We start from the raw sequence: 57,103 nt of genomic DNA on the forward strand, positions 1-57,103 counted from the left end.
GTGGGTTGGGCCGATGGAGGGTTCGACTCGTGGCGCGGGGGTGTGGGTTGGGCCGGTGCAGGGTCCGATTCGCGGCGCGGGGGTGTGGGACGGGCCGGTGCAGGGCTCGACTCCCGGCGCGGGCGTGCGGGACGGGCCGGTGCAGGGCCCGATTCCCGGCGCGGGCGTGCGGGCTGGGCCGGTGCAGGGCTCGACTCGGGGCGCGGGCGTGCGGGCTCCTGGACGCTGGCCGAGCGGGGTGTCGGCGTAGGGGCTCGTGCCGCGTAGCCCGGTCTGCGGACGCCGCCCCGGGAGCCGGCAACGGCCGGAGTCGGAGCTCAGCGTGAGTCGGTGCCGACGACGCAGCCCTGCCCAGCGGACGCCGGCCCGAGCGACTGGTCAGCGCGCGCCGGTCCGAGCGACCGGGGGCGCCGGGCCCGGCGCCGGGCAGCGGACTGAGTCGGGGCCTTGACCATGTGCCGCGCAGCGGACTGAGCCGGGGCCCCGCCCACGTGCCGGACACGAGCGGCTGTCGCCGGTTCTGGGCCCGCAGCCTTGGTCCCGCGCCCCGCGCCTCACCCCTTCGTCATGTGCACCCTCTCCACCCCACCCCTCTCCACCCCACAGCCAAGTCCCTCGCGGGAGTTGGTCTGGAGTGGGCGGGAGGCGGTCCGAGGGGGACGGAAACGTTCATGTGCCCCGTTCGGTGGTGATCCATTCCCGCTCTTTCGTGTAATAGCACCGGCGCGGCCCGTGAGGAAGGCTTGGTCCCGCACATCGATGCCCCCGCGCAATTCGGCGTCGGGGCATGACCGGGAGGGCAATTCCATATGTCGGTAGGCGAAGAGATCCGCACCGAGCAGGACCGGCCGCAGCAGAGCCTCGGCACGGCCGCCGCGCGGAACCTGGCCACCACCACCAAGTCCGCACCCCAGATGCAGGAGATCAGCTCCCGCTGGCTGCTGCGCATGCTTCCCTGGGTCAATGTCCAGGGCGGCACATACCGGGTGAACCGTCGGCTCAGTTACGCCGTCGGCGACGGCAGGGTCACTTTCGTGAAGACCGGCGACCGGGTCGAGGTGATCCCCGCCGAGCTGCGCGAACTGCCCGCCCTCAGGTCGTACGAGGACGACGAGGTGCTCTCCGAACTCGCCCAGCGCTGCCAGCAGCGGGAGTTCGCCCCGGGCTCGGTGATCGCCTCCTTCGGCAGCCAGACCGACGAGGTGTACCTCCTGGCGCACGGCAGGGTGGAGAAGGTCGGCACCGGCCCCTACGGCGAGGACGAACTGCTCGGTGTCATCGCCGACGGCGCCTACCTCGGCGACCAGGCGCTGCTCGACGCCGACGCCATCTGGGAGTTCACCGTCCGCGCGGCAACCGCCTGCACCGTCCTCGTGCTGCCCCGCCAGGACGTCGAGCAGGTCGCGGAGCGCGCCGGCTCCCTGCGCGAGCACCTCCAGGAGCAGCGGTCGATCCCCGACCAGCGGTCCAACCGCTACGGCGAGAAGGAGATCGAGCTCGCCGCGGGCCACGACGGCGAACCCGACATCCCGCACACCTTCGTCGACTACGACGCCAGCCCCCGCGAGTACGAGCTGAGCATCGCCCAGACCGTGCTGCGCATCCACACGCGCGTGGCCGACCTCTACAACCAGCCGATGAACCAGACGGAACAGCAGATCCGGCTGACCGTCGAGGCGCTCAAGGAGCGCCAGGAGCACGAGCTGATCAACAACCGCGAGTTCGGCCTGCTCAACAACTGCGAGTACGAGCAGCGCCTCCAGCCGCACGACGGCGTGCCCAGCCCCGACGACCTCGACGAGCTGCTCAGCCGCCGCCGGGGCACCAAGCTGCTGCTCGCCCACCCGCGCGCGATCTCCGCGATCGGCCGTGAGCTCAACAAGCGCGGGCTGGTCCCCGAGACGATCGACATGGGCGGCAACCGCATCCCCACCTGGCGCGGGGTGCCGATCTACCCGTGCAACAAGATCCCGGTCACTCCCGAGCGCACGACGTCGATCATCGCCATGCGTACCGGCGAGGCCGACCAGGGCGTCATCGGCCTCCAGCAGGCCGGCATCCCGGACGAGATCGAGCCGAGCCTGTCCGTGCGGTTCATGGGCATCAACGAACAGTCGATCATCAAGTACCTCGTGACGGCGTACTACTCCGCGGCGGTCCTGGTGCCGGACGCGCTCGGAGTGCTGGAGAACGTCGAGATCGGCCGCTGGAGGTGACGTTTCTGGACCTGGGAGCCGTGTCCCCGCCCGCCGGGGCGGGTACACCCCGGTCGAACGTGCCCGCTCCCGGCGGAGACGCCACCGCCGGCGGACTGACCGAGGGGGAACCCATGGACGGTCCCGCCGGCCCCCGCCCGCTCGACGGTCGCGTCGGCGGCCGTTCCCTGGACGGGCACGAGGCCGGGGTGATCCTGGAGCGGGCCCGGGCCGTGGTCGACCCCGCGCTGCGCTCCGCCCTGGAGTCGCTGCCCGGTTCGCTGCGCCGGATCGCGCTCTACCACTTCGGCTGGGAGCACGCCGACGGCACCCCGGCCGCGGGCAACGCCGGCAAGGCGATACGGCCGGCGCTCGTCCTCACCGCCGCCACCGCGCTCGGCGGCGAACCGGCCGCCGGGGCGGCGGTGCGGGCGGCCGCGGCGGTGGAGCTGGTGCACAACTTCACGCTGCTGCACGACGATGTGATGGACCGGGACACCACCCGCCGGCACCGCCCCACCGCGTGGACCGTGTTCGGTGACGCCGACGCGATCCTCGCCGGGGACGCCCTCCAGGCGCTGGCCCTGCGACTGCTTGCCGAGGATCCGCACCCCGCGGCCCCGGCGGCCGCCGCCCGGCTCGCGGCCTGTGTCGTCGAACTGTGTGAGGGGCAGCACGAGGACACGGCCATGGAGCAGCGGAGTCCCGGCGAGGTCACCCTCGAACAGGTGCTCCTGATGGCCGAGGCCAAGACGGGCGCGCTGCTGGGGTGCGCCTGTGCGTTGGGCGCGCTGTACGCGGGTGCCGGGCCGCGGGACGTCGAGGCGATGGACGCGTTCGGCCGGGAGGCCGGGCTCGCGTTCCAGCTGATCGACGACGTGATCGGGATATGGGGGGACCCGAGCCGCACCGGCAAGCCGGCCGGGGCGGACCTCGCGGCCCGCAAGAAGTCGCTGCCGGTGGTCGCCGCGCTGGTCTCGGGGACGTCGGCGGCGGCCGAACTGGCCGAGCTGTACACGGCGCCGTACGAGGGGGAGGACCTGGCGCGGACGGCTCTCGCCGTGGAACGGGCCGGCGGACGGGACTGGGCGCAGGCCCAGGCCGCGGAACGAATGGCCCGCGCGATGCACCAACTGTCCCGCGCGGTACCGGACCCGGAGGCAGCGGGCGGCCTCCTCTCCCTGGCCGAGTTCGTGACCCGTCGCAGCGCTTGAGTGAACCGACGGAGAGCCTGAGGAACCGGCCCAGCACTTGAAGCGACCGGCGCAGTACCCGAACCGGCACAGCGCCAAGCCGCCTGGTACAGCGCCGGGAGGGTCCCGGTACGGAGGCGGGAGCCGCCCGGCACAGCGCAAGAGGAGACCCGGCACAGCACAGAGAAGTGAACCGACAGGGCGCCCTGGGCGATCCGTCGCAGCGCCCGAAGACCCCGGAGCCGTCGGAGCCGTGCGGGACCTGACCCCCGCACGGCGGCACCCTGCGCCGGCTCCGGCTCGACGGGTCCCGCGCATCCCCACGGTGCGCGGGGCCCGTCTCTAGCAGCCCCCCGATGCCGACCGGCCGATTCCCCCCCGGAAGCCGATCGGCCTCATCACCCGCCCAGGAGGCCCACGGGTCCCCCACCCCCCCCGATGCCGTTCGCCTCATCACCCGCCCGCGGATACCCATCGGCTCCGCTCCACCCGCCTCCGGATGCCTATCGGCTCCGCTCCCCGCGTCCCCCGATGTCGATCGGTCTCTTCACCCGCCCCCGGATGCCTATCGGCTCCGCTCCTCGCGTCCCCGATGTCGATCGGTCTCTTCACCCGCCCCCGGATGCCTATCGGCCCCTCCACCCGCCCCCGGACGCCCACCCGCCCCGCCCCCCGCGTCCCCAGACCCCCACCGGTTCTTCACCCCTCCCCCTCGATGCCCATCGCCCTCTTCACCGGATAGGCTCAACCCCCGTGCAACCAGAGGTGGTTGAGACGAAGGGGTGGGGCATGGGTGTGGCCATACGCACGGCGGGCGCAGAGGATCGTGAGCTGGTCGTCCGACTGCTGTCGGAAGCCTTCCAGGACGATCCGGTCAGCGGCTGGATCTTCCCGGAGGAGGAGTACCGCCGTACGACCCAGCCCCGGCTGATGGCCGCGTTCGTCGACATCGTGCTCGCGGACGGCCGTATCGACGTCACCGAGGACGGCTCGGCGTGTGCGCTGTGGCTGCCGATGCCCGCCGAACCCCACGACGACGAGGACGACGGCTTCGCCGCCGTGCGCGAGAGCGTCGACCCGGACAACGAACGCGTCGAGGTGCTCGGCCGCCTGACCGGCGAGATCCACCCCGCCGGCCGGGCCCACGAGTACCTCTGGATGATCGGCGTCGCCCCCGGCCGCCAGGGCGAGGGACTGGGCGGCGCGCTCATCACCTCGGTCACCGACCGCTGCGACCGCGAGGGCCTGCCCGCGTATCTCGAAGCCAGCAGCGCACGGAGCCGCAAGCTGTACGAGCGTCTCGGCTTCGCCCTCCGGGACCGGCCCCTCGACCTCCCCGACGGCCCCCAGATGTGGCCGATGTGGCGCGAACCGCGCGGCTGACCAAAGACAAGAGACGAGAAGAGACGTCCTTCATGTACCCCTTCGTCGTGGGGGAGTTCACCGAGTACCTGAAGACGGAGCGCCCGGACACCACCCCGACCCGCCGCAATCCCCGGCGCGCAACGGGAAGCGTGCCCGCCCCCTTCGTCCTACCCTGAGGGCATGGACAGCGACCAGCACGTCTGTCCCGCCTGTGGACAGCCCGTCCGAACCGTCGTACGGCGTCACAAGACGCTCGGCGCCTGGGTCCCGCTGTGGGTGGCGGGCCCCTGCCACAACCCGGAGTGCGCGGCGTACGTCGCCGAGGGCGCCGAGCCCGACGAGGACCACGGCGGAAAAACGCCCGCGAAAAACTCCTGAACCCGTGTCGAGAACCCGCACCCGGCTCCGACGTCCCCTGTGAGAGCCGCCCACCGGGGCGGCCGAGCGAAGGAGCACAGTCATGAAGTACCTGGTCATGGTGCAGGGCACGCAGGCCGACTACGAGGCCATGCGCGGCAAGGGCTCCGCGAAGTCCCCGGCCTGGGGCGAGCAGGAGATCCAGGCGATGTACACCTACATGGGCGCCCTCAACAACGACCTCTCCGAGACCGGCGAGCTGATCGACGCCCAGGGTCTCGCCGAGCCCGCCAAGGTCCGCCACGTCACGCTGGGCGCGGACGGCAAGGCGGTGATCACCGACGGGCCGTACAGCGAGACCAAGGAGCTGCTCTGCGGCTACTGGGTGCTGGAGTGCGAGTCCCTGGAGCGGGTCACGGAGATCGCCGACCGCGTCACCCGCTGCCCCCAGCCCGAGGGCGCCCCGGTCTACCCCGTGGTGATCCGGCCCATCCTCGACGGCGTCGGGGACATCGTGGACCAGTGAGCGGGAGGACCGGCGTCGAGGACCTGCTGCGCCTGCACGCGCCGCAGGTCCTCGGCGCGCTGATCAGGCGGTACGGCCGTTTCGACGCCGCCGAGGACGCCGTACAGGAGGCGCTGCTCGCCGCGGCCGGGCAGTGGCCCGCGCAAGGCGTGCCCGACAATCCGCGCGGCTGGCTGATCAGGGTGGCCTCGCGGCGGCTGACCGACGTGCTGCGGGCGGAGGAGGCGCGGCGGGCCCGGGAGGAGCGGGCGGCCGCGCTGAGCGTGCGCGACACGGCGGTCGCCGACCGCGCGCCGCGCGAGGATGACACCCTCTCGCTGCTCTTCCTGTGCTGCCATCCGGAGCTCACCGCGCCCGCGCAGATCGCGCTCACCCTGCGCGCGGTCGGCGGTCTGACCACGGCGGAGATCGCGCGGGCGTACCTCGTGCCCGAGGCGACCATGGCGCAAAGGATCAGCCGGGCCAAGCAGAAGGTGCGCGGGGTGCGGTTCGGGCGGCCGGACCGGTGGGAGGAGCGGCTGCCGGCGGTCCTGCACACCCTCTACCTGATCTTCAACGAGGGTCATACGGCGACCTCCGGCCCCGCCCTCCAGCGGCGCGACCTCGCGGGCGAGGCGATCCGGCTCACCCGCACGGTCCACCGGCTGCTCCCCGACGACTGCGAGGTGGCCGGCCTGCTCGCCCTGATGCTGCTCACGGACGCCCGCCGCGAGGCGCGCACGAGCCGGTACGGCGACCTGATCCCGCTCGACGAGCAGGACCGCGCGCTCTGGGACAAGGCCGCGATCGAGGAGGGCGTCGCGCTGGTCACCGGCGCGCTGGCCCGCCGCCGCGCGGGTCCCTACCAGGTGCGCGCGGCCATCGCCGCCGTACACGACGAGGCGCCTTCCGCGGACGCCACCGACTGGCGGGAGATCCTCGGCCTCTACGACGTCCTCGTGCGCCTGGTGCCGGGTCCCGTCGAGCGGCTGAACCGGGCGGTCGCCGTCGCCATGGTCCACGGTCCGGAGGCGGGGCTCACGGAACTCCAAGGACTGTCCGGTGAGTTGGGGCACCGGCTGGACGCCGTACGCGCGCATCTGCTGGAGCGGGCGGGGGACCGCGAGGGGGCGCGGGCCGCGTACGAGGAGGCGGCGGGGAAGACGCTGAGCCTGCCCGAGCAGCGGTATCTGCGGGGGCGGGCGGCACGGCTGAGGGCCTAACGTGGGTCCATGTCCACGACACCCATCCTGCACCTCACGCAACGCTCCCAGTGGGAGGAGGCCCGCGCGCGGGGCACGTACGAGATCTCCACCCGCGGGCGCACCCTCCAGGAGGAGGGCTTCATCCACTGCTCCACCCGTGAGCAGCTCCCGCGCACGGCCGCCGCGTTCTTCGCCGACCTGACCGACCTCGTGGTCCTCGTCATCGACCCCGACCGCCTCGACGTGCCTCTCAAGTACGAGGCCATGAAGCCCGGCGCCGAGGAGTTCCCCCACGTCTACGGCCCGATCCCGGTGGCCGCCGTCGTCGACGTGGAGTCGTGGGGGTGAGCGGTGGCCGCTTATGGCGCCGGATCGTGGTGGCCTGGACGGTGATCGTGGTCATCGCGGGCGGGCTCACGCTCTGGCTGCGGGACTCCACCGAGCCGGCCGGGCCCGCCGGTTGGGAGCGGAGTTCACCGACTCCTCAGCTGCCCGAGGGGTGGGAGTCGATGTGCCCGAGCCCCAGCGTCGACCCCGACGGGGGCCGGCACATCGTCGCGTGCGCGTTCATCTCCGGGTAGGCAGGCCGCCCGACTCCGGGTCCCGGCCCGTCAGGCAGTACAGGCCGCCCGCCGGGTCGCGCAGCACCGTCCAGGTTCTGCCGTCGGTGACGAACTCGGCGCCCAGGGACTCGTGTTCGGCCTTCGTGGTGTCGATGTCCGCGCAGGCGAGGTCGAGATGGGCGGATGCGGGGCGTTCCTCGTCCAGGCGCTGGAGGAGGATCCGGATCGGCAGGCCGGGCGGGGGCTTGAGGACGTGGAACTCCGGGAGGGAACCCGGCAGCGAGTCCCAGTCCGGCAACAGCCGTGTCCAGAAGGCGACTTCGGCGTCGTACAGCGAAGGCGGGACGTCGAGGCAGACCTGGTCGAGGCGGCTGCCGCGGACCACCGGCGGGCGCTCCGACTGCCCGCGCCACGGGTCCGCGCAGAACAACTGGCCCGCGGGGGAGCGCAGGACGATCAGCGTGCCCTGGTCGGCGACGACCCGCGCGCCGAGTTCGGTCGCCGCCCGCGCGAACTTCCGTACGTCGTCCACGGGGAAGTCGAGATGCGCGCCGCCCGGTCCCGAGGCGACCGCCTGGACCTTGACACAGGCGTCGGCGCCGCCCTCGGGCAGCAGCGTCACGAACTCCCGCCGCTCGCCCCGCAGTTCGGACAGGTGCGTGCCCGTGACCGCCGTCCAGAAGGCGCAGGCCACCTCGAAGCGGGCGGCGGGCCGGTCCACGAAGGCGTATGTCCAGCGGATGCTCATACCGGTGATCGTAGGTCCGTGAGCCGCTCCCGGTGCCTCAGCCGTCGGTGCGCTGCATGAACCGCAGCATGTTGCCCGCCGGGTCCCGGAAGGCGCAGTCCCGCACGCCGTACGGCATGTCGGTCGGCTCCTGGATGACGTCCGCGCCCGACTCCTCGACCCGGGCGAAGAGGCCGTCGACGTCGGTCGTGGTGAAGTTGACCCCGCGCAGCAGGCCCTTGGCCAGCAGCCGGGCCATCGCCTCCTTGTCCGCGGGGGAGGAGTCCGGGTCGGCGGCGGGTGGCTCCAGCACGATGTCCACGTCCGGCTGGAGCGGCGACCCGACGGTCACCCACCGCATCCCCTCGTACCCGACGTCACCCCGCACCTCGAACCCCAGGACGTCCCGGTAGAACGCGATCGCCTTGTCGTGGTCGTCGACGGCGATGAAACAGTTCTTGAGCTTGATGTCCATGGACTTACGTTAGGCCCGTCGGGGCCGGGAGTGCCTGCGGACGAAGCACGGCGGGATCTCCCCGGCCTCCTTGTGGTCACGGGCCCGGTACGCGCTCGGCGTCTCGCCGACCAGTTCCGTGAAGCGGGAGCTGAAGGAGCCGAGGGAGGTGCAGCCGACGGCCATGCAGACCTCCGTGACGGAGAGGTCGCCCCTTCTGAGCAGCGCCTTCGCGCGCTCGACGCGCCGGGTCATGAGATAGCCGTACGGCGTCTCGCCGAAGGCCGCGCGGAAGCTGCGCTGGAAGTGGCCCGGGGACATCAGCGCGGTGCGGGCGAGCGCGGGAACGTCCAGCGGCTCGGTGTACTCGCGGTCCATCCGGTCGCGCGCCTTCCGCAGCCGTACGAGATCCTCCACGCTCACCATCACGCCAGCATCGCACGATGGTCACGAGCCGGGCCCACGGTCCTGGAACGGGCTTTGCCTCCAGTTCGCCTCCCGTACGGAAGCGCTTGCTCCCATGAGAGGCATGGACCACATCACGTTCCTCGTGGCGGTCGTCATCGTCACGGCCCTGGCCTTCGACTTCACCAACGGATTCCACGACACGGCCAACGCGATGGCGACGTCCATCGCGACCGGCGCACTGAAACCCAGGACCGCGGTCCTGGTGAGCGGCGTACTCAACGTCGTGGGCGCCTTCCTGTCCACGGAGGTCGCCAAGACCATCTCCGGCGGCATCGTGGACGACACCCTGGTCACCTCGGGGATGATCTTCGCGGGGCTGGTCGGAGCGATTCTGTGGAACCTGCTGACCTGGCTGGTCGGCCTGCCCTCCAGCTCCTCGCACGCGCTGTTCGGCGGGCTCATCGGTGCGGTGTGGGTCGGCGCGGGCTCCCATGGCGTCCACTTCGACAAGGTCGTCGAGAAGATCCTGATCCCCGCGGTGGCCTCCCCGGTCGTCGCCGGCGCGGCCGCGCTCATCGCCACCTACCTCGCCTACAAGCTCACCGCCCGCGCCCGCAGGGACTCGGTGACCAAGGGCTTCCGGTTCGGCCAGATCGCCTCCGCCTCCCTCGTCTCCCTCGCGCACGGCACCAACGACGCCCAGAAGACCATGGGCGTCATCACCCTCACCCTCATCTCCGCGGGCGCCCTCGGCCACGACGCCGGTCCGCCGGTCTGGGTCATCGCCTCGGCCGGTCTCGCCATCGGCCTCGGCACCTACCTCGGCGGCTGGCGGATCATCCGCACCATGGGCAAGGGCCTCACCGAGATCCAGTCCCCGCAGGGCTTCGCCGCCGAGACCGCGTCCACGACGGTCATCCTGACCTCGGCGCACCTCGGCTTCGCGCTCTCCACCACGCAGGTCGCCTCGGGCAGCATCCTCGGTGCCGGTCTCGGCCGGCGGCTCGCGGAGGTCCGCTGGGGCGTCGCGGGCCGTATGGTCCTCGCCTGGCTGATCACCCTGCCGTCCGCCGCGCTGGTCGGCGGGGTCTCCGCGGCCGCGGTCAAGCACGGCGGCAACTTCGGCACCGTGGTCGTCGCCCTGATCGGCGCCGCCGTCGCCGCGGGCATCGTGCTCGTCTCCCGCCGCAACCCGGTGGGCGCGCACAACGTCAACGACGCCCACGAGGTCACCATCCGCACCGAGCCGCCGACGCACGTCGGTACGGCCGCCTGAGCCGGATCTGATTCAAGGGAGTTCGAGTCATGAGCATCGACTGGACCGCACTCGGCCAGGTCACCGCGGTGAGCGTCGGCGTCACCGTCGCCGTGGTCGTCGTCTTCGCCCTCGGCGTACTCGGCCTCGCCCGCCACGAGGGGGCGCGGGAGGATGGCGGTGGTGGTACGTCCACGCTCGGCATCGCCCAGGCCGGCCTGTGCTTCCTCGCCTGCGCGGCGGTGGTGGCGTACGGCATCTATCTGATCGTGCCGCAGTTCCACTGAGAGGGGACCGGGGATGACGCCCCTGCTGACCGACCTGAAGGTCGACTACACCGACCCCGACGACCCCGTGCTGATCCGCCCGGACGGCTCGCTGATCGACACCTGGCGGGAGAACTACCCCTACGCCGAGCGCATGGAGCGCAAGGAGTACGAGTGGCACAAGCGGCTCCAGCAGATCGAGCTGCTGAAGCTGCAGAGCTGGATCAAGGAGACCGGCCGCCGGATCGTCATCGTCTTCGAAGGGCGGGACGCGGCCGGCAAGGGCGGCACGATCAAGCGCTTCACGGAGCACCTGAACCCCCGGGGCGCGCGGGTCGTCGCCCTGGAGAAGCCGACCGAGCGCGAGCGCGGGCAGTGGTACTTCCAGCGCTACGTCGAACATCTGCCGACCGCCGGGGAGATCGTGCTGTTCGACCGGTCCTGGTACAACCGGGCCGGGGTGGAGCGCGTGATGGGCTTCTGCTCGGACGACGAGTACCTGCGCTTCACCCGTCAGGCCCCGCTGTTCGAGCGGATGCTCGTGGACGACGGCGTGGACCTGGTGAAGTTCTGGTTCTCGGTCTCCCAGGGCGAGCAGCGCACCCGCTTCACCATCCGCCAGATCGATCCCGTACGGCAGTGGAAGCTCAGCCCCATGGACCTCGCGTCCCTGGACCGCTGGGACGACTACACCGCGGCCAAGGTCGCCATGTTCCGCGAGACCGACACCGCGTACGCCCCCTGGACGGTGGTCAAGAGCAACGACAAGAAACGCGCCCGCGTAGAGGCCATGCGCAGCGTCCTGGCCCGCTTCGCCTACACGAACAAGGACGAGGAGGTCGTCGGCACCCCGGACCCGCGGATCGTGGGGGCGGCGGCGGGCTTGCTGGAGGAGGGGGAGGACGACCACGCCCGGTCCTCATGAGACCGAATACTTTCGCAAAGGAAAGCGCATCGATGTCAAAAGGACGGGAATCCGATCGGTCAAGTTCCATATGGGCAGGGTGAAGCTTTCGAAGACCTGTGAAATCACTGTTGCGCATTCGGCCGGGTGGCTCTGTGATTGAGTTCCGCACTCGGAAGGATTCCAGGCATGAGCGCAACGCTCGTGTACGACCCTCTGGCCGCGCAGACGCTGGAGGACCCTTACCCCCTCTACGCGAGACTTCGTGAGAACAGCCCCGTCTTCTGGCACGAGCAGATGAGTTCGTGGGTCGTCACCCGGCACGCGGACTGCGTCGCGGTACTGCGGGACCACGGCCGGTTCGCCCGGGACCGGCGGCGGGCCGGTGCCGAGGTCCCCGAGCACTTACAGAACTTACAGTCCCTCGATCCACCCGGGCTCAGCCCCCTCAAGCGCGTGCTCGTCGGCGCGTTACGCGCCCAGGATCTGACGGCGATCGGCGAACGGGCCCGTGAACTGACCGCACGGCTCCTCACGGAACTCGCCGGCCGGCAGACGTTCGACTGGATCCACCTCGTGGCCGCACCGGTCGCGCTGGCCGTCTCCGCCGATCTGTTCGGCGTACCGGAACCGGACCTCACGTACTACTCGACGATCTCCGACAGGATCGCCCGCCGGATGGACGCGGGCTTGAACCCGGAGACCATTCCCCTCGGGGACGCGGCCCGAGCCGACCTGAACTCGATGGTCGAAGGCTGGTTCGCGGGAGACGAGCGTCCCGGCGTGCTCTCGGCCGTCCGCGCGGCCGCGGACCGGGCCCAACTGCCCCCGCACTTCATCCGCAACTCCGTGAGCAACATGTTCAACGCCAGCTACGGCACGCTGTTCGCGGCCATCGGCAACATCGCGCTGACCCTGCTGCACCATCCGGAGGCGCTCGGACAACTCCGCGCCGACCACGCCCTGTTGGAGACCGCACCCGACGAACTCGTACGCTTCGACGGCCCGGCCCAGGGCACCAGCCGGGTGGCCGTCGAGCACACGGAGATCGCGGGCCGGCCGATCGAGCCGGGCCAGATCGTCATGACCCTCTTCGGTGCGGCCAATCGCGATCCGCGGGAGTTCGCGCACCCCGACGAGCTGCTGCTGGCCCGGTCCCCCAATCGCCATCTCGGCTTCGGCTGGGGCATGCACAGCTGCCTCGGCACCGTGTTCGGCAACCTGGCGATCCGGGAGGTGCTGCGCGCCCTGATGGAAGCGCCGGATCTGCGCCTCGCCGGCCGCCCGGTCCGCCGGACGACGGCCACGGTACGCAGCATGGACCTGCTGCCGGTCACCTTCCACCGCTGACTCGACACGGTCGTCGGCGGTGACACGGATGTCACGGGCGCCGGTCCAAGGCACAGCCGCGCACGCCTGTGATGCCTCGACTCGAGCCGGAGAGGGGGAATCGCCATGAGCTACGACCACTGATCACACGAGCCGTGCATCCGGTGCGCCGGCCCGCCGCACACGCGGGCCGACGCACCGGACCCGGCCGGCAGGCGCGCACCGACGGCAACCCAGTCCAGGAGGCGACATGAAGCGCCCACCCACCAGTGTCCTGTCCCTCGCGGGCTCCGGGGAGACATCGACGATCGACGAGGATCTTCGGCGGCGATACCTGAAATTGCTGGACCGGCACGGATACGTGTATGTGACCGATGTACCCGACGGATTCGAGTACGAGAAGTTCCTGACCGCATTCGGTGAACCATTTCCCGGACCTTTCGGGCGGACGGTGGACGACATCGTCCCGGAGGCCGGAATGGACGACGTTTACTACGCGGGAAATCGCAAAGCACTGTTACCGCACACCGAAGGCTACGAACGCGAGGGGCTGCCACCGCGGTACCTGGTCCTGTGGTGCGTGACACCGCCGACCCCGCACGAAGGGGGCGAGACCACCCTGTACGACGCCGCCCCCCTGCTCTCCGCGCTGCCCCCGGAAACCGAGAGGAGACTGCGCGAGACCCGGTACGAGTGGCGGGCCGGCGAGGGACTGGCACGACTCGGGCGGGCCAGACGGGCGACCCACCCGGTACTCGCGGCCGTCGACGGGACCACCGTGCTGCGGGTCTCCTGCAACAACATGACCATCCCCGCCGCCGACGACCCGGTACACGGCTTCCTGGCCGACGTGCGGCGGCGGTTCGCTGCGGAGTGCGTGAGCATCGACTACCGGCGCAACGACTTCGTGCACTGGGACAACTGGCGGATCCTGCACTCCCGCAACGCCTTCAGAGGGGCCACCCGGCACCTCAGGCGGATGCAGATCAGCCACGCTGACGCGCGGGCGTCGGCATGAGCCGCCTCCTCGTCCTCGGACTCGGCGGCCCGGACCCGGCGGCCCTGGTCGGCACGGCCGCCGAACTCGGCCACGAGGTGCACTGCGCCACCTCCGGACTCCGGCCACCGGACGACGACCCCGTCTGGAAGGACGTGACCGCACACCCCTTGGTGGACTTCGCCGACGCCCGTATCGAGGAAACGATCACCGAGTACGTCCGTACACAAGGGATCGACGGCGTCGTCACGGCGAACGAGTACCTCACCCCACTCACCGCCCGGGTCTGCGCGCGGCTGCGTCTGCCGGGCAACGACCCGGTTCTGGCGGACGCCCCGCGCAACAAGGTCCTCATGGCCGCCCGGTTCGCCGCGCACGGAGTCGGCGCTCCCCGCACCCTGGTGCTCGACGACCGGGAAGCACTGCTGGGAGTCGTTCCGGACGACCTTCCGCTGCCGGTCGTCGTCAAGCCGGCCGCGAACGCCGGCTCCAACGGCGTCAGCATCGTGACGGACCGCTCCGGTCTGCCGGAGGCCTTCGCGGTGGCGCGGGCGCAGGGCGGGGAGACAGCTCCCCTGGGCATGGCGCTCGACCGGCGGATCCTGGTCCAGGAGTACATCGGCGGCGAGGAGTACAGCGTCGAATCGGTGACACAGGGCGGCCACAGCACGCACCTGTGCATCACCAGGAAGATCACCACCTCCGGCGCACACCGCGTCGAGACCGGCCACTCGCTCCCCGCCCACCTCGGCCCGGACACGGAGAGGCGGGTCCTGGACGAGACCTCCCGGGCGCTCGCCGCGCTGGGGATCACCGACAGCGTCTCGCACACCGAGGTCAAGGTGACACCGGAGGGGCGCTGCCGGGTGATCGAGGCCGCCGCACGCATCGGAGCCGGCCGCATCGGCGTGCTGGTCGAACTCGCCCTGGGCATCAGCATGCCCCGCGCGAGCGTCGACCTCGCGCTCGGCAACCCCGTGTCCGTCGAGCCGCGGCGCGCCGCCCACGCGGCGTCCAGGCTCTTCGTGGCGCCGTCCGCCGGGCGACTGGTCGACCTGCACGAGATGCCGGAGCCGGGAGGAGACGTCCATCTGGTGCAGGTCACGCGACCGATCGGCAGCACGGTGGCCGGACCGCGATCGAACAAGGGCCGGGTCGGGCACTTCGTCGTCCACGGCGCCGACGAGGCGCGCGTCAACAACCGGGCGGACGAACTGCTGGCCCGGATACGGGTCGTGGTCGAACCCGCCGACGGAACGGAGGCGGACGGTGGACGCGCGTGAGTTGAGCATCCCCGGGGCCTGGCTCTTCGCCGCGCCCGTCCTGAGCGGTGAGCGCGGTGAGCACGTCGAGCCGTACAGCGCCCCGGAGTTCACCGCGGTCGTCGGCAGGCCGCTCAGCCTCGGACACCTGAACGTCACGGTCGCGCGGGCAGGCAGCGTCTTCGGCGTGCACTACGGCGACGTACCGCCCGGGCAGGCGAAGTATCTGCACTGCGTCTCCGGGGCGGTCTGGGACGTGGTGGTCGATCTGCGCGTGGGCTCTCCCACCTTCGGCCGCTGGGAGGGCGTGGTCCTCGACGACGTCGACCGCCACGCCGTCTATCTCGGCGAGGGACTCGGGCACGCGTACGTCAGCCTCGCCGACCGGTCCACGCTGGTCTACGTGTGCTCCCAGCCGTTCATGCCGGACCGGGAACACAGCCTCAACCCCATGGATCCCGCGCTGGGCATCGCCTGGCCGCGATCGGGCCGCGACGGCACACCGCTGACGCTCACCCTCGGTCGCCGGGACGGATCGGCGCCCACGCTGGAGGAGGCCCGGGCGGCCGGACGCCTGCCCGTGCTCACGGAGGAAGCCCGAGGATGACCGCCGGAACACCCACGGACCCGCCCGCGGTGGAGCAGAGGGAAGCCGTCACCGAGCCGGAGTCGTTGTTCCGGTCGGTGGCCTTCCGCTGGTACTACCTGGGCACGACCGTCTCCCTGACCGGCAGCGCCATGGCCCCCGTGGCACTGGCCTTCGCCGTCCTCGCGCTCTCCCACCGGGCCGCCGACCTCGGCCTGGTGCTGGCCGCACGGACCGTCCCACTGGTCGCGTTCCTGCTGCTCGGCGGGGCGGTCGCCGACCGCTTCCCCCGCATGCGGGTGCTACGGCTGTCCAACGCGGGCGCGGCGCTCACCCAGGGCACGGCCGCCACGCTGCTGATCACCCACGCCTACTCACTCGGCGCGATCATGGCGCTGGAGTTCCTGAACGGAGCACTCAGCGCCTTCACGATGCCCGCGATGCGCGGCATCGTCCCCCAACTGGTGCCCTCCTCCCACCAGCAGCGCGCCAACTCGCTGATGGGCTCCACGAAGAACGCCGTCAACATCTTCGGCCCGAGCCTCGCGGGCGTCACCGTCGCCACGGTGGGCGGTGGCTGGGCGATCGCCCTCGACTCGGTGACCTACCTGGTCGCGGCGTTCTGCATGACGAGATTCCGGGTGACACGGAAGATCACGGGCCGGTCCTCGATCATCGCCGACATCCGGGACGGCTGGACCGGATTCCGCTCCCTGACGTGGGTGTGGACCGTGGTGCTCTCCCTCGCCGTCACCAACTGCGTCCGCTCGGGGGTCTTCGGTGTGCTGGGACCCGAGATCGCCCTGCACTCCATCGGCGCCTCCGCCTGGGGCGTCGTGCTCAGCGCCCGGGCCGTCGGGGTCCTGGCGCTCGGTCTGCTGATGTACCGGCTGACCTTCACCCGCCTGCTCGCCACCGGCCAGACCTTCCTGATGCTGGGATCGGTGCCCGTCATCGCCCTCGGTCTGCACGCCCCGGCCTGGCTGCTCGTCCTCACCACGGCCCTCGCCGGAGCCGGCTCCGGGGTGTTCGGACCGGCCTGGGAGACCTCGCTGCAACAGCACGTACCCAACGAGATGCTCTCCCGGATCTCCTCCTACGACGATCTCGTCTCGTTCGTCGGAGTCCCGGTCGGACAGGCCGCCGTCGGCCCGCTGGCGGCCGCGTTCGGCGACACCCGGGTCGCCCTCACCGGCGGGGTGGTCTTCCTCGTCGCGGCCTTCCTGCCCCTGCTCGCACCGAGTGTCCGACACCTGAGGAGCCAATGAGATGACGAACGTTCTCATGGTCGGCCTGCACGACGGGTACGCCGAGTACTTCGACCGGGACCCGGAGCTGCGCCTGCACGTACTGGAGGAACCGGAGATCCACCACCGCAACGAGGACGGGTACCGCCGGTGCGCGCCCGGAGGGCTGGTCCTCGCCGAGTACCAGCAGCGGGACGACTTCCTCGAAGCGGTGCGGGCCCGGCACGAGAGGATCGGGTTCGAGGCGGTCGTACCCGCCTGGGAGTACGGCGTCGAGGCCGCGGGCCGGATCGCCGAGGCCCTCGGCCTGCGCTCACCCGGGCGCAGGGCGGTCGGGGCGTGCACCGACAAACTGACGCTGCGCCGGTTGCTGGCCGGCACCTCCGTCGCCCAGCCCCGTTGGGCGCGGGTTGGCTCGGAACAGGAGGTCGCCGACTTCTTCCGCGGTGTCCCGATCGTCGTCAAACCCTCCAACCGGCACGCCTCCGTGGGGGTCGTCCGCGTGGACGACGTCCACGACGTCCCGTGGGCCTGGAAGGAGTGCGCCGGCGCCGACGAGGTGCGCACCGTCACCGACCGCGGCCGGGCGACCGACTACGTCGCGGAGGAGTTCGTGGCCGGATACCAGGTGTCGGTGGAGACCCTGGTCCGCGACGGCGAGGTCGTCTTCGACTCGGTCGACCTGATGCTCACCGCCGGTGGCCCGTACTTCCCCATCCTGTCCGTCACGGTCCCCGCGCCGATCCCGGCCGAGGAGCAGACGGCCGTGGTCGACGCCTCCCACGCGCTGGTCACCGCGCTCGAGGTCGCCGACGGCACCATCCACTCGGAATGGAAGATCCACGCCGGTCGGCCCTGTCTCATCGAGTGCGCCGCACGGGTACCGGGCGCCTTCACACCCGAACTCGCCGAGCGCAGCTACGACGGTTTCTCCATGTACGGCGCACAGATCCGGCTGCTCGCGGGCCTCGACCCACGGCTGCCGAAGCGGGCCGGCTCCACCGCGGCGGTGCGGTGGTTCCATCCTCCGGCCGGCCGACTGCGGGCCGTCAGCGGTGTCGACCGGCTGGCCGGCGATCCCGCGGTCTTCCTGCACCGGGTCAAGGTCGCCCCCGGCGAACTCATCCCCGTCTGCCGCGACGGCTGGCACCGCGTCGGATACTTCGCCGTACACGCGCCGACGGCGGGAGAGGTCGCGGCGAAGACACGGGAACTCCTGGAGGCGGTGGAGTTCGACGTGGAACCGACCTGAAGCAGCGGAAGGGGCCCGGTCCTCAAGGACCGGGCCCCTTCCGGCGTGCTGCCGTCGGCCTGCGATGGTGCACCGATCGCGGGCGACGGAGGCCGACGCGGGGTCAGGCCTTCTTGGTCTCCCAGAAGATCTTGTCGATCTGGGCGATGTAGTCCAGAGCCTTCTGACCGGTCGCCGGGTCGGTCGACGCCTTGGCGGCCGAGAGGGCCTTGAGGGCGTCGTTGACCAGCTGGTGCAGCTCCGGGTACTTCTCGAAGTGCGGGGGCTTGAAGTAGTCGCTCCAGAGCACGGAGACGTGGTGCTTCGCGAGCTCGGCGCGCTGCTCCTTGATGACAACGGCACGCGCCTGGAAGTGCGGGTCGTCGTTGGCGGCCATCTTCTCCTGCACGGCCTTCACCGACTCCGCCTCGATGCGGGCCTGGGCCGGGTCGTACACACCGCAGGGCAGGTCGCAGTGTGCGCTGACCTTGACCTTGGGGGCAAACAGGCGGGAAAGCATGGAGCATTCCTTCCTCGTGATCGTCTTCTCAGGTGCGACATTACTCCCTGCGAGAGCCGAATTCGCGAGTGCCCCCATGGGCTTAGGACAAAAGTCCGGGGTCAGACTGAGACTGGTGGATGAACGTACCGGGGAGGTGCCGGGGATGCCGGAGCTGTCGCAGGAGACCGAGCGGGGGAGGTCGTTGTTGCCCTTCGTGGGGGTGGCCGAGGTGACCGGGCCGTCCATGGTGCCGACCCTCCGGCACGGGGACCAGTTGGTGGTGCACTGGGGCGCCCGCGTTCGGCCCGGCGACGTGGTGATCCTGCGGCATCCCTTCCAGCAGGACCTGCTCGTCGTCAAGCGGGCCACGGAGCGGCGCGAGGGCGGCTGGTGGGTGCTCGGCGACAACCCCTTCGCGGGCGGTGACAGCACGGACTACGGCGTCGTACCGGAGGATCTCGTGCTGGGGAAGGCCCGGTTCAGGTACCGGCCGCTGTCGGCCGGTCAGCGCTCGCCGCTGGCCGCCGTGCGCTGGGCGCTGTCGTCCGTGCGGCCCGTGCTGCCCGACCGGTCTGCCTCCAGGCGCTTGCGGGCCCGGTAGGCGGCCACGTTGGCGCGGGTGGCGCAGCGGTCGGAGCAGTAGCGCCGGGAGCGGTTGGTGGAGGTGTCGAGGTAGGCGTTGCGGCACGGGGCCGCCTCGCACAGGCCCAGCCGGTCCACGCCGTACTCGGTGAGGTGGAAGGCCAGGCCCATCGCCGCGATGGCCGCGTAGCCGGCGGTCGCGTTGGACGGGTGGTCCGCCAGGTGCATGTGCCACAGCGGGCGGCCGTCGTCGTCCCGGAAGTCGTGGCCGGAGATCTGCGGGCTGACCGGGAACTCCAGGAGCAGGGAGTTCAGCAGGTTCACCGCGAGCGTCTCGTCGCCCTGGTCGGCCGCCTCGAAGACCGCCCGCAGCCGTGCCCGGACCGAGCGGAAGCGGGTGACGTCGGCGTCGGTGGCCCGCCGGGCCGCCTCCTGGCCGCCGCCGAACAGGTCGCGGACGGCCTCGACCGAGGTCAGGGAGTCCTTGCCGCGGGCCGGGTCCTCGCTGTTGACCAGACGTACGGCGTAGTCCGAGTAATAGGCCAGTTCCACTTGTAGTCCTTACGGAGGCGTTCTATCGTCGTGGTGCGGTCGGGTAACAGCTGATCGTGCTTCCAGGGTATTACGACAGCGAGCGGACAGGGGGCTCCGATGACGACGGGTGTCGGCACCGACTGGCAGGCCTGGCAGGAGAGCTGGGACCGGCAGCAGGAGTGGTACATGCCGGACCGCGAGGAGCGGTTCCGGGTCATGCTGGACATGGTCGAGGCGCTCGTCGGGCCCGCGCCCCGCGTCCTCGACCTCGCGTGCGGCACGGGAAGTATCACGGCCAGGCTGCTCGCGCGGTTCCCGGACGCCGTCAGCACCGGGATCGACCTCGACCCCGCGCTCCTCGCCATCGCCGAGGGCACGTTCGCGGGCGACGACCGCGCCACCTTCGTGACGGCCGACCTCAAGGACCCGGACTGGCCCACGACACTGCCGTACGACTCCTACGACGCGGTCCTGACCGCCACGGCCCTGCACTGGCTGCACAGCGAACCCCTCGCGGCGCTCTACGGCCAGGTCGCCGGGCTCGTCCGGGACGGCGGGGTCTTCATGAACGCCGACCACATGATCGACGAGACGACACCCCGGATCAACGCAGCCGAGCGCGCGCACCGGCACGCCCAGATGGAACGGGCCCAGCAGGACGGCGCCCTCGACTGGACCTCCTGGTGGCAGGTCGCCGCCGCCGACCCCGTCCTCGCCGGGCCCACCGCCCGGCGCTTCGAGATCTACGGCGAGCACGCGGACGGTGACATGCCCTCCGCCGCCTGGCACGCGCGCGTGCTGCGCGAGAAGGGCTTCGGCGAGGTCCGGCCGGTGTGGCGCTCGCCCTCGGACACCTTGCTGCTCGCGCTCAAGTAGGCCCACGCGAAAGGGGCGGTACGAGATCCTCGTACCGCCCCTTCACCGTCGTAACGCTAGAGGACCTTCGACAGGAACGCCTGGGTGCGCTCGTGCTGCGGGTTCGTCAGGACCTCGCGCGGGTCGCCGGATTCCACGACCACGCCGTCGTCCATGAAGACCAGCGAGTCACCGACCTCGCGGGCGAAGCCCATCTCGTGGGTGACGACGATCATGGTCATCCCGTCCTCCGCGAGATCCCGCATCACGTCCAGGACCTCGCCGACCAGCTCCGGGTCGAGGGCCGAGGTCGGCTCGTCGAAGAGCATCAGCTTCGGCTCCATCGCGAGGGCACGGGCGATGGCCACGCGCTGCTGCTGGCCGCCGGAGAGCTGGGAGGGGTAGTTGTCGGCCTTGCCGGCGAGCCCGACGCGGGCGAGCAGTTCCTGCGCGCGCTCCCGTGCCTGGGCCCGGCTCACGCCCTTGACCTGGACGGGGGCCTCGATGATGTTCTCGACGGCCGTCATGTGCGGGAACAGGTTGAAGCGCTGGAAGACCATACCGATGTCCCGGCGCTTCAGCGCGACCTCGCTGTCCTTGAGCTCGTAGAGTTTGTCGCCCTTCTGGCGGTAGCCGACCAGCTCGCCGTCGACGTACAGCCGACCGGCGTTGATCTTCTCCAGGTGGTTGATGCAGCGCAGGAAGGTCGACTTGCCGGAGCCGGACGGGCCGATGAGGCAGAACACCTCGCCGGTCTTCACCTCCAGGTCGATGCCCTTGAGGACCTCGACCAGCCCGAAGGACTTGTGGACGCCCTCGGCCTTCACCATGGCGGTCATGCGGCACCTCCCGCCGACGAGCGGTTCGACAGGGAGAGCAGGTTCGCCCTGATCTTCTGGAACGGGGTGGCCGGCAGGCTGCGGCTGGTGCCGCGCGCGTAATACCGCTCCAGGTAGTACTGCCCGACGCTGAAGACCGAGGTCAGCACCAGGTACCAGGCCGCGGCGAGGAACAGCATCTCGGCCGGGGCGCCGGAGGTCTGGCCGATGTCCTGGGCGACGCGGAGCAGCTCCGAGTACTGGACGACCGAGACCAGCGAGGTCGTCTTCAGCATGTTGATGACCTCGTTGCCCGTGGGCGGCACGATCACACGCATCGCCTGCGGGATGACGATCCGGCGCAGCGTCTTGGCATGGCTCATGCCCAGCGCGTGGGCCGCCTCGGTCTGCCCCTCGTCGACGGCCAGCAGGCCGGCGCGGCAGATCTCCGCCATGTACGCCGCCTCGTTGAGGCCGAGGCCGAGCAGCGCCGTCAGGAACGGGGTCATGAACTGCGACCACTCGTCCTTGTAGACCGGCCCGAGGTTGATGTACTCGAAGACCAGGCCCAGGTTGAACCAGACGATGAGCTGGACCAGGACCGGGGTGCCGCGGAAGAACCAGATGTAGAACCACGCGATGGACGAGGTCACCGGGTTCTTCGACAGCCGCATCACCGCCAGCAGGATGCCGCCGACGATGCCGATGAGCATGCACAGCACCGTGAGCAGCAGTGTCTTGCCCACGCCGCTGAGGATGCGGTCGTTGAAGAAGTAGTCGGGGATCGCGCCCCAGTTGATCCGGCCCTGGGAGAACGCGTAGACGATCGCGCCCAGCGCGGCGAGCGCGACCACGGCGGAGACGTACCGCCCGTAGTGACGGACCGGAATGGCCTTGATGGCCTCCGGGCCGGCCGGCGGGGTGTCCGCCGGCCTGTCCGCCTTGTCGATGTCAGTCACGGATGTTGCCTTTCGGTGGCCGCGGGACGCGGTCACTTGCCGCCGTTGATGGTGGCCTTCGTCACGGCGCCGTCCTCGACGCCCCACTTCTTCATGACCTTCGCGTAGTCGCCGTTGGCGATGATCGCGTCCATCGCGGCCTGCAGGGCGTCGCGCAGCTGGGTGTCGCCCTTGGCGACGGCGATGCCGTACGGGGCGGCCTCGACCTGCTCGCCGACGATCTGGAAGTCGTTGCCGCCGCCGGAGTGCGCGACCGCGTACGCGGCGACCGGGAAGTCGGACGAACCGGCGTCGGCGCCCCCGGCGCGCAGACGGGTCTGGGCCTGCTGGTCGTTGTCGAAGGACTCGATGGTCAGGGTCTTGCCGCTCGGGCACTTCTTGGCCTCGGCCTTGGCGAGGTCCTCGGAGACCGAGGCGCGCTGCACGACGATCTTCCGGCCGCACAGGTCCGACCAGCTCTTGATGTCGGTGTTCTTGCCCTTCTGGGTGTAGATCGAGACACCGGCGGTGAAGTAGTCCACGAAGTCGACGCCCTCGCCGACCTTCTTGCCGGTCTCGGAGTCGACACCCTCCTGGCGGTCCTTGGTGTCGGTCATCGCGGACATGGCGATGTCGTACCGGTCCGAGCGCAGACCCGTGATCAGCGTGTCGAAGGTGCCGTTCTCGAAGTCGAACGTCACACCGAGCTGCTTGCCCAGGGCGGCCGCGAGGTCCGGGTCGATGCCGACCGTCTTGCCGGCGTCGTCCTTGAACTCCACCGGCGCGTACGCGATGTCCGAGCCGACCTTGATGGTGCCCTTGTCGCGGATCTCCTTGGGCAGCTTGTCGGCCAGCGGGGCGGAGGAGGCGGAGGTGGTACCGGAGCTGTCCGATCCGCTGTCGTTGGTCTGGTCACCGCAACCGGCGAGCAGCAGGGCGCCTGCGACCGCGACCGCACCTACCGCGGCCGTCCTGGAGCGCGTGATGGTCGTACGGCGGGTGGAGCTTGCGGTCATTTTGGGTTCCTCCGGCGGATGGGTGGAGTTGCCGATGGGGCAGGACAGCCGCCGGTGGGTTCGACGGGTGCCGTGGATTCCGGGTCGACGGGAGCACGCATCTTCGAGTGTCGCGACCTTGTGTGATGACGGCATCTTGCCATTCGGACCGAAGCGCTCAGGTGATCGGTCGTGTCAAAATCGGATAACGGGTGACCCCCGAACCTGCTCATGCCCGCCCATCGTGACCGGATCATCTTCCGGAATCCGACATTCCGGCCGAAGAATCTTCGGTGTCACCCGCTCGGCGTGGGCATGGCCGATGATCGATGATCGATTTGCGCTGAGGCGTGTGACCTTGCACGTATTGGACTCGTCCTCGACGCCGGTCGTCCGGTAAGAAGGTTCTTTACACCCCTCATCCGGGGCTCAGGGCGCGTGTGCGGCGCGCCCGTCGCGTGACGCCCGTACGTATCGGTGTCTGGGCGGCACGCGGTGCCCGCCCGCTCCTCAATCAGGAGCGGCCACCACTCCTCGAACGGGAGTGGCCACCCTCGAATCATGCATACCTAAGGGGTACAACAAAGTGGCAGCGGAGATCGTCAATCCTCGCAGCGACAGCGATACGGGCCAGGACGGCGGGGCGGAGCCCCTCGATTCCTTCGACCCCGTCTTCGCGCTGCACCGCGGCGGCAAGATGGCCGTGCAGGCCACCGTGCCGGTCCGCGACAAGGACGACCTGTCCCTCGCATACACGCCCGGCGTCGCTCGCGTGTGCACCGCGATCGCGGAATCGCCGGAGCTGGTCCACGACTACACGTGGAAGTCGTCCGTCGTCGCCGTCGTCACCGACGGTACGGCGGTGCTGGGGCTCGGTGACATCGGGCCCGAGGCCTCCCTCCCGGTGATGGAGGGCAAGGCGATCCTGTTCAAGCAGTTCGGCGGGGTGGACGCGGTGCCGATCGCGCTGGCCTGCACGGACGTCGACGAGATCGTCGAGACCGTGGTGCGTCTCGCGCCGTCGTTCGGTGGCGTGAACCTCGAGGACATCTCGGCACCGCGGTGCTTCGAGATCGAGAAGCGGCTGCAGGACGCGCTGGACATTCCCGTCTTCCACGACGACCAGCACGGCACCGCGGTCGTGACGCTGGCTGCGCTGCGGAACGCTGCGCGGCTGAGCGGGCGGGCTCTCGGTGAACTGCGTGCGGTGATCTCCGGCGCGGGGGCGGCGGGTGTCGCCATCGCCAAGATGCTCGTCGAGGCGGGGATCGGGGACGTCGCCGTGGCAGACCGGCGCGGTGTCGTGTCCGCCGAGCGGGACGACCTCACGTCCGTGAAGCGGGAGCTGGCTTCCTTCACGAACAAGGCGGGGCTCTCGGGGTCGCTGGAGGATGCTCTGGCCGGGGCCGATGTCTTCATCGGCGTCTCCGGCGGGACGGTCGCGGAGGCGGCGGTCGCCTCCATGGCGCCGGGGGCCTTCGTGTTCGCGATGGCCAACCCGAACCCCGAGATCCACCCCGACGTCGCGCACAAGTACGCGGCCGTCGTGGCGACCGGGCGGTCCGACTTCCCGAACCAGATCAACAACGTGCTGGCGTTTCCGGGGATCTTCGCGGGGGCGCTGCAGGTGCGGGCCTCGCGGATCACCGAGGGTATGAAGATCGCGGCGGCGGAGGCGCTGGCGGGGGTTGTCGGTGACGATCTCGCGGCGGATTACGTGATTCCGTCGCCGTTTGATGAGCGGGTGGCGCCGGCGGTTACGGCGGCGGTTGCTGCGGCGGCTCGGGCGGAGGGGGTTGCTCGACGCTGAGCGCTCCGCGCGTTGGCCGGGTACGGTGCGGGTTGGTGGGGGCGGGCGTTTTGCGCAGTTCCCCGCGCCCCTGAAAGGCCGCCTACGGTTCGGTGGTGGGTCGGGGCCGGGGGCGGGGGGTATCCGTCCTCGGTCCGGCGGTTCTGTTTTTTACGGCTGTGCTGGGTAACGGACGCCGGCCGCTGCGGGCGGACACCCCCCGCCCCCGTCCCCTCACCGCCGTACGCGGCCGACAAAAAGCCGTTCAGGTGAGTGCTTTTAGGGGCGCGGGGAACTGCGCGACCAGCCCCCACCGGGCCGCACCCGCCACACCACCGAACCCGGCAACCCATTGGGCGCACTCTCCGCAACAGGGCGATGGTCACAACGCGCCCCGGTTCCCCGGCGGAGCCCCCGTTGCCTATCGTCGACGTCATGTTCGCTGTCTACGCCGCCCGAATCGACCGCGACGACCCGCTCTCCGGACTGGAGTTGGGGGAACGTCCCGCCCCTGACGCCCGTCCAGGGTGGAGCGTCGTCGACGTCAAGGCCGCCTCCCTGAACCATCACGACCTGTGGTCCCTGCGTGGCGTGGGCCTCGCAGAGGACAAGCTGCCGATGATCCTCGGCTGTGACGCCGCCGGTGTCGACGAGGACGGCAACGAGGTCGTCCTGCACTCGGTGATCGGGCAGAGCGGGCACGGAGTCGGCCCCAAGGAGCCGCGGTCCATCCTGACCGAGCGGTACCAGGGGACGTTCGCCGAGCAGGTCGCCGTGCCCACCTGGAACGTCCTGCCCAAGCCGAAGGAGCTGTCCTTCGCCGAGGCGGCCTGTCTGCCCACGGCATGGCTGACGGCGTACCGGATGCTCTTCACCAACGCGGGCGTCCGCCCCGGTGACTCCGTGCTCGTGCAGGGTGCCGGCGGCGGTGTCGCCACGGCCGCGATCGTGCTGGGGAAGGCCGCGGGGCTGCGCGTCTTCGCCACCAGCCGGGACGAGGCCAAGCGCAAGCGTGCCGTGGAGCTGGGTGCCGTGGAGGCGGTGGAGTCGGGCGCGCGGTTGCCGGAGCGGGTCGACGCCGTCATCGAGACCGTGGGCGCCGCCACCTGGTCGCACTCGGTGAAGTCGCTGAAGCCCGGCGGCACGCTCGTCATCTCCGGCGCGACGAGCGGGGACCGGCCCTCGCACGCCGAGCTGACCCGGATCTTCTTCCTGGAGCTCAAGGTCGTGGGGTCGACCATGGGGACCAAGGACGAGCTGGAGGACCTGCTGTCCTTCTGTGCGGCGACCGGGGTACGGCCCGTCATCGACGAGTTGCTGCCGATGGACCGGGCCCGCGAGGGCTTCGCGCGGCTCGCCTCCGGCGACCAGTTCGGGAAGATCGTCCTCACGAACAGCTGATCTGCCTCCTTGTGTGACGGCCGGCCCGTTTTCGGGCCGGCCGTCGGCGTTTGTCAACCATGGTTGACGTAGGGTGTGATGTCAACGTAGGTTGACATCATGACTGAGGCAACCGATCTCGCCGAGCGCGCGGGCGATCGTGATCCCCGGGTGGGGCTGCGCGCCGTCGCCGCGCTGCGCAGGCTGCTGGAGCAGTTGGAGGCCGTGCAGGTGCGCAGTGCGCGCCATCAGGGCTGGTCGTGGCAGGAGATCGCCGCGGAACTCGGGGTGAGCAGGCAGGCCGTGCACAAGAAGTACGGGAGGCATTGATGTTCGAGCGGTTCACGAAGGACGCCCGTGCGGTGGTCATGGGTGCGGTCGAACAGGCGGAGGCGGCGGGGTCCGCGACCGTCGAGGCCGAGCACCTGCTGCTCGCCCTGCTGGAACGGGAGGGCAGCCGCGCCTCCTTCGCCCTGGCCGCCCTGGGGCTCGCCGGACGTCCGGAAGTCGTACGGGACGCTCTCGCCGCGTCCCGGCGGCGCGGCGGGCTCTCCCAGGCGGAGACCGACGCGCTGGCCGGACTCGGCATCGACGTCTCCGAGATCGTCGCCCGTGTGGAGGAAGTGCACGGGGTCGGGGCGATGTCCGGCGACCTGAAGGCCAAGGGGTGGTGGTCCGGTCGGCGCGCCTTCGGACGCAGCGCCAAGGAGGTCCTGGAGAAGGGCCTGCGCATCGCCGTCGCCCGCCGCGACCGCCACATCGGCGACGAACACATCCTGCTGGCCCTGACGGTACGGCCGGGGGTGGCGGGGGAGGTGCTTGCCGATCATGGGGTGACGCATGAGTCGGTTGCTCGGGTGCTGTATGGCGGGGGAGAGGCGAAGGCGGGCTGAGGTGAGGGCGGGTGGCGGGTGGCGGGTGGGGGTGGGCGTGAGGGTGGGGCGCGGGGGCTTTCTCCGGCAGCGCGGCCGGTCCGGAGGCCGGGGTCGACCGGCTGCGGGGTTGGCTGTGCTGTGGGGTGGGTCGTGCTGCGGGTTAGCCGTGTTGCGAGGTAGGTCGTACTGGAGGTTGGCCGTGCTGCCGAGTCAGCTGCACTGCCGGGTCGGTCGCGCCGCAGGACTGACCGCTGCCGGTCCGCCGCTCTGCCGGGTCGGCTGTACTGCCGGCTCGGTCGCGCTGCGGGGCCACCCGCGCTGCCGGGTTCGCTCTGCCGGCGCAGGCGGCGGACTTCGCGAACCCGGCGTCGCGCCCTACGCCTTCGGCGCTCGCAGCAACGCTCCTATGTGTGCCGCCGCCGTCGACAGATGGCGGCGGGCGTCGCGGAGCTGGTCCGGCGTGATGCCGTGGTCGCGGGCCGCGTCGCGGATGTCGTCGCGGAAGCGGTCGAGCAGGCGGTCCAGGTCGCGGGCCGGGTTCCCGGTCGAGTCCTCGTGCGCCCAGGACGGTTCGTACTCGGCGGGGAACTCCTCGGGGGTGTCCGAGTACTCGGGTGCCGGAGCCGTCCCCCCGCTCTCCTTCTCCCCCCGCGCACCGCCCCTGCCGAAGCCGAGGTCCTTCCCGAACTCCTTGCCGTAGTTCTTCCCGAACTCCCCGAACTCCTTGGCCAGTTCGGTCAGTCCCTCACGTACCCCCGTCGGCCAGTCGCCGCGCGAGAAGTGGTCCTGCACCTGCTCCTGGACCCGACGGGCGATGCGCTGCACCTCCTCCTGCGCCTGCTCCCGAGCCCGCTCCTGGGCCTCCTTGGCCTGCCGGCGGGCCCGCTGGGCCTCGTCACGCGCGCGCCGGCTCTCGTCCTTGGCGCGGCGGGCCTGCTCCTTCCACTCCTGCTTGACGCGGCGCATCTCCTCCTTGGCGGCGCGCCACGACTCCTTGTCGGTGTAGTCGCCGAAGTCCCCGAAGGGACCGTCGTGTTCACCGCCCGGGCCGCCTGTGCCGGAAGTCCCGGGGGCGCCACCACCACGCCGTGCCTCGGAGGCGGCGGCGCGCATCTCGCGCCGCAGGTCGCCCGCCGCACCGCGTACGTCGGCCCGGATCTCGGCGGCCAGCTCGGCCACCGACTCGCGGATCTCCAGCTCCAGGTCGGCCAGCTCACCGCTGCGGTCGGCCAGTTCGGCGCGGCCCGCGTCCGTGATGGCGTACACCTTGCGGCCGCCCTCGGTGGTGTGGGTGACCAGACCCTCCGCCTCCAGCTTGGCGAGCCGGGGGTAGACGGTGCCCGCCGAGGGGGCGTACAGGCCCTGGAAGCGCTCCTCCAGGAGCCGTATCACCTCGTAGCCGTGACGCGGGGCCTCGTCCAGCAGCTTGAGCAGGTAGAGGCGGAGGCGGCCGTGGGCGAAGACGGGGGGCATGTCAGAGCACCTTCTTGTCGGTCGTGCCGTCGGCCTGGGCGTCGGTCGGGTCGCCGGGCTGGGTGCCGGGCGGGTTTCCGGTCGTACCGTCGGTGGAGGCGGCGGCCGGAGCCGGGCCGTCGTCCGGGCCGGAAGAGGAATTCTCCCCCGAGGTGCCGTGCTCGCCGTCCATGGGGTCTGCCGGGGCCACTGGGCCTGCCGGAGCCACTGGGCCTGCCGGGTCCGCCCGGTCCACGGGGGCAGCCTGGTCCACGGAGTCCGCCCGATCCATGAGGTCTGTCGGGTCCGCCTGGTCCCCGGAGTCCGTGGCGTCTATCAGGTCCGTCTGATCCGTCGGGTCCACCGGATCCGTCAAGTCCGCTCGGTCCGTAGGATCCGTGGCTTCCTCCCAAGCCGCCCCGGCGTCGCGCTCCTTCCTGAACCTCGGCCCCTCACCCGGCGTTGTCCGCCCACGGGCCGCACTGTGCGTGCCCCTCTCCGCCTCCCACGGCCCCTCCTCGTCCTCGCCCGGCGGGCGGCGCAGGAGGGCGATGGAGCCGGAGACGGTGGTGGCGCGGAGCTTCCCCGTGCCGGCGCCCAGGCGGCCGGTGACCTTGTGGGCGCCCCACTGGCCGTGCACCCGGAGGCCCTCGAAGGCGTTGGAGATCGTGCCGCTCGCGGTGTTGGCCTCCACCTCCGCGTCCGCGGGCTGCGGGAGCCGGATGGCGATCTCGCCGGAGACGCTGGTCAGCCGTACGTCGGTCGGGCCCTCCGGGTCGAGGTCGACGATCATCGAGCCGCTGACCGAGTCGGCCCGCACGGAGGGGCCGGAGCCCTCCACGACGGTCAGGTCGCCGGAGACGGAGTGGAAGCGGAGGTCGCCGGTGACGGCCTGGGCCTCCAGGTTCCCGGAGACGGTGTCGGCGCGGACCGGGCCGGACAGGCCGACGAGGGTCGTGTCGCCGGTGACCCCCTTGACCACCGACGGTCCGCGCACCCCGGACACCACGGCCGCGGCGCCGACCACGCCCACCTCGACGCGGGTCTCGGCCGGCACGGCGAGTGAGACGACCGCACTGCGCCGCCAGCCCTTGCGGTCCAGCCACTTGAGGAAGCCCTTCCAGGGCAGGTCCTCGTACGCGACCGTGAGGGTGGCGCCCTCCTGGGTGACGACCAGGGGTGGCCCCTCGATCTCGGAGACCTCCAGACGGGCGGAACCCTCGTCCGTGCCCATCACGTTCACCGTGCCGTTGACGATGCGGACGTGCAGCTCGCTCACCGGCGCGTCGAAGGTGAGCTTGCCGGGCTCTGCGACGGACCACTCGGACATGGTGGGAACCTCCCCGTGACAACGCGCCATATCGCGTCTCTCTGCTATTCACGATATATCGCGGTCGGGGAAAGTCAAGACACTCTTTCCGGGGACGCCCGCACCCTCTCGACATGCTCAACCGGTACGCATCGCCCTAGCGTGTGACCATGTCGACGGCAGCTTCCCGATCCGGCCCCCGCCGAGGCCCCGCCCCCGGCGCCCTGCTGCTGTGCCGGGCCGAGCCGGACTCCGTCGCCTCCGCAGCCCGGCTGCTGCGCGAACGGATGTTGCTCACCCGGGCGGGCGAGGAGTGGAGCGTCCTGGTCCCCGAGGGCAAGCCCTGGCTGCACGGCGACGAACCGGTCGACCGGGTCCTCGGCGGCTGGGCCACCGCCCTCGCCGTCGGCGCCTCCTGGCCCGTCCTCGCCCTGTGGTGGGACGCCGACCGCGGCGGCTACACCCTCGCGGCCGGCTTCCGCCGCCCCGTCGGCTACGTCTGGCTCACCAACGGCACCCCGGCCGGCGAGGACGAGGCGATGCGCACCTTCGCCGCCCGTCTGGGCCTCGACCCGGTCCTCGACGTCCAGTCCCTCGACCGGCTGACGCAACCGGACCCCGCCGCCGACGCCCGCGCCCGCCTGCGCGGCCTGCTCGCCGTCCTCACGCGCGCGGGCGTCACCCTCCCCACGGGCCTCGCTCCGGGCGAGCCCGCGGACCGCCTCCGCGAGGTCGCGCGCGTACGGCCGGACGCCCGCACGGTGGAGGGAGGGGACTGGCGGGACGTCGTACAGGGCGAGTTCGAAGTGGTGGCGGGCCGCCACCTGACCCCATGGCTCCCCTGGTCGGGCGACCCGAGGGCCCGCACCCTGGCCCTCGCCCAGATCGCCACCGGCCTCCCCTTGGCCGCCTGGGGCCTACGCCGTCGCAGCGGCGGCTGGCTCACGGCGGGGGCGCTGCTGCTGGCACACGGGGTCCTGGGACTGGCGTACGACGTGACCCACCCGAGGGACTGACACCCCACCGCCCACACGAAAAGCGGGGCACCCGGAGGCACCCCGCACCGCGACAGCCGTAACCCCTACTCGTCGTCCTCGTCATCCAGCCGAGCCAGCCACGTGGCCAACCGCTCCACCGGCACCTCGAAGTCCGGATTCAGATCGACGAACGTCCGCAGCTGCTCGGCCAGCCACTCAAAACTGACCTCTTCCTCGCCGCGCCGCTTCTCCAGCTCTTCGATGCCTCGGTCGGTGAAGTACATGGATTGTGCTCCGTGGTGGATTTCAGGGGTTGGGACGCTCTCACCGGGGAAGGACCACTTCCTCCTCAGGCGAGTGGGACAGGGAGAGAAAGAGCCTTCGGGTCCGTCGGGGGAGACAGACAAAGGATAGGCGGGAACGGGGGGAACGCCATGAGTGAGGACGTGACGCGGGTAGTACGCATCGCACTGCCGGACGGGACACCGGTGTGGGCCAGGATCTCCGGCGCCGAGGGCCTGGCCGAGCCGCCCGGGCAGCTGTCGTACAGCGATGTCGGTTTCACCGAGCGGGTCGAGGCGAGCGTGGAGAGCCTGCACGCGCTCATCACCGGAGTGGCACGGTCGTTGGCCGGCCCGGTGCGTGCCGTCCGCCCCGACGAGGTGAGCGTCGAGTTCGGCATCGAGCTGACGGCCAAGGCCGGCAAGGTGGTGGGTCTGCTCGCGGACGGGGAGGCCAAGGCGGCCATCACGGTCACCCTCACCTGGAACGGATCCGGCGACGCGCTGGGCACACCGGGCACGGGCGCGTCCACCGGCGCGTCGGTGCACGGGGGCGCCGATGGCGCCGCCCCGGGGAGCGGAGCATGACGGAGTGGCACGCCCGGGGCGCGTCCCACGGCTCCGATGCCGCCGGTCGTGCACTGCGCCGACTCGTCATGACGTCGACCGTGCGAATTCATCGCACAAGTGTCGGGTATGCCCTGGACGAACCCGGATCGTTTCTCGGGAGCGGCTTCTTCATCGCTCCCAACTGGGTTCTGACCTGCGCACACGTGGCATGCGACGGGGTGGGGGGCGAAGTGGCTGTGGTCTACGAAACCGTGCCCGGCCACTCGGCCGCCGTGACCGGCCGGGTGGCGGCGACCATTCCGAGCCGTGACGACCCCGCCGTGCGGATCCTCCCCGGCAGATGGCCGGCTCCGGACCTCGCACTCGTGCAGCTGCGCGAACCCGTGGACCACGAGTGCGCGTACGTCTCGGAGCGGCCGCCCGCCTACTACGCGGAGGGACAGGTGCTCTACGCGGGCTGGACAGTGATCGACGGGCAACTGCGCTTCCTTTACGGGCCGCTGGCCGTGCAGGGCACCATCGGCGGCTGGTCCTCGGACGTGCAGATCCGCCTCGGCGACAACGACCTGCCGCACGGGGTGTCCGGCGGACCGGTGATCGATCCGGTACGGGGTGAGGTCATCGGCGTACTGAAGTCGCGTTCGGACCGCCGGCCGGGCGGCACATGCACCGGGATCGAGCAGCTGCGGACGCTGCCCGTGCCGCAGACGGCCTGCAGGTCCGAGTACGACGACCCGTACCAGGCGATCTTCCACGCCCACGACCGCTATCACCGCGACCGGCAGCGGCAGCCCGGATCTCGACGGCACACCTGGGCGGACGTGCAGACTCAGCTCGGCCACCGGCCCGGTCGCACGCTCGGCCCGGACGAACGGTCCGAGCTGCTCGGCCGGCTGGCCGAACTGCCGCCCCCGGTCAGCACCCGCGCACTGCTCGGCATCCTGGAGTCCCTGCCGGCCTTCCAGGACCCCAGTCCGCTGCCCGCCCCGCGTGGTTGGCGGGACGGTCTCGGCGCCCTGTACGAGGGCGCGCGCGACGACGGTGCCCTGGAACGGCTCCTGGACTACGCGATGCGCGCGCTGTCCGCCGAGCGTCCCTTCGTCACGCCCCGTACGGCGGACGCCGAGGAGGCGCTCTGGGACTGGGTGCGGCAGGCCGCGCAGCGGCTCGGCGCGCCCTACCGCGAGAACCTCGCCGAACAGCGCACCCAGCGGCTCAGGCTGCGCAGGCCCCCCGGGGAGGCGCACCTCCCGGAGGGAGCCGAGGAGCCCGACACGATCACCGGCGTGTTCGACCCGGGCAGCGACGGCGTGTCGGGGGAGCGCGACCGCAGGGCCGAGACACAGCCCGCGGCACTGCTCGAACTGGAGCGGCGGGCCTGGGAGCCCGACCGCTACGACTGGTCCGTCTCCGTGGTCTCACCCGCCGGCGAGGCGGTGCGCCTGCACGAGGCCGAGCGCGCCGCGCTGGCCGAACTGCCCGCACAGATCGCCGCGCCCCTGGCGGAGGCCTTCCGACGCTGCGACGAACCGGGGCGGCCGGCGGTTCTCCAGGTGGCGCTGCCGCACATGCTGCTCGGGCTCGCGGTCGACACCTGGCAATTACGGCCCCAGGAGCCGCCGTTGGGCGAGCTGCGCCCCGTGGTCGTACGCTGTGCCGACCGGGACCAGCTGCCCGAGGAGGACGGGTTCCCGCTGTTCGACGAGGAGCGGGACGACATCGACGCGGAGCGCAGAGCCCGCTGGCGCTGGCTGCACGCGCACCGGGCCAAGGCCGAAGTCCTCGACTGCGACGACGGGTTCCGTAAACCGGTACCGACGGTGGAGCAGCTGCGCGGCCGCTCCCACGGCACCGTTCCGGTGCTGTGCCGCTACGGCGACCAGCGGTACGAGGACGACTCGGCCGCCCTCACCAGGATCGTGCTCGGCGGCTACGGGGTGGCGCTCTGGCGACGACGAAGAGATGAACTGGCCTCCGTGTGCGGGGAGTTCCACAGAGGCACGATCGACGAGATAGCCGAACCGCCCAGTGCCGCGCGCCTTCCGAGGGCGGTGCACGAGCTGCGGGTGCGGCTGCGCGCGGCCCGTCTGGAGGCCTTCTGGGCCGACGGCGTCGCCCTGCTCTACGACGATCCCCACCACCCCCTGCCGGGAACCGGTGATCTTCTGGAGGCTCCTTGACGCAGCCGCGGAAACAACCTGGCCACTGTGCCAGTTGGCCTCTTATCAGGTCCCGCGAGGATCGATACGGTGAAGCACATTCGTACGGCGCCCGCAGGTGACGAGTGACGAGGACCGGATCATGACCGAATCCAGTGAGTGGCTCATCTACCGAGGCGCCGGCGAACCCCACGACGGAATCGGGCGGCTCCCCGCGCCGCCGCCCTGGCGCGACTTCTCCAGCCGGGACACGGGCTCGGGCGACAGCTCCGAGGACCGCAGGCTCGGCGCGTACCGGCACCTGGCGGAGCTGCATCGCCCGGGCGCCGAGGAGCTGGAGATGATCAACGCGGCGCTCTATCTGCGCCGTCCGCTGCTCGTCACGGGCAGCCCGGGGGCGGGCAAGAGCACACTGGCTCACTCGGTCGCCTACGAACTCGGCCTCGGCGACGTGCTGCGCTGGTCCATCGTCAGCCGCTCCACGCTCCGTGACGGTCTCTACCACTACGACGCGATCGCGCGACTGCAGGACGCGCAGATCGCGGCCCAGGGCGGATTCGGTGCGGCGGCCGGGTCGCCCGGTGCGGTCGAGGGCATCGGCAGCTACCTCCGGCTCGGTCCCCTCGGCACCGCGCTGCTGCCCTCCGACACACCGCGCGTGCTGCTCATCGACGAACTCGACAAGAGCGACATCGACCTGCCCAACGACCTGCTCAACGTGCTGGAGGAGGGAGAGTTCGCGATACCCGAACTCGAGCGCATAGCCGACCGGTTGCCGGACGGTGAAGCGACGGTGCTGACGGCCGACGGCGTCAAGGTGCGGGTGCGTGACGGCCGGGTGCGCTGCCGTGCCTTTCCCTTCGTGGTCCTCACCAGCAACGGGGAGCGCGACTTCCCCGCTCCTCTCATGCGCCGGTGCATCCACCTGGAACTCGGCCGTCCGGACCACAACCGACTCGCCACCTTCGTCCGCGCGCATCTCGGTGACGAGGCCGCGCGGGCCGGTGAGGACCTGATCGCGCGGTTCCTGGAGCGCTCGCGCAGCGAACTCCTCGCCGCCGACCAGCTGTTGAACGCGATCTACCTGACCGATGCGGCCGCGCCGCCCAGTCGCGACCGTCTCGCGGAACTGCTCGTCCAGCGACTCGACCGCCCGAGGTGAGGCGCTGATGCCCGACGCAGCGGCGCGGCACGGTCCGCTTCCTCCCGGCGGTGGCGACCAGGCGGCGGGTCGTCCCGCCGTGCCCGGTGACGACCCCATCGCCGAACTGATCGTCCGGCTGCGGGATGCCCGGCTGGACCCGGACGCCGAGCAACTGTGCGATGCCCTGTGGCTGGCCCGCTGGGCCCGGCCGGGTGCCGCCGCGGAGCCGCCGGGCCCCGGCGCCGACGTACGGCCCGTGAGGCTGGTCGGTCCGCCGACCGATGCCGACGCGCGGCCGCGGTCCGAGGCGGACCGCGCCGCCCGGCCCCGGGAGGAACCCTCCGCCCAGGCCGCGGACCGGCGGGTGGCCCTGTACCCGGTGCCGCAGGACGGCCCGCCCCGGGGTGGGCAGGGGGGCCGCGCCGCGGCCCTGTCGGTCGGTGTACCGGCCGCCCCGGCTCTGCCCACCCCGCTCGAACTCCAGCGCGCGCTGAGGCCGTTGCAGGGCTACCGCAGTCCCGCACCGCCCCTGCGCACAGAGCTCGACGAGACGGCGACCGCGGACCTGAGCGCCCAGTCCGGCGGACTGATCCTGCCCGTCCACCGGGCGGTGACCCGGCGGGACGCGAGGCTCCAGCTGGTTCTCGACGCCTCGTCGTCGATGCGGGTGTGGGACCGGCTGTTCACCGAACTGGAGCAGGTATTCGGTCAGTTGGGGGCGTTCTCGGACATCCAGGTCAGTTATCTGCACCAGGATCCGGAAGGCGCGCCCGCCGTCAGCCGCAACGCCGACATGCGCGCGGCGCCCCTGCACGCCCCCGACCGGCTCAGCGATCCGACCGGACGCCGGATCGTCCTGCTGGTCAGCGACTGCGCCGGGCCGCTGTGGCACAGCGGACAGGCCCACCGGCTGCTGCACCAGCTGTCTCGGCAGGGCCCGGTCGCCGTTCTCCAGCCGCTGCCGCAGCGCATGTGGAACCGCTCACGGCTGCCGGTCACCTTCGGCGAGCTCACTCGTGGCGAGACGCTGGGCGGGGCCGCCGTGCTGCGGGTGCGCACTCCTGCCGGAGCTCTGCCCGAGGCGCGGCTGGGCACGCTGCCCGTACCGGTGCTGCCGCCCGAGCCGGTCGCGCTCGGTGCCTGGGCCCGCCTGCTGTCCGGGGCCGGAGCCGGGCCCGTGCCGGGCGCGGTGGGCTGGGTGCGTGCCGACCAGCAGCCGGCGCGGGCGGCCGGCTCGGAGGAGCGGCGCAGGCCGATGGAACGTGTCAGCCGTTTCACCTCCGGCGCCTCCCCGGCCGCCGGCCGCCTCGCCGTCTACTTGGCGGCGGCCCCCCTCTGCCTCCCCGTCATGCAGCTGGTGCAGCGGACCATGCTGCCGGACTCCGGCCCCTCCGAACTCGCCGAGGTCCTGGTCAGCGGGCTGGTCACCCGTGCGCGCGAGGAGGACGACACGGACGGGGCGCTGTGGTACGAGATCGAGCCGGACATCCGTGACGCCCTCCTGTCGAGGCTCGGCCGTGACGAGGCCATGCTGGTGCTCAAACACAGCTCGGAGTACATCGAGCAGCGTTTCGGCAAGGGCGGGCCCAACTTCCCCGCCCTCGCCCTCGCGCAGTTGGGGGACGCAGGAGCCGGGCGGGCATACGCGACGCCCGGCGGCTACCCCCGCGAGAACGGGGGGAACGGCGACGCAACGCCCGTACCGCAGCCGTTCGCGGAGGTCGCGGCACGGGTGCTGAAGCGCTTCATGCCGCTGCCGGAGCAGTTCGAGACGTACGGCCGCCGGGTCGAGCAGGGCCCGGCCGATGACCGGCCGAGCCATCCCGCGGTGGTCCGGGCCCGCGAGCTGCTGACGCGGTTCGACGGTGAGGGCATGGTGCAGGACGCCATCGACGCCGTACAGCTGCTGCGCGGTGCCACCGAACGGGAGCAGCCGCCCGGGGCGGACCCCGAACTGTGGGCCGAGTATGCGCACTCCACCCTGCGGCTGTGGCAGGTGCAGGGGGGTGAGGAACTGCTGCGAGAGGCGGAAGCGGCCGCGGAGCGGGCCGTCGCCCACCCGTACGCCCTGCGTGAACGCGCTGTCCTCGCCCGGGTGCTGGACGCCGCCGCCACCGATCGTCGCCGGCGCGGCGACCGCTCCGGCGCGCTGGACCTGCTGCGCCGCGCCGACCGGGAGTACGCGGTCGCCTGCGCGGCACCCGGCCTGAGGCGCGAGGAGGCCCTCAGGCTCACCCTGGAACGGGTACGAGCCCTGGAGGCGCAGTGGCGGCTCGGCGGTGACACCGCGCTGCTTCAGGGCGCCGTCGGCATGCTGGAGGCGTTCGGCGACATCTGGCCGGACCGCCGTTCGCGCCCGCCCGAACTCCCGCTCGCGCACGGCCGCATCCTGTTGCGGCTGTCCGGCGCCACGGCGGATCCCGCGCAGGCCCGCCTCTACGCGGAGCAGGGCGCGCAGTCGCTGCGGCACGCCCTGGAGACCAGTGAGGACGCACGGACCGCGGAGGCCGTACGTGAGCGCGTACGGGTCCTGCTCGACCTGGTGGACGCGCTGCTGGGCTCCTCGGGCCCGCTGGAGGACGCCCGGGCCCGGGTCGACGAGGCGCTCGGGATCGTCCGGGAACAGCGCCAGTGCGCACAGGTGTTGGTGCGGGCGGGGCGCATCGCCGTCGCGCGGCACGCCGAGTCGGGCGACGCCGCCGAACTACGGCTTGCCGCGGACCACTTCGAGCAGGCGGCCCAGCGGATGTCACGAGACGCGCCCGAGCACGCGGGGGTGCTCGCCGAGTGGGGTGAAGCCCTGCTGCGCACGTCCTGGTCGGAGACCGGTGCGCGGTACCGGGAGACGCTGTCCCGCGCCATCCGGGTGCTTCGGGACTGCCGCATGGAGACGCCGGCGGGCAGCCGCCACCTCGCCCACCGGCTGCTCCTGCTGGGCCGGGCCCTGATGCTCCGTTACCGTGCCCGCGGTGACCGGGTCGACCTGCGGGAGGCCGAGCACCTCTTCGGGCTCGCGGCGGTGGAGGCCGACGACCCGTTGCGGGCCGCCCGCTGCTGGCTGGAGCTCGGACAGGTGCAGTTCGAGGCCTACCAGAGCCTGCGCCGGCCCGCGCGGCTGGATCTGGCCGTCGACGCCTTCCGGGCCGCGACGGAGTCGGCCAGGGAGGCCGAGGAGACGGCGGAGACGGAGCAGTTCCGCCAGGAGGCCGTGGAGTTGGGCGCGCAGGCCCACCACTGGCGGGGTATGTCCTATGAGGCGGCGGCTCGGCCGCGGGCCGCGCGGGAGGCGTACCGGGCGGCCCGTGTGGAGTGGTCGCGACTGCCGGACGGCAGTCTCGGCAGCGGCGAGCCGACGGCCGAGCAGACCGCGCAGCGGCTGGCGGAGCTGGAGTGAGCCGGCCGGGCGGGACACGAGGGGAAACCAGGTCCGAAGGGGGCCGCGATGAGCGTACGGGACGAGTCGTCGCCGGAGGGTGCGGCCTCGGAGGCCGAGCCGCCGCCCGACCTGCTGGCGATGGATCTGGCGGAGCTGGGCACCGTCGAGCATCCGGTGCTGCGCGAGGTGCTGGCCGAGCTGCGGGAGCGGGCGGCGCGGCCCGGCGAGATGCTGTGGGGGTTCAACAGCTCCATGTGAGAGGGAAGGCGCCGAAGCAGCCCAACTCTGGTGCTGAAGCCCTCAGTTCACCGTAACTTCGGTCGCCTTGGCTGCCGTTCCGGTCTCATTCGAAGCTTAATCGGTCATATTCGATCGCTCCGGGTTTGGTGCAGCCGCATCGCCGGGAATCCGCCCGGTGCGAGGCAACGACGGCACGGCATGGGGGGTGCTGGAGTGTCCGGAGAGACACCTGTCCCCGTCCCCTTCCGTCAGTTCGTCGTCAAGATGCACGGGCGCTGCAACCTCGCCTGTACCTACTGCTACCTCTACGAGGGTCCGGACCAGGGCTGGCGCACCCGTCCCGCCACCGCGTCCGCCGAGGTCCTGGAGCGTGTCGCGGCCCGCATGGGTGAGCACGCCCGCACCCACGGCCTCAAGGACATCTCCCTGGTCCTCCACGGAGGCGAGCCCCTGCTGGCCGGTGCGGACACGCTGGCGGGCTTCTCGGCCCTGGTCGCCGAACGCGCCCCCGCCGGCTGCCGGGTCCACACCACCGTCCAGACCAACGGGACCCTCCTGGCCGAGGAGAACCTCGGGGAGCTGGCGCGCGCCGGTGTCCGCGTCGGCATCAGCCTCGACGGGGGGACCGCCGCCCACAACGCGCGTCGCGTCGACCACGCCGGGAGGCCGTCCTGGCCCGCGGCCGCACGCGGAGCGCGACTCCTCGCCGAGCGCTTCCCGCAGTCGTACGCCGGAATCCTCGCCGTCGTCGATCCGGTGCTGGACCCGGTGGAGACGTACGAATCCCTCCTGGCCCTGCGCCCGCCCGCGCTGGATCTGCTGCTGCCGCACGGCAACTGGACCGCGCCGCCCCCGCACCTGGCGGGTGTCCGCCACGGGAGCTGGCTGTGCGCCGTCTTCGACCGCTGGTGGACGGCCGGGCGCAGGGAGACGCGGGTACGGCTCTTCGAGGAGTGCCTCGCGCTGCTGCTGGGGCTGCCGACGGCCACGGAGTCCCTGGGACTGCGGCCGTTCGACGCGATCGTCGTGGAGACGGACGGGTCGATCGAGCTCGTGGACTCTCTGAAGTCGGCCTACCCCGGCGCCGCACACACCGGCCTCGACGTGTTCCGGCACGGATTCGACGACGCTCTGCGGCACCCGGGAGTCGTGGCCCGGCAGGCGGGTGCGGCGGCCCTCGCCGACCAGTGCCGCGCCTGTCCCCTCCTGGAGACCTGCGGGGGCGGCCACTACGTCCACCGCTACCGGGCCGGGCACGGCTTCCGCAACCCCTCCGTGTACTGCGCCGACCTGCAGCGTTTCATCCGTCATGTGGCCCGACGGCTCGCCGAGGACGCGGCGGGCGCGGGACCGGCTCCTGAACCGGCCTTTCGCGAAGGAGGCGCTCCGTGATGTTCCCGGCGGTCCCGGAGCGGGCCATCGCCGAGCTCGGCCGCACCGACCCCAGCCCCGGCACGCTCGCTCTTCTGGTGCGCGACCAGGACACCCGACGGCTGCTGATGCTGCGGGCCCTGCTCGACGCCGCCGCCGCGGCGGACCCGGCGGTGTGCTCACGTGCGCAGAAGAGCCGCCTCGCGGAGGACTGGGCACTGCTGACCGAGGCCGACAGACGAAGGCCCTCGGACGCGGGCGGTGCGGCGGGCCGGGCCCAGCCGCTCTCGCCCGCCCGGGTACGTCTCCTGTACCCGCTGACGGGTCCGTGGCTCGGGCACTGCCTGCGCCGCCTGACCGCGGAGCACCGCCGCTCGCCGCAACTCGCCCGCGATCTGGCTCACTTCAGCGCGCTCGTGGCGGCCGCCGCGGCACGGGCGGACCTGCCCTTCTCGGTACGGCTGACCGCCCGCGACGGAGTCCTCACGCTGCCTTCCCTGGGAGCCCTGCGGACCGCTGCCCGCGGTGACGTGGACGTCGATGTCACCTACAGGTCCCAGACCTTGAGGTTGCGTCAGAGTGAAACCCCGGACGTCACCGTGTACTTGGAGAGCGACGTCGGCGCCTGGTCGGGTTCGCCGGCCTGGCAGACGGCGTACGCCCTGCCCGGTCTGGTGCCGGACGCCCCGCCCATGCCGCTGGACGACCTGGACCCCTACCGCGCCGCCCGCGACCCCCGCCACCGTGCGCTGAGCGGACCGGTGACGCTCGACGACGCGGAGCGCAAACGCTGGCTCCAGGTGTGGACCGGTACGGCCACCGCCCTGCGCCAGGCAGGCGCGCACCGGGTGGCCACGGCGAAGGCACTGCTGCGCTGCCTGGTACCGCTCGCCCAGCCGCCGGGTGCCGGCAGCCGGGGCAGTTGCAGCGCCACTCGCCGTGAGGCGTTCGGCGCCCTGCTGAGCAGCACTCCGCCCGATCCGGTGACCTTCGGCGCGACCCTCGTCCACGAACTGCACCATGCCCAACTGGCCGCCCTGGGCGAGATGGTGACGCTGCATCAAGCCACCTCCGAGGAGAGGTACTTCGCCCCCTGGCGGCCCGATGCGAGGCCCTACGACGGCCTCCTCCAGGGTGCGTACTCGCACCTCGCCATCGCCGACTACTACCAACGCAGGGCGCTCGCCGAGGAGACGGCCGACCGGCAGTCCGCCTGGGCCCAGTACGCCCGTTACCGCGCACAGGTCCGGGCCGCCCTCCCCGCTCTCGTCGGCTCGCCCGATCTCACCGCTCCCGGGCGCCGGTTCGTCGACGAGATGGTCGGCGCCTACGAGCGGATGGACGCACACCCCGCGCCCCGGGACCACACGGCCCGCGCCGAGGCCTACGTAAGGGCGGCACGCGTTCTCTGGTCGCAGCGACACGCCCCCACCTCGCCGCCGAACGAGTGAGGGTCTCGAAGATGACTGAGGAATCGGGCCCCTTGCGCCCGTCCGGTGCGCGAAGATCGTCGCGCCTGGACGTTCGTTCACCCTCTCCGGGGCTCTTACGGGCGGAGCGCCCAGGTTCTAGGATTTCGTGGGACAAAGCGCTGGAGGCGGCTGCATGTCTGGAGCCCGAACGTCGGTCAGGTCAACCGAGAGGGGGGCCGCCAAACAGACGGTCACGATTCACTTCGCCGGGTTCAACCGTGCCTGGGCCGCCTGGATCGGGGACCGGCTGGAGCGGCGTGGGCTGCGGGTGGCCTATCTTCGCTGGGACTCGCCGGTGGAGGTACCGCTGGTCGACCTGCTGCGCGATCTCAAGCTCGCGGACGGCCGCATTCTCATCCTCGTCAGCGAGTGGTACTTCCAACTCGGCCCGCGTACGCACGAGGAGTGGAACGCGGCGCTGCGCGAGGTGGTCGCCCCGGATCCGTCGCGGTTCGCGGCGGTGTCGGTGACCACGGCCTCGCTGCCCTCCGCCACCGCCGTACTGGCTCCGACGGATCTGACCAACATGGGCGCGGACGAGGCCGAGCGCCGCCTCCTGGATCGCCTGGACATTCCCTACGAGGCGTTGCCCGAGGGGGCCGAGACGTCCCGTCGTGGTCCGCGTTTTCCGGCGGCGATGCCGGAGGTGTGGGGCGGGGTGCCGCGTCGCAACACCCGTTTCACCGGCCGTGAGTCGCTGCTGAACGACGCGTACCACCTGCTGCAGGGTGCCGAGCCGGGTGCGGGTGTGGTGACGCTGTTCGGCATGTCGGGGGTGGGCAAGACCCAACTGGCCGCCGAGTACGTCTACCGCTTCGGATCCGAGTACGACGTCGTGTGGTGGGTCAACGCCGAGAAACGCGTGACCTATCGGCGGCTGCTGGCCGAACTCGCCCCGAAACTGGGGCTGCAGACCGGTCAGGAGTACGGCGAGCGGCTGCGCGCGGTGCGTGACTCGTTGCGCCGGGGCGAGCCGTACGGCCGCTGGCTGCTGATCCTGGACGGCGCCGACGAACCCGACCAGATCTGGGACCTGCTGCCCACCGGTCCGGGGCACGTCATCGTCACCTCCCGCAACCCCGAATGGGGAGAGCACAACAGCAAGTTGCTGGAGGTGCCGGTCTATGCCCGGTACGAGTCGGTGGCGTTCATCCGGCGGCGGGCGCCGAGGCTGAACGAGGCGGAGGCGGACCAGCTGGCGGAGGCGCTGGAGGACCTGCCGCTGCTGCTGGACCAGACGGCGGGCTGGCTCAACGACTCGGATCTGTCGGTGCGTGAGTACATCTCCTTGCTGGAGGGCGGTATCGACAGTGACGTGGTGAAGGTGTCGGCGGACTTCCCGCTGGCCTTCCAGACGGCGTGGTCGATACTGCTGAACAAACTGCGTGAAACGGTGCCGGAGTCGGTGGACCTGCTGCGCCTGTGCACCTTCTTCGCCCCCGGTTTCATTCCGGTCCGGCTGCTGAAGGAGATGCCGGTCGACGAACTGCCCGAACAACTCGCCGGTCTGGTCAACGACCCGCTGTTGTGGAACCGGGCGATCAACCAGCTGCGCCAGTACTCCGTGGTGCGGCTGGAGTCCCACGAGACCGCCGGAGACGAGGGGGTCTCGCCCGGCGAGTCGCTGTATCTGCACCGCATGGTTCACCAGATCGTGCACAAGGACATGCCGGAGGCGGACCGCGCGGAGTTCATCGGGGTCGTGCGCCAGGCTCTGGCCGCCGCGGATCCGCGCCGCCCCACCGACCCCGATCTGTGGCCGGTGTACGCGGAGATCGTGCCGCACCTGAAGTACGCGGACGTCCTGCAGACGAAGGACGGCAATGTCCAGCGCCTGGTCTTCAACTCCCTGCGCTACATGTACTTCTCCGGCGAGTACCAGGCCGGCATCAAACTCGGGGAACGCGCCATGGCCGCCTGGCGCTCGTTGCTCGGACCGTCCCACCCCCGGATCTGGGAACTGACCTACCACTACACCAACCTGCTGCGGGCCGTGGGCGACTACACCCGCACCGAGGCGCTCAGCCGCGCCGCCGTCGAGCACCTCAAGGAGAAGCGCGGGCCCCAGGACCTGGAGCATCTGCGGGCCGCCGCGGGCCTCGCGGCCGACCTGCGCGGCCTCGCCCACTACGACGAGGCGCTGGAGCTGTCCCAGTGGACTCTCGTCGCCTACCGCGAACTGCTGGGCGAGCAGGACTCCCGCACCCTCAACGCGCAGAACAACCTGGCCGTCTCCCAGCGCCTGCTCGGGCGCTACGAGGAGGCGCTGGAGGTCGACCGCAGGACCCTGGAGTCCCGGCGCAACCTGCTGCGGACCGGCACCCGCCACCCCTGGACACTCGATTCCGAGATTTCCTACGCCGTCGACCTGCGGCTGCTGGGCCGCTACACCGAGGCCGAGTCGATCCAGCGCAAGAACCTCCTCGACAACCAGCGGGTGATGGGCGAGGACAACCCGCAGACCCTCAAGGCCGAGTACAACCTCGCGCTGTGCCAGTACCGCAGGGGTGTCCGGGAGGAGGCCGGACTGCTCTTCAGCAGCGTGCTGGAGCGGGGTGAGCGGGTCCTGGGCGAGACGGGCCCGGTGACGTTGATCTTCGCCTCCGCGCAGAGTTGCTTCGCCCGTGAGCACGGCGACATCGACCAGGCCCGCGCCCTCATCGAGGCCATCGTCGCCCGCTACGAGGTGATGCTGCCCGACGGGCATCCGTTCGTCGCCGGTGCCCGTGCCAACCACGCCCTGATCCTGCGCAACGTCGGTGAACGCGAACATGCCCACGCCCTCATCGAACAGGCCCTGGCCGAGATGACCGCGGCCGTGGGAGAGCACCATCCCTGGACCCTGGGCTGCGCTCTCAACGCCTCCGCGCTGCGCAACCTCGTCGGCGACACCGAGGCCGCGGCCCTGATCAGCGGGAACACCGTGACGCAGGCCACCGAGGTGCTCGGCCGCACCCACCCACTCACCCTGTCGGCACGCATCGCGCACGCGGCCGACCTCAGAGGTCTGCGGGAGCGGAGGCAGGCGGAGAAGGTCGAGCAGGAGGCCCTCACCGACCTCGAAGCGACCCTGGGCGACAGCCATCCCCACACGGTGTCGGCCCGCTCCCGCAACCGCCCGTTCTGGGATTTCGAGCCCCAGACCACCTGACGGGTGGTGTCCGTTCCCCGGTGCGCATAACACCCGGCGCTCCGGGGAATGAACCGGTTCCATACAACATGCTTGACACACACGTGAGTTGGACCAGGGGGACGTGTGGTGATCATTGTGGGGCCCGTTCCCGAGGACGCGGACGGGCCCGTACCGGTCGAGGTGGAGACGGACCTGCGCTCCGCCGCGGTCGACGGCCTCGACCTTGTGTACGGCGACGAGGAGACCCGGGACGGTGCCGGCCGGCGGGTCGTCCGGGTCGCCCACGACCTCTACACCGACGGCCTGGACCTCGCGCGCCGGTGCGCCGTCCAGGCCGTGCGCCGCTTCGGGGAACTCCAGGAGGACGCCCGGCCCGACGAGATCGAGATGCAGCTGTCCATCTCGCTCGACGCCGGAGTGGCGGCCCTGGTCAGGAGTGGCGCCCAGGCCCAGCTCCAGGTCACCTTCCGCTGGCAGACCGGCAGGTCCGCGGCCGCTCCGCCCACCACGGACGGACCGGACGCGTGAACCGCGCGGACGGCGTGCACATCCTCCCGTACTCCCGGGTCGTCGGACAGCGGGAGCTGAAGCTCGCCCTGGAACTCAACCATGTCTCGCCCCGGATCGGCGGCGTCCTGATGGCGGGTTCCCGCGGTACGGCGAAGTCCACGCTGGTCCGCGCCTTCGCGCTCATGGCCCACGGCGAGCTGCCCGTGACCCTCCCGATCAACGCCACCGACGACCGGGTCCTCGGCGGCTGGGAACTCGACGCGCTCATCCGCGGCGAGGCCCGCCCCCAGCAGGGGCTCCTGGAGGAGGCCGACCACAGGGGACTGCTCTATATCGACGAGGTCAACCTCCTTGAGGACCACCTCATCAACATCATCCTGGACGTGGTCTCGACGGGCGTGCTGTCCGTTCAGCGCGAGGGACTCGCCACCGCCCGGCACCTGACCTTCGGCCTCGTCGGCACCATGAACCCCGAAGAGGGCGGACTGCGGCCACAGTTGCTCGACCGCTTCGGGCTGATGGTGACCGCCGAGGAACTGGACGTGGCCGACCGGCACCGGATGATCCGCACGGTGCTCGACTTCGAGGAGCAACTGGGCCGGGCGGACTCCACATGGCTCGCCGCCGCCGGGCGGGACGACGCGCAGACCCACGACCGGCTGGAGGCCGCCCGGCGGCGGGTCCCCGACATCGAGGTGTCCGACGACGTCCTCAGGCTCTGCGCGGAGGCCGCCGAGCGGGTGCGGGCCGTGGGACAGCGGGGTGAGATCGTCGCCACCCTGGCCGCCCGTGCCCTCGCCGCCCTGGAGGGAGCGCCCCGCGTGGAGCCCGGACACCTGTTACGCGTGCTGCCCATGGCCCTGCGGCACCGGCGGCCCGACAGCACACACGGCGGAACCTTCGACTGGAGCGTCGAGGACGAGGACCGTGTCAAGGACCTCTTCGAGACGGTCTGAGCGTCCGCCGATGGTTCCCGACACGCCGAACGCCCCGGACGACCTCGCCGACCGGCTGGTCAGAGTGCTGGCCTGCGCCGCGGCCGACCCCGCGCTCACCGGCGTGCTGCTCTTCGACCTCGAACCGCGGCTCCTCGACGAGGTGGCCCGGCTCTTCGCGGACCTCCTCACCGGCTCCGGACAACCGGCGGCCACACCGCTCATGCTCGGCGCCCAGAGCCGCGACGAGGACCTGTGGACCCGCGCCCGGCTGCACTGGGACGTCGGTGGGCTGGCGTTCCGGACGGAACCCGGCCCGCTCATCGCGCAGGACACCCGGCAAGGCCCGCCGCCCCTGGCCGTGGTGCCCGACCTGACACGGCTGAGCGTCGCCGGCATGCGTGCCGCGGTGCAGCTCCTGAGCGCCGACGTCGCCGTGGTCGAACACACCGGGCTGCGCCGGGCTGCCCGGCCACGGACCCGCTGGCTCGCCGTCTGCCGCTCGGCCGACGCGGCACGGCTCAGCCCGCACCTGCTGGACCGGTTCGCCCTGCGCCTCGCGACGGCCGGACTGCGACTGCCACCGGCCGACCGCCTGATCGCCGCCCTGCCGCCCGCCTGGCGCACGGCCGGCACCCAGGGCGTTCCCGCCGTGGCGGTCGACGACGACGCCCTCGTACGGATACGGGAACTCCTCGGCACCGACGTGAGCGTGCGCAGGGAACTCGCGCTGGCCCGCCTGGCCCGTACCGTCGCCGCCCTGGACGGCGCGCACCCCGCCTCGGCCGCGCACTGCGACGCGGCAGCCCGCCTCATCGGACTGCCCGTGCCCGGTGAGGCCCACCCCGCTGGTACGTCCCCGGACTCGCCCGCATCCGATCGGCCGACCCGGCGCACGGACGAGCGGACCGGAACGGCGGACGACCCCGCCGCCGGGGGCCGGGCCGACCAATCCGTCGACGGGCCCGGAGCGCCTCTGCCGGAGCCCGAACCCCCGGAAGTGGTCGACGAGGGAGCCGGAACCGACTCCGTGGTCCTCGCCACGCCCTTTCCCGAGGACACGGGCGGCGCACAGCGCGAGTTCGCGCCCCTGCGCCGCCTCTGGCAGCGATCCGCGGGCCTCACCGCCACCCGCGGTGTGGTCGTCGGCAGCCGTCCCGCGACGGACCTGCGGGATCTCGCCTACGTCCCCACGGTCCGGCGGGCCGCCATGTTCCAGCGGATGCGGCCACAGGGCCGGTTCACCGTCCTGCCTATCGACCTGCGCAGCCACTTGCGGGCCGCGGCCGCCGAGCGCCTGCTGGTGCTCCTCCTGGACCACACCTGCCGCGTGGACGACTGGGACTGGCTGGACGCGCTCACGCCGTTCCTGCGCTGGGCGTACACCGCGCGGGCCGGGGCCCAGGTGATCGAGATCGGCGGCAGCGCGGCGGGGGACGACGAGCTGCGGGCCGAGTCCTTCGCCGTCCGCAATGTCCTCGATCCGCGGCTCCTCGAAGCGCTGTTCCGCCCGGCCGGGCGTGCCACCCCCCTCGCCCACGGCCTCGACGAGGCCGCCCGGGTGCTGCGCTGGGCCTTCCAGCAGCACGGCAGCGCCCTGGCCGAGGCCTGGCTCGTCGTCGTCACCGACGGACGCGGCAACGTCCCGCTGCGGGCCAGCAGGACCGGACGCCTGGACGGTCACACGGGCGCGACCGGAGTCGAGGACGCCGTGCGGGTCGCGCGCCGGATCGGCGCCATGGACCGGACACGGGTGCGGGTGGCCGTGGTGGACCCCGGGCGCGAGCCGTACGGCGACCTGCCGCACCGGCTGGCCGACAGCCTGGGAGCGGCCGTGGTCGAAGGACGTCCCGCCCGGGAGACGGACAGCGCGGGGGCTGCCGGTGAGCGGTGACCCACGCCGATCCTGGCTGGAGGGCGCCGGCGACAGACTCTCCCCGGTGCCCCGGCTGAAAGCCGTCGTGCGGCGCAGGACCACCCCCGTCCCGCGTCCGGACGGGACGGTCGCGCCGCCGTCCGGCCTGGGCGGCGCCGACGCCCGGCCCGGCGACCGGCCGGAGGAGGGCTTCGCCGTGCTCCGGGTGACCCGCGGCGAGGACCCCGGCGGGCAGGCCGGCTACTGGCTGCACGGCTGGTGCGGCGACCTCACCCTGATCTGCCCGCCCGGACCGACCCGGCTCGCCGCGCCCGCCGTCAGCCTCGCCAACCTCCGCAAGGACGGCACGTTCCCCTCCGAGGTGCTGCGCGCCATCCGGCTGTGGTCGAACAACCAGCCCGAACTGGCGCACTGGCTCGGCCTGATCCGGCACCGGCACGGCGAGAGGCTGCGCCTCATCGTGTGGGACGACACCGGCTACGAACTCCCGTGGGAGCTGTTCTGGGTGGCACCCGACCCGGAGAACGGCCTGCAGGCCAGTCTGCTGGGCGCCCTGACCGTCATGTCCCGCTGGACCACCGTCCGCGACGTCGACCACGGCCTCCCGCGCCGGACGGGCGACTGCCGGGGACGCGTCCTGGGCTATCTGCACAAGGACATGACCGACGACAGCTCCGTCTTCACCCCCTACGTCCACCAACTCCACCTGGAGATGACGCCGTTCCTCCAGGCCCTCGACACCCCGGCCGACAGCACGGGACTGGTCTACCTCGGCTGCCACGGCGAATATGGCGACTCCGTCACGCACCTGACGCTCGGGGACCGCACCTGGGCGGAGTTCGAGGGCGAGACCATGCGGGTGCTGCGCCAGGACAGTTCCCTGGTCTGCCTCAACGCCTGCCACTCCGGGCGGTTCGTCGACAACAGCGCTCAGGGCGAGAACGCGCTGCGCGGATTCGCCGAGCTCTTTCTGCGCAAGGGCGCGGGCGGCTGCATCGTCACCGCGGGCAAGGTCGGGGACGCGGAGGCACGCGCGCTGGTGCGGCGCCTGGTGCGCGAGGTCGCCACGCATCCGAGCAGGCCCGTCACCCACACCCTCCGGGCCTTCCGGGCGTCGGCCGCACGGGAGTTCGGCCCGCTGGCCGCGATCCCCAGCGTCAGGAACGACGACGGCCACACCGACGGCATCGGCCAGAAACGAGTCCTGCGACTCCTGTATGCCTTCATGTTCCACTATTACGGGCACCCGGAGACCACACTGCGGCTCACCGCGGGGAGCGGGCGGGCCGCCGGAGGAGGTGTCGCCTGGTGAGCGGCGACGAACCCGGCCGGGACCGCCCGCTGCTGGTCGACCCGCTGGTGGCGTGGCCCCGGGTCGCGGAGACCGGCTGCGACTATCGCGTCACCGTCGACCTGCGCGGCCCGCTGCCCTCCCCGGCGGGCGCCGACGCCGACTGGCCCTACCCGGAAGAGGAGTTCACGTTCACCGTCACCTTGGAGGGCGCCCCGTTCTTCGTCTGCGCGGCCCTCGGCGAACCGGGCGTCGTCCTGCACCGCTTCGGCGGTACGTACGGACCGGCCCGGTTCCGGGTGTCGGCGGGCGCGGAGACGGGCCCGGCCTCGCTCTGGCTGACCGTCAGCAACCAGTGGGGCGTGCCCGTCCGCAAGGCCGAACTGCGGTCGGAGATCCGGGACACGGGCCGCCCGCCCGACCCGGTGCCACAGCCCACGGCGGTGCCGAGAGGCATCCCGGACCGGCGGCTCCGGTCCCGTCGCGGCGGTGAGGAGCCGGAGCAGGTCCGCCAGCGGCACCCGGGGCCGACGACAGCGGGCCGGGACGACCTCCCCACCGTGGCACGGACCGCCCCGACGGGGGCCGAGACGCCGCCCGCTCACCGGGCCGCGGCCGCACGGCCGGTCGACCGGTCGCTCGTCACGGTCACCTTCGCCGGGTTCAACCGGGCCTGGGCGGCCTGGATCGGGGACCGGCTGGAGCGGCGCGGGCTGCGGGTGACCTTTATGCGCTGGGACTCCCCGGCGCAGATTCCGCTGGTGGATCTGTTGCGTGACCTCACACTGTCCGACGGGATCGTGCTGATGGTGCTGAGTGACTGGTTCTTCCAACTGGGGCCGCGTACGCACGAGGAGTGGAACGCGGCGCTGGGCGAGGTGGTCGCCCCGGACCCGTCGCGGTTCGCCGCGGTGTCGGTGACCATGGGCCCGGTGCCCCCGGCCGCCGCCCTGCTCGAACCGGTCGACGTCACCAACATGGGCGCGGAGGAGGCCGAGCGCCGGCTCCTGGACCGTCTCGATCTGCCCGGCGAACCGTTGCCGGATCCTGCCGGGAGCGCGCGCCGGGCTCCGCGCTATCCGGCGGCGATGCCGGAGGTGTGGGGCGGGGTGCCGCGCCGCAACACCCGTTTCACCGGCCGTGACGTGCTGCTGAACGACGCGTACCACCTGCTGCAGAGCGCCGAGCCGGGCGCGGGTGTGGTGACCTTCCACGGCATGTCGGGGGTGGGCAAGACGCAGGTCGCCGCGGAGTACGTGTACCGGTTCGGTTCCGAGTACGACGTGGTGTGGTGGGTCAACGCCGAGACCCGGCCCACGTATCGGCGGCTGCTGGCCGAACTCGCCCCGAAACTGGGGCTGCAGACCGGTCAGGAATACGGCGAGCGGTTGCGCGCGGTGCGTGACTCGTTGCGCCGGGGCGAGCCGTACGGCCGCTGGCTGCTGATCCTGGACGGCGCCGACGAGCCCGACCAGATCTGGGATCTCGTTCCGACCGGTCCGGGCCATGTGCTGATCACCTCCCGGAACCTGGAGTGGAGCGAGCACAACAGCGAGTTGCTGGAGGTGCCGGTCTATGCCCGGTACGAGTCGGTGGCGTTCATCCGGCGGCGGGCGCCGAGGCTGAACGAGGCGGAGGCGGACCAGCTGGCGGAGGCGCTGGAGGACCTGCCGCTGCTGCTGGACCAGACGGCGGGCTGGCTCAACGACTCCGACCTGTCGGTGCGGGAGTACATCGATCTGCTGGAAGGGGGCATCGACAGTGACGTGGTGAAGGTGTCGGCGGACTTCCCGCTGGCCTTCCAGACCGCGTGGTCGATCCTGCTCAACAAGCTGCGCGAGACCGTGCCCGAGTCGGTGGACCTGCTGCGCCTGTGCACCTTCTTCGCCCCCGGAGTCGTGCCCGTTCACCTCCTCAGGGAGACACCTCACGAAGGACTGCCGGCACGGATCGCCGACCTGGTCGACGACCCGCTGCTGTGGAACCGGGCGATCAACCAGCTGCGCCGCTACTCCGTCGTACGGGTGGAGCCGGCCGACACCGAGTCCTACGGCGAGTCGCTGTATCTGCACCGGAGGGTCCACCAGATCGTCCGCCAGGGCATGCCGGAGGCGGATCGCGCGGAGTTCGTCGACGTCGTACGCCAGGCCCTGGCCGCCGCCGACCCGCGCCGCCCCACCGACCCCGACCGGTGGCCGGTGTACGCGGAGATCGTGCCGAACCTCCAGTACGCCGACGTCCTCACCAGCCGTCACGCGGCGGTGCAGAACCTGGTTCTCAACTGCCTGCGCTACATGTACTTCTCCGGCGAGTACCAGGCCGGCATCAAGCTCGGCGAGCGCGCTATGAAGGCCTGGCGCTCGCTGCTAGGGGAGGACCACCCCCGGATCTGGGAGCTGACCCACCACTACGCCAACCTGCTGCGGGCCGCGGGCGACTACCCACGGACGTACGCCTTGGAGCTGGTCGCCGTGAAGCGCCTGCGCGAGCGGCGCGGGGAGCTTGACCTGGATTACCTGAGGGCGCTCGGCGGACTGGCCGCCGACCTGCGCGGGCTGGCCGACTACCGGGAAGCACTGCGGCTCTCGCAGCAGGTACGCGACAGCTATCGCCAGCTCCTGGGCGAACAGGACCCGCTGAGCCTCAACGCCGGAAACAACCTGGCCGTCTCCCTCCGTCTGCTCGGCCGCTACGAGGAGGCCCTCGCCCACGACCGGTCGACCCTGGAGGGACGGCGCTCGGTGCTGCGGGCCCGCCACCCGTGGGCGCTGGACTCGGAACTCTCCTACGCCCTGGACCTGCGCCTGCTGGGCCGGTACACCGAGGCCGAGTCGATCCAGTCGAGGAACCTGCGGGAGAGCCGGCTCGTGCTGGGCGAGAACAACCCGCAGACCCTGCGCGCCGAGCACAACCTCGCCCTCTGCCTCCAGCGCGGCGGCGAGACCGCAGAGGCCGAGCAGCACTTCACGCGGGTACTGGAGCGCGGCCAGCGGGTCCTGGGGGAGAGCGACCCGCTGACCCTGGTCTTCGCCTGCGGCCTGGGCTGCTTCCTCCGCGAGTACGGCGACATCGACCTGGCCCGCCTGCTGAGCGAGACGGTGGTGGACCACTACGAGGCCTCGCTGCCCCCCGGACACCCCTACATCGCCGGGGCCCGGGCCAACCACGCGCTGGTCCTGCACATGGTCGGCGAGCGCGACCAGGCCGGCGACCTGACCGAGCGGGCCCTGGCCCGGATGAAAGCGGCGGTCGGGGAGGACCATCCCTGGGCGCTGGGGTGCGCCCTCAACGCGGCGCTCCTGCGCAACCTCAACGGTGACCTCGACGACGCTCTCGCCCTCAGCCGGGACACCTACGACCGCGCCCTCGACTCCCTCGGGCGCCAGCACCCGCTGACGCTCTCCGCCCATACCGCCCTGGCTGCCGACCTGCGCGAACTCGGGCGGCGCGCGGAGGCCGACACGGCGGAACGGGAAGCCCTGCGGCTGCTCCACGCGACCCTGGGCGCCCAGCACCCCCACACTGCGGCGGCCCGCTCCCGGACCCGCCCGACCTGGGACTTCGAACCCCAGACGACCTGACGCAGAAGGGCCCGGCCCCCAAGGGAACCGGGCCCTCCTCACGAGCCGGTGCTCAGAGGCTCACGCCTCGAACACCTCCCGCACCAACTGCTCCTGCTCAGCCTGGTGCCGCTTCGCCGAGCCCACCGCCGGGGACGACGAGTGCGGGCGGGAGATGCGCCGCAGGCGCTCCCCGTGGGGGACGTCCGCGCCGACCGCCAGGTCCAGGTGGTCGATGAGGTTGAGGGCGATGAAGGGCCAGGCGCCCTGGTTCGCCGGCTCTTCCTGGGCCCACAGGTACTTCTCGACGTTCGGGTACTTCGCGATCTCCGCCTGGAGCTCCGCACCCGGCAGCGGGTACAGGCGCTCGACGCGGAGGATCGCGATGTCCGTGGCGCCGCGCTTGGCGCGCTCCGCCTCCAGGTCGTAGTACAGCTTGCCGGAGACGAAGACGACCTTGCGGACCGCGGACGGGTCCACGGTCGAGTCGCCGATGACCGGGCGGAACTGACCCGACGTGAACTCCTCCGTCTTCGACGCGGCGGCCTTCAGGCGCAGCATCGACTTCGGGGTGAAGACCACCAGCGGCTTGTGGTGCGGGTTGTGCACCTGCCACCGCAGGAGGTGGAAGTAGTTCGACGGGAGGGTCGGCATCGCGACCGTCATGTTGTTCTGGGCGCAGAGCTGGAGGAACCGCTCCACGCGCGCGGAGGAGTGGTCCGGGCCCTGGCCCTCGTAGCCGTGGGGGAGCAGCAGGGTGACGCCGGACGTCTGGCCCCACTTCTGCTCCGCCGCCGAGATGTACTCGTCGACCACCGACTGCGCGCCGTTGACGAAGTCGCCGAACTGCGCCTCCCACATCACGAGCGCGTCGGGACGGGCCAGCGAGTAGCCGTACTCGAAGCCCATGACCGCGTACTCGGAGAGCAGGGAGTTGTAGACGTTGTAGCGGGCCTGGTCCTCGGCGAGGTACTGGAGCGGGGTGTGCTCCTCGCCCGTCTCGCGGTCGATGAGGACCGCGTGACGCTGGCCGAAGGTGCCGCGCTGGGAGTCCTGACCGGACAGCCGGACCGGGGTGCCCTCCAGGAGCAGCGAGCCCACCGCGAGCGTCTCGCCCATGCCCCAGTCGATCGTGCCGTCCTCGACCATCGCCGCCCGGCGCTGGAGCTGCGGCAGCAGACGCGGGTGGACGTGGAACGTGTCCGGGATGTTGACCTGGGACTCGGCGATCCGCTTGACGGTCTCGGTGGAGATCGCCGTGCTGACGGCCACCGGGAACTCGGCCTGCGGGTCGGAGACCGGGCCGGAGGCGGGCTGCGCGGTGACGGCCTCGCGGACCTCCGTGAAGACCTTCTCCAGCTGGCCCTGGTAGTCCTGCAGCGCCTGCTCGGCCTCTTCCAGGGTGATGTCGCCGCGACCGATGAGGGACTCGGTGTACAGCTTGCGCACCGAGCGCTTCTTGTCGATCAGGTCGTACATCAGCGGCTGGGTGAAGGCCGGGTTGTCCGACTCGTTGTGACCGCGGCGGCGGTAGCAGATGAGGTCGATCACGACGTCCTTGTTGAACGCCTGGCGGAACTCGAAGGCGAGGCGGGCCACGCGGACCACGGCCTCCGGGTCGTCGCCGTTCACGTGGAAGATCGGCGCCTCGATCATGCGCGCCACGTCCGTGGCGTACATCGACGAGCGCGAGGACTCCGGCGCCGCCGTGAAGCCGACCTGGTTGTTGATGACGATGTGGACCGTGCCGCCGGTGCGGTAGCCGCGCAGCTGCGACATGTTCAGCGTCTCGGCCACCACGCCCTGGCCCGCGAAGGCCGCGTCGCCGTGCAGGGCGACCGGCAGGACCGTGAAGTCCGTGCCGCCCTTGTTGATGATGTCCTGCTTGGCGCGGCTGATGCCCTCGATGATCGGGTCGACCGTCTCCAGGTGGGAGGGGTTCGCGGCCAGCGAGACCGTGATCTGCTCGCCGTCCAGGCCCGTGAAGGTGCCCTGGGCGCCCAGGTGGTACTTCACGTCGCCGGAGCCGTGCATCGACTTCGGGTCGAGGTTGCCCTCGAACTCGCGGAAGATCTGGGCGTACGACTTTCCGACGATGTTCGCCAGGACGTTCAGCCGGCCGCGGTGGGCCATGCCGATGACGACCTCGTCCAGGCGCGACTCGGCAGCGCTGTCGAGCACCGCGTCGAGCAGCGGGATGACGGACTCGCCGCCCTCCAGGGAGAAGCGCTTCTGGCCGACGTACTTCGTCTGCAGGAAGGTCTCGAAGGCCTCCGCGGCGTTCAGCCGGCGCAGGATGCGCAGCTGCTCCTCGCGCTCCGGCTTGGAGTGCGGGCGCTCGATGCGGTCCTGGATCCACTTGCGCTGCTTGGGGTCCTGGATGTGCATGAACTCGATGCCGGTGGTGCGGCAGTACGAGTCGCGCAGCACGCCGAGGATGTCGCGCAGCTTCATCAGGGACTTGCCGGCGAAACCGCCGACCGCGAACTCCCGCTCCAGGTCCCACAGGGTGAGGCCGTGCTCGGTGATGTCCAGGTCGGGGTGCTTGCGCTGGCGGTACTCCAGCGGGTCGGTGTCGGCCATGACGTGGCCGCGGACCCGGTAGGAGTGGATCAGCTCGAAGACCCGGGCGGCCTTCGTGACGTCGTCGTCGTGCGAGGCGTCGATGTCCTTGAGCCAGCGCACCGGCTCGTAGGGGATGCGCAGCGCCTCGAAGATCTCGTCGTAGAAGTTGCTCTCGCCGAGCAGGAGGTTCGCGACGATCCGCAGGAACTCGCCGGAGGCGGCGCCCTGGATGACCCGGTGGTCGTAGGTCGACGTGAGCGTCATGACCTTCGAGATGCCGAGCTTGTTCAGGGTGTCCTGGGAGGTGCCCTGGAACTCCGCGGGGTAGTCCATGGAGCCGACGCCCATGATGACCGACTGGCCGGGCATCAGACGCGGCACGGAGTGCACGGTGCCGAGGCCGCCGGGGTTGGTCAGCGAGACCGTGACACCGGTGAAGTCGTCCATACCCAGCTTGCCGTCACGGGCGCGGCGGACGATGTCCTCGTAGGCCTGCCAGAACTCGAAGAAGTTCAGCGTCTCGGCCTTCTTGATGCCCGCGACGACCAGCTGGCGGTCGCCGTTGGGCTTCACCAGGTCGATGGCGAGGCCGAAGTTGATGTGCTCCGGCTTGACCAGCGTCGGCTTGCCGTCCTTCTCCGCGAAGGAGTAGTTCATCGACGGCATGGCCTTGATGGCCTGCACCATCGCGTACCCGATGAGGTGCGTGAAGGAGATCTTCCCGCCCCGCCGCGCGGAACTGCGGCGCAGGGCGCCGACGCGGTCGCTCACGCTCCTGGCGGCACGGTCGGCGGCCACGGCGGCGATCAGGATGCCGGCGAGGGCCACCGCGGCCGCTCCGGCGAGCACGCCCCACAGGACGAGCCCGGGTCGGGCGCCGGTGGAGCGGACGGTGAACAGGACGGCCGCGCAGGCGCTGAGGGCGACCGCGGTGGGCGGGAGCACGGCCAGGCGCAGGAGTTGTGGCCGTATGTGCGTCTCCGGCAGCGCGGGGGCGGGGCGGGCGACCGGCCGTCCGTGCCGCCCGCCCTCCCGGCGGTCTGCGCGTGCGGCCGGTGCACGGAGGTGAGACATCGGTGTCCTTGTACTGGTCCGTCGGTCCTGATGGCCGGAGGGCGCAGGTCGGGCGGGGACGCCCTCGCGGGCTCCGGCACGTGTGCCCGCGGGCTGCCGGCCACGTCCGGGCCGGGCGGATTCCGTCGCCCTGTGGTCGTCGGTCACCGCCACCCCCGGGGTCCCGGCCGCCGTCGGGCAGGGGGAAGCCCCATCACGTCGACTCCCTCCTCCGGCGAGCGGCTGCGCACAGCGGGCACGGGAGAACCGAAAACTTCGGCCCTGTGTTGCCCGGCGGACACTCACAGTAGTCGTCAACGCATCATGTGCGATGGGCAGTTGACAAAGTCCCCCGCGGACCGTCCCCCTCTGGTATGAGGACTCGCACGACAGAACGACAGCCCGATCGGACGCGCTCACTCGAACGAGTGAATACCGATCAGCCCTGGTCGGAAGCGGTCACGAACGCGCGGCGAGGGTTCGGGCCGCCGACCGCGCGCCTGTCCGTCACA

49 protein-coding genes and 1 pseudogene are annotated in these 57,103 nt (G+C 71.5%); 38 read left to right on the forward strand and 12 right to left on the reverse strand.

Annotation, left to right across the window (positions count from 1 at the left end):
- Nucleotides 1-809: 809 nt before the first annotated feature.
- From ABZ896_RS09325 to ABZ896_RS09365, 9 genes are all read left to right on the forward strand, one after another.
- Nucleotides 810-2,216, forward strand: coding sequence for a family 2B encapsulin nanocompartment shell protein (locus tag ABZ896_RS09325; protein ID WP_360924437.1), 1,407 nt, complete (start codon nucleotides 810-812; stop codon nucleotides 2,214-2,216).
- Between the two features lie 113 nt (nucleotides 2,217-2,329).
- Nucleotides 2,330-3,409, forward strand: a complete 1,080-nt coding sequence (locus tag ABZ896_RS09330; RefSeq protein ID WP_360924440.1) for a family 2 encapsulin nanocompartment cargo protein polyprenyl transferase — start codon at nucleotides 2,330-2,332, stop codon at nucleotides 3,407-3,409.
- 768 nt (nucleotides 3,410-4,177) lie between these two features.
- Nucleotides 4,178-4,771, forward strand: a complete 594-nt coding sequence (locus tag ABZ896_RS09335) for a GNAT family N-acetyltransferase (protein WP_360924443.1) — start codon at nucleotides 4,178-4,180, stop codon at nucleotides 4,769-4,771.
- Between the two features lie 32 nt (nucleotides 4,772-4,803).
- Nucleotides 4,804-4,929: a hypothetical protein gene (locus ABZ896_RS09340; RefSeq protein ID WP_360924446.1), complete on the forward strand. Its 126-nt coding sequence runs from the start codon at nucleotides 4,804-4,806 to the stop codon at nucleotides 4,927-4,929.
- 4 nt (nucleotides 4,930-4,933) lie between these two features.
- On the forward strand, nucleotides 4,934-5,131 hold the full coding sequence (locus ABZ896_RS09345; RefSeq protein WP_360924449.1) for a hypothetical protein: 198 nt from the start codon (nucleotides 4,934-4,936) through the stop codon (nucleotides 5,129-5,131).
- A gap of 82 nt (nucleotides 5,132-5,213) precedes the next feature.
- A complete protein-coding gene (locus tag ABZ896_RS09350) occupies nucleotides 5,214-5,636 on the forward strand; it encodes a YciI family protein (protein WP_360924452.1) in 423 nt (140 codons plus the stop codon).
- Entirely contained in the window at nucleotides 5,633-6,838 is a 1,206-nt protein-coding gene (locus tag ABZ896_RS09355) for a sigma-70 family RNA polymerase sigma factor (protein ID WP_360924455.1), read from the forward strand. Before ABZ896_RS09350 ends, ABZ896_RS09355 begins: the two co-directional genes overlap by 4 nt.
- A gap of 9 nt (nucleotides 6,839-6,847) precedes the next feature.
- A complete protein-coding gene (locus ABZ896_RS09360) occupies nucleotides 6,848-7,168 on the forward strand; it encodes a DUF952 domain-containing protein (protein WP_360924458.1) in 321 nt (106 codons plus the stop codon).
- Complete coding sequence (locus ABZ896_RS09365; protein ID WP_360924461.1) at nucleotides 7,165-7,401, forward strand: hypothetical protein; 237 nt, start codon at nucleotides 7,165-7,167, stop codon at nucleotides 7,399-7,401. Before ABZ896_RS09360 ends, ABZ896_RS09365 begins: the two co-directional genes overlap by 4 nt.
- On the opposite strand, the gene ABZ896_RS09370 is transcribed toward ABZ896_RS09365, so the two are convergent.
- The 3 genes from ABZ896_RS09370 to ABZ896_RS09380 are packed head-to-tail and all read right to left on the reverse strand — an operon-like array spanning nucleotide 7,388 to nucleotide 8,990.
- Nucleotides 7,388-8,131, reverse strand: coding sequence for a VOC family protein (locus tag ABZ896_RS09370; RefSeq protein WP_360924464.1), 744 nt, complete (start codon nucleotides 8,129-8,131; stop codon nucleotides 7,388-7,390). The genes ABZ896_RS09365 and ABZ896_RS09370 overlap by 14 nt on opposite strands.
- Before the next feature lie 37 nt (nucleotides 8,132-8,168).
- Complete coding sequence (locus tag ABZ896_RS09375) at nucleotides 8,169-8,585, reverse strand: VOC family protein (protein ID WP_360924467.1); 417 nt, start codon at nucleotides 8,583-8,585, stop codon at nucleotides 8,169-8,171.
- 9 nt (nucleotides 8,586-8,594) lie between these two features.
- Entirely contained in the window at nucleotides 8,595-8,990 is a 396-nt protein-coding gene (locus ABZ896_RS09380) for a helix-turn-helix transcriptional regulator (RefSeq protein ID WP_360924470.1), read from the reverse strand.
- A 103-nt stretch (nucleotides 8,991-9,093) separates the two neighbouring features.
- On the opposite strand from ABZ896_RS09380, the gene ABZ896_RS09385 reads away from it, so the two are divergent.
- The 9 genes from ABZ896_RS09385 (at nucleotide 9,094) to ABZ896_RS09425 (ending at nucleotide 18,070) form a co-directional block, all read left to right on the forward strand.
- On the forward strand, nucleotides 9,094-10,248 hold the full coding sequence (locus ABZ896_RS09385) for an inorganic phosphate transporter (protein ID WP_360924474.1): 1,155 nt from the start codon (nucleotides 9,094-9,096) through the stop codon (nucleotides 10,246-10,248).
- 29 nt (nucleotides 10,249-10,277) lie between these two features.
- On the forward strand, nucleotides 10,278-10,514 hold the full coding sequence (locus ABZ896_RS09390; RefSeq protein ID WP_360924477.1) for a hypothetical protein: 237 nt from the start codon (nucleotides 10,278-10,280) through the stop codon (nucleotides 10,512-10,514).
- 13 nt (nucleotides 10,515-10,527) lie between these two features.
- Entirely contained in the window at nucleotides 10,528-11,418 is an 891-nt protein-coding gene (ppk2, locus tag ABZ896_RS09395) for a polyphosphate kinase 2 (RefSeq protein ID WP_360924480.1), read from the forward strand.
- A 168-nt stretch (nucleotides 11,419-11,586) separates the two neighbouring features.
- Nucleotides 11,587-12,747 (forward strand): cytochrome P450, encoded by a 1,161-nt coding sequence (locus ABZ896_RS09400; RefSeq protein WP_360924483.1) that lies wholly within the window; start codon nucleotides 11,587-11,589, stop codon nucleotides 12,745-12,747.
- A 229-nt stretch (nucleotides 12,748-12,976) separates the two neighbouring features.
- Nucleotides 12,977-13,744 (forward strand): TauD/TfdA family dioxygenase, encoded by a 768-nt coding sequence (locus ABZ896_RS09405; protein ID WP_360924486.1) that lies wholly within the window; start codon nucleotides 12,977-12,979, stop codon nucleotides 13,742-13,744.
- Nucleotides 13,741-15,006, forward strand: a complete 1,266-nt coding sequence (locus tag ABZ896_RS09410; protein WP_360924489.1) for an ATP-grasp domain-containing protein — start codon at nucleotides 13,741-13,743, stop codon at nucleotides 15,004-15,006. Before ABZ896_RS09405 ends, ABZ896_RS09410 begins: the two co-directional genes overlap by 4 nt.
- Nucleotides 14,993-15,592 (forward strand): dTDP-4-dehydrorhamnose 3,5-epimerase family protein, encoded by a 600-nt coding sequence (locus tag ABZ896_RS09415; protein WP_360924492.1) that lies wholly within the window; start codon nucleotides 14,993-14,995, stop codon nucleotides 15,590-15,592. Before ABZ896_RS09410 ends, ABZ896_RS09415 begins: the two co-directional genes overlap by 14 nt.
- Nucleotides 15,589-16,839, forward strand: a complete 1,251-nt coding sequence (locus tag ABZ896_RS09420; protein ID WP_360924495.1) for an MFS transporter — start codon at nucleotides 15,589-15,591, stop codon at nucleotides 16,837-16,839. Before ABZ896_RS09415 ends, ABZ896_RS09420 begins: the two co-directional genes overlap by 4 nt.
- A gap of 1 nt (nucleotide 16,840) precedes the next feature.
- Nucleotides 16,841-18,070: an ATP-grasp domain-containing protein gene (locus tag ABZ896_RS09425; protein WP_360924498.1), complete on the forward strand. Its 1,230-nt coding sequence runs from the start codon at nucleotides 16,841-16,843 to the stop codon at nucleotides 18,068-18,070.
- A 103-nt stretch (nucleotides 18,071-18,173) separates the two neighbouring features.
- Here ABZ896_RS09425 and sodN read toward each other — a convergent pair whose 3' ends face one another.
- The gene (gene sodN / locus ABZ896_RS09430; RefSeq protein WP_356144758.1) at nucleotides 18,174-18,569 is read right to left on the reverse strand and encodes a superoxide dismutase, Ni; all 396 of its coding nucleotides are present in this window, start codon (nucleotides 18,567-18,569) and stop codon (nucleotides 18,174-18,176) included.
- 145 nt (nucleotides 18,570-18,714) lie between these two features.
- Here sodN and sodX point away from each other — a divergent pair, with 145 nt between their 5' ends.
- Nucleotides 18,715-19,152 carry a nickel-type superoxide dismutase maturation protease gene (gene sodX / locus ABZ896_RS09435; protein WP_360924697.1) on the forward strand — a complete coding sequence of 146 codons (438 nt, stop codon included), beginning with the start codon at nucleotides 18,715-18,717 and terminating at the stop codon, nucleotides 19,150-19,152.
- Here sodX and ABZ896_RS09440 read toward each other — a convergent pair.
- Nucleotides 19,056-19,685 (reverse strand): CGNR zinc finger domain-containing protein, encoded by a 630-nt coding sequence (locus tag ABZ896_RS09440; protein WP_360924502.1) that lies wholly within the window; start codon nucleotides 19,683-19,685, stop codon nucleotides 19,056-19,058. The genes sodX and ABZ896_RS09440 overlap by 97 nt on opposite strands.
- A gap of 99 nt (nucleotides 19,686-19,784) precedes the next feature.
- Between ABZ896_RS09440 and ABZ896_RS09445 the strand changes: the two genes are divergently transcribed.
- Nucleotides 19,785-20,543 (forward strand): class I SAM-dependent methyltransferase, encoded by a 759-nt coding sequence (locus ABZ896_RS09445; protein WP_360924505.1) that lies wholly within the window; start codon nucleotides 19,785-19,787, stop codon nucleotides 20,541-20,543.
- 56 nt (nucleotides 20,544-20,599) lie between these two features.
- Here the strand turns inward: ABZ896_RS09445 and ABZ896_RS09450 are convergent, their stop codons facing one another.
- From ABZ896_RS09450 to ABZ896_RS09460, 3 genes are read right to left on the reverse strand one after another with little or no spacing between them, the layout of a single operon-like run.
- Nucleotides 20,600-21,361, reverse strand: coding sequence for an amino acid ABC transporter ATP-binding protein (locus ABZ896_RS09450; RefSeq protein ID WP_360924508.1), 762 nt, complete (start codon nucleotides 21,359-21,361; stop codon nucleotides 20,600-20,602).
- Nucleotides 21,358-22,299 (reverse strand): amino acid ABC transporter permease, encoded by a 942-nt coding sequence (locus ABZ896_RS09455; RefSeq protein ID WP_360924511.1) that lies wholly within the window; start codon nucleotides 22,297-22,299, stop codon nucleotides 21,358-21,360. The genes ABZ896_RS09450 and ABZ896_RS09455 overlap by 4 nt, the downstream gene beginning before the upstream one ends.
- Nucleotides 22,300-22,331: 32 nt before the next feature.
- Nucleotides 22,332-23,294: an ABC transporter substrate-binding protein gene (locus ABZ896_RS09460; protein WP_360924514.1), complete on the reverse strand. Its 963-nt coding sequence runs from the start codon at nucleotides 23,292-23,294 to the stop codon at nucleotides 22,332-22,334.
- A 565-nt stretch (nucleotides 23,295-23,859) separates the two neighbouring features.
- On the opposite strand from ABZ896_RS09460, the gene ABZ896_RS09465 reads away from it, so the two are divergent.
- From ABZ896_RS09465 to ABZ896_RS09480, 4 genes are all read left to right on the forward strand, one after another.
- Nucleotides 23,860-25,083 (forward strand): NADP-dependent malic enzyme, encoded by a 1,224-nt coding sequence (locus ABZ896_RS09465; RefSeq protein ID WP_360924517.1) that lies wholly within the window; start codon nucleotides 23,860-23,862, stop codon nucleotides 25,081-25,083.
- A gap of 414 nt (nucleotides 25,084-25,497) precedes the next feature.
- Entirely contained in the window at nucleotides 25,498-26,463 is a 966-nt protein-coding gene (locus ABZ896_RS09470) for a zinc-binding dehydrogenase (RefSeq protein WP_360924520.1), read from the forward strand.
- 99 nt (nucleotides 26,464-26,562) lie between these two features.
- Nucleotides 26,563-26,772: a helix-turn-helix domain-containing protein gene (locus ABZ896_RS09475; protein WP_030038196.1), complete on the forward strand. Its 210-nt coding sequence runs from the start codon at nucleotides 26,563-26,565 to the stop codon at nucleotides 26,770-26,772.
- A complete protein-coding gene (locus ABZ896_RS09480; protein WP_360924524.1) occupies nucleotides 26,772-27,335 on the forward strand; it encodes a Clp protease N-terminal domain-containing protein in 564 nt (187 codons plus the stop codon). Before ABZ896_RS09475 ends, ABZ896_RS09480 begins: the two co-directional genes overlap by 1 nt.
- A 357-nt stretch (nucleotides 27,336-27,692) precedes the next feature.
- On the opposite strand, the gene ABZ896_RS09485 is transcribed toward ABZ896_RS09480, so the two are convergent.
- Both ABZ896_RS09485 and ABZ896_RS09490 read right to left on the reverse strand, forming a co-directional pair.
- The gene (locus ABZ896_RS09485) at nucleotides 27,693-28,790 is read right to left on the reverse strand and encodes a helix-turn-helix transcriptional regulator (RefSeq protein WP_360924527.1); all 1,098 of its coding nucleotides are present in this window, start codon (nucleotides 28,788-28,790) and stop codon (nucleotides 27,693-27,695) included.
- 487 nt (nucleotides 28,791-29,277) lie between these two features.
- Nucleotides 29,278-30,099: pseudogene (locus tag ABZ896_RS09490) on the reverse strand (DUF4097 family beta strand repeat-containing protein); the annotation flags it as partial.
- 149 nt (nucleotides 30,100-30,248) lie between these two features.
- On the opposite strand from ABZ896_RS09490, the gene ABZ896_RS09495 reads away from it, so the two are divergent.
- The gene (locus tag ABZ896_RS09495) at nucleotides 30,249-31,094 is read left to right on the forward strand and encodes a hypothetical protein (protein WP_360924530.1); all 846 of its coding nucleotides are present in this window, start codon (nucleotides 30,249-30,251) and stop codon (nucleotides 31,092-31,094) included.
- 65 nt (nucleotides 31,095-31,159) lie between these two features.
- Here ABZ896_RS09495 and ABZ896_RS09500 read toward each other — a convergent pair whose 3' ends face one another.
- On the reverse strand, nucleotides 31,160-31,339 hold the full coding sequence (locus tag ABZ896_RS09500) for a DUF6104 family protein (protein ID WP_018544467.1): 180 nt from the start codon (nucleotides 31,337-31,339) through the stop codon (nucleotides 31,160-31,162).
- A gap of 150 nt (nucleotides 31,340-31,489) precedes the next feature.
- Between ABZ896_RS09500 and ABZ896_RS09505 the strand changes: the two genes are divergently transcribed.
- The 13 genes from ABZ896_RS09505 (at nucleotide 31,490) to fxsT (ABZ896_RS09565) (ending at nucleotide 52,994) form a co-directional block, all read left to right on the forward strand.
- Complete coding sequence (locus ABZ896_RS09505) at nucleotides 31,490-31,924, forward strand: CU044_2847 family protein (RefSeq protein ID WP_360924533.1); 435 nt, start codon at nucleotides 31,490-31,492, stop codon at nucleotides 31,922-31,924.
- A gap of 68 nt (nucleotides 31,925-31,992) precedes the next feature.
- Nucleotides 31,993-34,086 carry a trypsin-like peptidase domain-containing protein gene (locus ABZ896_RS09510; RefSeq protein WP_360924699.1) on the forward strand — a complete coding sequence of 698 codons (2,094 nt, stop codon included), beginning with the start codon at nucleotides 31,993-31,995 and terminating at the stop codon, nucleotides 34,084-34,086.
- A gap of 121 nt (nucleotides 34,087-34,207) precedes the next feature.
- Entirely contained in the window at nucleotides 34,208-35,227 is a 1,020-nt protein-coding gene (locus ABZ896_RS09515) for a MoxR family ATPase (protein WP_360924536.1), read from the forward strand.
- Nucleotides 35,228-35,234: 7 nt separating this feature from the next.
- Nucleotides 35,235-38,603: an SAV_2336 N-terminal domain-related protein gene (locus ABZ896_RS09520; RefSeq protein WP_360924539.1), complete on the forward strand. Its 3,369-nt coding sequence runs from the start codon at nucleotides 35,235-35,237 to the stop codon at nucleotides 38,601-38,603.
- 48 nt (nucleotides 38,604-38,651) lie between these two features.
- On the forward strand, nucleotides 38,652-38,843 hold the full coding sequence (gene fxsA / locus ABZ896_RS09525) for an FxSxx-COOH cyclophane-containing RiPP peptide (RefSeq protein ID WP_360924542.1): 192 nt from the start codon (nucleotides 38,652-38,654) through the stop codon (nucleotides 38,841-38,843).
- A gap of 195 nt (nucleotides 38,844-39,038) precedes the next feature.
- The gene (locus ABZ896_RS09530; RefSeq protein ID WP_360924545.1) at nucleotides 39,039-40,217 is read left to right on the forward strand and encodes an FxsB family cyclophane-forming radical SAM/SPASM peptide maturase; all 1,179 of its coding nucleotides are present in this window, start codon (nucleotides 39,039-39,041) and stop codon (nucleotides 40,215-40,217) included.
- Nucleotides 40,217-41,647, forward strand: coding sequence for an HEXXH motif-containing putative peptide modification protein (locus ABZ896_RS09535; RefSeq protein WP_360924701.1), 1,431 nt, complete (start codon nucleotides 40,217-40,219; stop codon nucleotides 41,645-41,647). The genes ABZ896_RS09530 and ABZ896_RS09535 overlap by 1 nt, the downstream gene beginning before the upstream one ends.
- A gap of 154 nt (nucleotides 41,648-41,801) precedes the next feature.
- Entirely contained in the window at nucleotides 41,802-44,819 is a 3,018-nt protein-coding gene (gene fxsT / locus ABZ896_RS09540) for an FxSxx-COOH system tetratricopeptide repeat protein (protein WP_360924548.1), read from the forward strand.
- A 105-nt stretch (nucleotides 44,820-44,924) separates the two neighbouring features.
- Entirely contained in the window at nucleotides 44,925-45,329 is a 405-nt protein-coding gene (locus ABZ896_RS09545; protein ID WP_360924551.1) for a CU044_2847 family protein, read from the forward strand.
- Nucleotides 45,326-46,267: an AAA family ATPase gene (locus ABZ896_RS09550; protein WP_360924554.1), complete on the forward strand. Its 942-nt coding sequence runs from the start codon at nucleotides 45,326-45,328 to the stop codon at nucleotides 46,265-46,267. Before ABZ896_RS09545 ends, ABZ896_RS09550 begins: the two co-directional genes overlap by 4 nt.
- A gap of 10 nt (nucleotides 46,268-46,277) precedes the next feature.
- The gene (locus ABZ896_RS09555; RefSeq protein ID WP_360924557.1) at nucleotides 46,278-48,140 is read left to right on the forward strand and encodes a magnesium chelatase; all 1,863 of its coding nucleotides are present in this window, start codon (nucleotides 46,278-46,280) and stop codon (nucleotides 48,138-48,140) included.
- Between the two features lie 46 nt (nucleotides 48,141-48,186).
- Nucleotides 48,187-49,434 (forward strand): CHAT domain-containing protein, encoded by a 1,248-nt coding sequence (locus ABZ896_RS09560; RefSeq protein ID WP_360924560.1) that lies wholly within the window; start codon nucleotides 48,187-48,189, stop codon nucleotides 49,432-49,434.
- The gene (gene fxsT / locus ABZ896_RS09565; protein WP_360924563.1) at nucleotides 49,431-52,994 is read left to right on the forward strand and encodes an FxSxx-COOH system tetratricopeptide repeat protein; all 3,564 of its coding nucleotides are present in this window, start codon (nucleotides 49,431-49,433) and stop codon (nucleotides 52,992-52,994) included. Before ABZ896_RS09560 ends, fxsT (ABZ896_RS09565) begins: the two co-directional genes overlap by 4 nt.
- A 60-nt stretch (nucleotides 52,995-53,054) precedes the next feature.
- Here fxsT (ABZ896_RS09565) and ABZ896_RS09570 read toward each other — a convergent pair whose 3' ends face one another.
- Entirely contained in the window at nucleotides 53,055-56,612 is a 3,558-nt protein-coding gene (locus ABZ896_RS09570) for a multifunctional oxoglutarate decarboxylase/oxoglutarate dehydrogenase thiamine pyrophosphate-binding subunit/dihydrolipoyllysine-residue succinyltransferase subunit (RefSeq protein ID WP_360924565.1), read from the reverse strand.
- Nucleotides 56,613-57,103: the final 491 nt, after the last annotated feature.

The organism is Streptomyces sp. NPDC047072 (genome assembly GCF_040643855.1).
Classification (GTDB): domain Bacteria; phylum Actinomycetota; class Actinomycetes; order Streptomycetales; family Streptomycetaceae; genus Streptomyces.

Coding starts and splice junctions, on each gene's coding strand:
- ABZ896_RS09325 (WP_360924437.1), top strand. CDS start 810: ATGTCGGTAGGCGAAGAGATCCGCACCGAGCAGGACCGGCCGCAGCAG.
- ABZ896_RS09330 (WP_360924440.1), top strand. CDS start 2,330: ATGGACGGTCCCGCCGGCCCCCGCCCGCTCGACGGTCGCGTCGGCGGC.
- ABZ896_RS09335 (WP_360924443.1), top strand. CDS start 4,178: ATGGGTGTGGCCATACGCACGGCGGGCGCAGAGGATCGTGAGCTGGTC.
- ABZ896_RS09340 (WP_360924446.1), top strand. CDS start 4,804: ATGTACCCCTTCGTCGTGGGGGAGTTCACCGAGTACCTGAAGACGGAG.
- ABZ896_RS09345 (WP_360924449.1), top strand. CDS start 4,934: ATGGACAGCGACCAGCACGTCTGTCCCGCCTGTGGACAGCCCGTCCGA.
- ABZ896_RS09350 (WP_360924452.1), top strand. CDS start 5,214: ATGAAGTACCTGGTCATGGTGCAGGGCACGCAGGCCGACTACGAGGCC.
- ABZ896_RS09360 (WP_360924458.1), top strand. CDS start 6,848: ATGTCCACGACACCCATCCTGCACCTCACGCAACGCTCCCAGTGGGAG.
- ABZ896_RS09370 (WP_360924464.1), bottom strand. CDS start 8,131: ATGAGCATCCGCTGGACATACGCCTTCGTGGACCGGCCCGCCGCCCGC.
- ABZ896_RS09375 (WP_360924467.1), bottom strand. CDS start 8,585: ATGGACATCAAGCTCAAGAACTGTTTCATCGCCGTCGACGACCACGAC.
- ABZ896_RS09380 (WP_360924470.1), bottom strand. CDS start 8,990: ATGGTGAGCGTGGAGGATCTCGTACGGCTGCGGAAGGCGCGCGACCGG.
- ABZ896_RS09385 (WP_360924474.1), top strand. CDS start 9,094: ATGGACCACATCACGTTCCTCGTGGCGGTCGTCATCGTCACGGCCCTG.
- ABZ896_RS09390 (WP_360924477.1), top strand. CDS start 10,278: ATGAGCATCGACTGGACCGCACTCGGCCAGGTCACCGCGGTGAGCGTC.
- ppk2 (WP_360924480.1), top strand. CDS start 10,528: ATGACGCCCCTGCTGACCGACCTGAAGGTCGACTACACCGACCCCGAC.
- ABZ896_RS09400 (WP_360924483.1), top strand. CDS start 11,587: ATGAGCGCAACGCTCGTGTACGACCCTCTGGCCGCGCAGACGCTGGAG.
- ABZ896_RS09405 (WP_360924486.1), top strand. CDS start 12,977: ATGAAGCGCCCACCCACCAGTGTCCTGTCCCTCGCGGGCTCCGGGGAG.
- ABZ896_RS09410 (WP_360924489.1), top strand. CDS start 13,741: ATGAGCCGCCTCCTCGTCCTCGGACTCGGCGGCCCGGACCCGGCGGCC.
- ABZ896_RS09420 (WP_360924495.1), top strand. CDS start 15,589: ATGACCGCCGGAACACCCACGGACCCGCCCGCGGTGGAGCAGAGGGAA.
- ABZ896_RS09425 (WP_360924498.1), top strand. CDS start 16,841: ATGACGAACGTTCTCATGGTCGGCCTGCACGACGGGTACGCCGAGTAC.
- sodN (WP_356144758.1), bottom strand. CDS start 18,569: ATGCTTTCCCGCCTGTTTGCCCCCAAGGTCAAGGTCAGCGCACACTGC.
- sodX (WP_360924697.1), top strand. CDS start 18,715: ATGCCGGAGCTGTCGCAGGAGACCGAGCGGGGGAGGTCGTTGTTGCCC.
- ABZ896_RS09445 (WP_360924505.1), top strand. CDS start 19,785: ATGACGACGGGTGTCGGCACCGACTGGCAGGCCTGGCAGGAGAGCTGG.
- ABZ896_RS09450 (WP_360924508.1), bottom strand. CDS start 21,361: ATGACCGCCATGGTGAAGGCCGAGGGCGTCCACAAGTCCTTCGGGCTG.
- ABZ896_RS09460 (WP_360924514.1), bottom strand. CDS start 23,294: ATGACCGCAAGCTCCACCCGCCGTACGACCATCACGCGCTCCAGGACG.
- ABZ896_RS09470 (WP_360924520.1), top strand. CDS start 25,498: ATGTTCGCTGTCTACGCCGCCCGAATCGACCGCGACGACCCGCTCTCC.
- ABZ896_RS09475 (WP_030038196.1), top strand. CDS start 26,563: ATGACTGAGGCAACCGATCTCGCCGAGCGCGCGGGCGATCGTGATCCC.
- ABZ896_RS09480 (WP_360924524.1), top strand. CDS start 26,772: ATGTTCGAGCGGTTCACGAAGGACGCCCGTGCGGTGGTCATGGGTGCG.
- ABZ896_RS09485 (WP_360924527.1), bottom strand. CDS start 28,790: ATGCCCCCCGTCTTCGCCCACGGCCGCCTCCGCCTCTACCTGCTCAAG.
- ABZ896_RS09495 (WP_360924530.1), top strand. CDS start 30,249: ATGTCGACGGCAGCTTCCCGATCCGGCCCCCGCCGAGGCCCCGCCCCC.
- ABZ896_RS09500 (WP_018544467.1), bottom strand. CDS start 31,339: ATGTACTTCACCGACCGAGGCATCGAAGAGCTGGAGAAGCGGCGCGGC.
- ABZ896_RS09505 (WP_360924533.1), top strand. CDS start 31,490: ATGAGTGAGGACGTGACGCGGGTAGTACGCATCGCACTGCCGGACGGG.
- ABZ896_RS09510 (WP_360924699.1), top strand. CDS start 31,993: ATGACGTCGACCGTGCGAATTCATCGCACAAGTGTCGGGTATGCCCTG.
- ABZ896_RS09515 (WP_360924536.1), top strand. CDS start 34,208: ATGACCGAATCCAGTGAGTGGCTCATCTACCGAGGCGCCGGCGAACCC.
- ABZ896_RS09520 (WP_360924539.1), top strand. CDS start 35,235: ATGCCCGACGCAGCGGCGCGGCACGGTCCGCTTCCTCCCGGCGGTGGC.
- fxsA (WP_360924542.1), top strand. CDS start 38,652: ATGAGCGTACGGGACGAGTCGTCGCCGGAGGGTGCGGCCTCGGAGGCC.
- ABZ896_RS09535 (WP_360924701.1), top strand. CDS start 40,217: ATGTTCCCGGCGGTCCCGGAGCGGGCCATCGCCGAGCTCGGCCGCACC.
- fxsT (WP_360924548.1), top strand. CDS start 41,802: ATGTCTGGAGCCCGAACGTCGGTCAGGTCAACCGAGAGGGGGGCCGCC.
- ABZ896_RS09555 (WP_360924557.1), top strand. CDS start 46,278: ATGGTTCCCGACACGCCGAACGCCCCGGACGACCTCGCCGACCGGCTG.
- ABZ896_RS09570 (WP_360924565.1), bottom strand. CDS start 56,612: ATGTCTCACCTCCGTGCACCGGCCGCACGCGCAGACCGCCGGGAGGGC.